The 57,671-nt window shown below is 35.2% G+C and carries 59 protein-coding genes, 1 pseudogene and 1 other annotated feature (2 of these 61 cut by a window edge); of the genes and pseudogenes, 7 read left to right on the top strand and 53 right to left on the bottom strand.

Features of this window, described 5'->3' with window-relative positions; translation table 11 throughout:
- Nucleotides 1-194 carry the 3' portion of a DUF2624 domain-containing protein gene (locus J2S19_RS13630; protein ID WP_307342928.1) on the top strand. It extends 61 nt beyond the left edge of the window, so 194 of the gene's 255 nt are visible here — the last part of the coding sequence; the start codon falls outside the window, past its left edge; its stop codon occupies nt 192-194.
- A gap of 207 nt (nt 195-401) precedes the next feature.
- On the opposite strand, the gene J2S19_RS13625 is transcribed toward J2S19_RS13630, so the two are convergent.
- Together J2S19_RS13625 and J2S19_RS13620 are read right to left on the bottom strand one after the other, a co-directional pair.
- The gene (locus tag J2S19_RS13625) at nt 402-1,295 is read right to left on the bottom strand and encodes a deoxyribonuclease IV (protein WP_307342876.1); all 894 of its coding nucleotides are present in this window, start codon (nt 1,293-1,295) and stop codon (nt 402-404) included.
- Nucleotides 1,296-1,305: 10 nt separating this feature from the next.
- Nucleotides 1,306-2,622, bottom strand: coding sequence for a DEAD/DEAH box helicase (locus J2S19_RS13620; protein ID WP_307342873.1), 1,317 nt, complete (start codon nt 2,620-2,622; stop codon nt 1,306-1,308).
- A gap of 251 nt (nt 2,623-2,873) precedes the next feature.
- On the opposite strand from J2S19_RS13620, the gene vrrA reads away from it, so the two are divergent.
- Nucleotides 2,874-3,521: a VrrA/YqfQ family protein gene (gene vrrA / locus J2S19_RS13615; RefSeq protein WP_307342871.1), complete on the top strand. Its 648-nt coding sequence runs from the start codon at nt 2,874-2,876 to the stop codon at nt 3,519-3,521.
- Nucleotides 3,522-3,700: 179 nt separating this feature from the next.
- Entirely contained in the window at nt 3,701-4,645 is a 945-nt protein-coding gene (locus tag J2S19_RS13610) for a 4-hydroxy-3-methylbut-2-enyl diphosphate reductase (protein ID WP_307342868.1), read from the top strand.
- Nucleotides 4,646-4,729: 84 nt separating this feature from the next.
- On the opposite strand, the gene J2S19_RS13605 is transcribed toward J2S19_RS13610, so the two are convergent.
- The 38 genes and pseudogenes from J2S19_RS13605 to gpr form a co-directional block, all read right to left on the bottom strand.
- On the bottom strand, nt 4,730-5,851 hold the full coding sequence (locus J2S19_RS13605) for a Nif3-like dinuclear metal center hexameric protein (protein ID WP_307342866.1): 1,122 nt from the start codon (nt 5,849-5,851) through the stop codon (nt 4,730-4,732).
- The gene (locus tag J2S19_RS13600) at nt 5,848-6,564 is read right to left on the bottom strand and encodes a tRNA (adenine(22)-N(1))-methyltransferase (protein WP_307342863.1); all 717 of its coding nucleotides are present in this window, start codon (nt 6,562-6,564) and stop codon (nt 5,848-5,850) included. The genes J2S19_RS13605 and J2S19_RS13600 overlap by 4 nt, the downstream gene beginning before the upstream one ends.
- Nucleotides 6,565-6,734: 170 nt before the next feature.
- Entirely contained in the window at nt 6,735-7,103 is a 369-nt protein-coding gene (gene cccA / locus J2S19_RS13595) for a cytochrome c550 (protein ID WP_307342860.1), read from the bottom strand.
- Nucleotides 7,104-7,363: 260 nt separating this feature from the next.
- Nucleotides 7,364-7,900 (bottom strand): hypothetical protein, encoded by a 537-nt coding sequence (locus tag J2S19_RS13590; protein WP_307342857.1) that lies wholly within the window; start codon nt 7,898-7,900, stop codon nt 7,364-7,366.
- A 69-nt stretch (nt 7,901-7,969) separates the two neighbouring features.
- The gene (gene rpoD / locus J2S19_RS13585) at nt 7,970-9,082 is read right to left on the bottom strand and encodes an RNA polymerase sigma factor RpoD (protein ID WP_307342854.1); all 1,113 of its coding nucleotides are present in this window, start codon (nt 9,080-9,082) and stop codon (nt 7,970-7,972) included.
- Nucleotides 9,083-9,217: 135 nt separating this feature from the next.
- Nucleotides 9,218-11,026 carry a DNA primase gene (gene dnaG, locus J2S19_RS13580; RefSeq protein WP_307342851.1) on the bottom strand — a complete coding sequence of 603 codons (1,809 nt, stop codon included), beginning with the start codon at nt 11,024-11,026 and terminating at the stop codon, nt 9,218-9,220.
- A gap of 38 nt (nt 11,027-11,064) precedes the next feature.
- Nucleotides 11,065-11,511 (bottom strand): annotated as a pseudogene (locus J2S19_RS13575) (YaiI/YqxD family protein).
- 322 nt (nt 11,512-11,833) lie between these two features.
- Nucleotides 11,834-12,649 carry a pyruvate, water dikinase regulatory protein gene (locus tag J2S19_RS13570; RefSeq protein ID WP_307342848.1) on the bottom strand — a complete coding sequence of 272 codons (816 nt, stop codon included), beginning with the start codon at nt 12,647-12,649 and terminating at the stop codon, nt 11,834-11,836.
- A gap of 227 nt (nt 12,650-12,876) precedes the next feature.
- Nucleotides 12,877-14,940, bottom strand: coding sequence for a glycine--tRNA ligase subunit beta (glyS, locus tag J2S19_RS13565; protein WP_307342846.1), 2,064 nt, complete (start codon nt 14,938-14,940; stop codon nt 12,877-12,879).
- Nucleotides 14,940-15,824, bottom strand: a complete 885-nt coding sequence (gene glyQ, locus J2S19_RS13560; RefSeq protein ID WP_307342843.1) for a glycine--tRNA ligase subunit alpha — start codon at nt 15,822-15,824, stop codon at nt 14,940-14,942. Before glyQ ends, glyS begins: the two co-directional genes overlap by 1 nt.
- A 182-nt stretch (nt 15,825-16,006) precedes the next feature.
- Nucleotides 16,007-16,181 (bottom strand) — a binding site (T-box leader).
- A 196-nt stretch (nt 16,182-16,377) separates the two neighbouring features.
- Nucleotides 16,378-17,130 carry a DNA repair protein RecO gene (gene recO / locus J2S19_RS13555; RefSeq protein WP_307342840.1) on the bottom strand — a complete coding sequence of 251 codons (753 nt, stop codon included), beginning with the start codon at nt 17,128-17,130 and terminating at the stop codon, nt 16,378-16,380.
- A gap of 31 nt (nt 17,131-17,161) precedes the next feature.
- A complete protein-coding gene (locus tag J2S19_RS13550; RefSeq protein WP_307342838.1) occupies nt 17,162-17,305 on the bottom strand; it encodes a YqzL family protein in 144 nt (47 codons plus the stop codon).
- A gap of 124 nt (nt 17,306-17,429) precedes the next feature.
- A complete protein-coding gene (era, locus tag J2S19_RS13545) occupies nt 17,430-18,341 on the bottom strand; it encodes a GTPase Era (RefSeq protein ID WP_307342836.1) in 912 nt (303 codons plus the stop codon).
- Nucleotides 18,334-18,732: a cytidine deaminase gene (locus J2S19_RS13540; RefSeq protein ID WP_307342832.1), complete on the bottom strand. Its 399-nt coding sequence runs from the start codon at nt 18,730-18,732 to the stop codon at nt 18,334-18,336. The genes era and J2S19_RS13540 overlap by 8 nt, the downstream gene beginning before the upstream one ends.
- A gap of 128 nt (nt 18,733-18,860) precedes the next feature.
- Nucleotides 18,861-19,235: a diacylglycerol kinase family protein gene (locus tag J2S19_RS13535; protein ID WP_307342829.1), complete on the bottom strand. Its 375-nt coding sequence runs from the start codon at nt 19,233-19,235 to the stop codon at nt 18,861-18,863.
- Nucleotides 19,207-19,689, bottom strand: coding sequence for an rRNA maturation RNase YbeY (ybeY, locus tag J2S19_RS13530; RefSeq protein WP_307342826.1), 483 nt, complete (start codon nt 19,687-19,689; stop codon nt 19,207-19,209). The genes J2S19_RS13535 and ybeY overlap by 29 nt, the downstream gene beginning before the upstream one ends.
- A 1-nt stretch (nt 19,690) precedes the next feature.
- Nucleotides 19,691-21,865: an HD family phosphohydrolase gene (locus J2S19_RS13525; RefSeq protein WP_307342824.1), complete on the bottom strand. Its 2,175-nt coding sequence runs from the start codon at nt 21,863-21,865 to the stop codon at nt 19,691-19,693.
- Nucleotides 21,866-22,238: 373 nt separating this feature from the next.
- The gene (locus tag J2S19_RS13520; RefSeq protein WP_307342822.1) at nt 22,239-23,201 is read right to left on the bottom strand and encodes a PhoH family protein; all 963 of its coding nucleotides are present in this window, start codon (nt 23,199-23,201) and stop codon (nt 22,239-22,241) included.
- Between the two features lie 3 nt (nt 23,202-23,204).
- On the bottom strand, nt 23,205-24,392 hold the full coding sequence (yqfD, locus tag J2S19_RS13515) for a sporulation protein YqfD (RefSeq protein WP_307342818.1): 1,188 nt from the start codon (nt 24,390-24,392) through the stop codon (nt 23,205-23,207).
- Nucleotides 24,393-24,567: 175 nt separating this feature from the next.
- Nucleotides 24,568-24,852, bottom strand: a complete 285-nt coding sequence (gene yqfC / locus J2S19_RS13510; RefSeq protein WP_307342815.1) for a sporulation protein YqfC — start codon at nt 24,850-24,852, stop codon at nt 24,568-24,570.
- 71 nt (nt 24,853-24,923) lie between these two features.
- The gene (locus J2S19_RS13505; RefSeq protein WP_307342812.1) at nt 24,924-25,376 is read right to left on the bottom strand and encodes a YqfB family membrane protein; all 453 of its coding nucleotides are present in this window, start codon (nt 25,374-25,376) and stop codon (nt 24,924-24,926) included.
- 63 nt (nt 25,377-25,439) lie between these two features.
- Nucleotides 25,440-26,432 (bottom strand): flotillin-like protein FloA, encoded by a 993-nt coding sequence (gene floA / locus J2S19_RS13500; protein ID WP_307342809.1) that lies wholly within the window; start codon nt 26,430-26,432, stop codon nt 25,440-25,442.
- Between the two features lie 149 nt (nt 26,433-26,581).
- Nucleotides 26,582-27,901 carry an NfeD family protein gene (locus J2S19_RS13495; RefSeq protein WP_370875147.1) on the bottom strand — a complete coding sequence of 440 codons (1,320 nt, stop codon included), beginning with the start codon at nt 27,899-27,901 and terminating at the stop codon, nt 26,582-26,584.
- Nucleotides 27,902-28,173: 272 nt separating this feature from the next.
- Nucleotides 28,174-28,620, bottom strand: coding sequence for a GatB/YqeY domain-containing protein (locus J2S19_RS13490; protein ID WP_307342806.1), 447 nt, complete (start codon nt 28,618-28,620; stop codon nt 28,174-28,176).
- A 20-nt stretch (nt 28,621-28,640) separates the two neighbouring features.
- Complete coding sequence (rpsU, locus tag J2S19_RS13485; protein WP_015595024.1) at nt 28,641-28,814, bottom strand: 30S ribosomal protein S21; 174 nt, start codon at nt 28,812-28,814, stop codon at nt 28,641-28,643.
- 251 nt (nt 28,815-29,065) lie between these two features.
- The gene (gene deoC / locus J2S19_RS13480; protein WP_307342803.1) at nt 29,066-29,734 is read right to left on the bottom strand and encodes a deoxyribose-phosphate aldolase; all 669 of its coding nucleotides are present in this window, start codon (nt 29,732-29,734) and stop codon (nt 29,066-29,068) included.
- Nucleotides 29,735-29,974: 240 nt separating this feature from the next.
- The gene (gene mtaB, locus J2S19_RS13475; RefSeq protein ID WP_307342800.1) at nt 29,975-31,330 is read right to left on the bottom strand and encodes a tRNA (N(6)-L-threonylcarbamoyladenosine(37)-C(2))-methylthiotransferase MtaB; all 1,356 of its coding nucleotides are present in this window, start codon (nt 31,328-31,330) and stop codon (nt 29,975-29,977) included.
- Nucleotides 31,331-31,335: 5 nt separating this feature from the next.
- Nucleotides 31,336-32,091: a 16S rRNA (uracil(1498)-N(3))-methyltransferase gene (locus tag J2S19_RS13470; protein WP_307342797.1), complete on the bottom strand. Its 756-nt coding sequence runs from the start codon at nt 32,089-32,091 to the stop codon at nt 31,336-31,338.
- A gap of 24 nt (nt 32,092-32,115) precedes the next feature.
- Nucleotides 32,116-33,054 carry a 50S ribosomal protein L11 methyltransferase gene (gene prmA, locus J2S19_RS13465; protein ID WP_307342794.1) on the bottom strand — a complete coding sequence of 313 codons (939 nt, stop codon included), beginning with the start codon at nt 33,052-33,054 and terminating at the stop codon, nt 32,116-32,118.
- Between the two features lie 46 nt (nt 33,055-33,100).
- Nucleotides 33,101-34,222 (bottom strand): molecular chaperone DnaJ, encoded by a 1,122-nt coding sequence (gene dnaJ / locus J2S19_RS13460; RefSeq protein ID WP_307342791.1) that lies wholly within the window; start codon nt 34,220-34,222, stop codon nt 33,101-33,103.
- A 368-nt stretch (nt 34,223-34,590) separates the two neighbouring features.
- Nucleotides 34,591-36,426: a molecular chaperone DnaK gene (gene dnaK, locus J2S19_RS13455; RefSeq protein WP_307342788.1), complete on the bottom strand. Its 1,836-nt coding sequence runs from the start codon at nt 36,424-36,426 to the stop codon at nt 34,591-34,593.
- A 30-nt stretch (nt 36,427-36,456) separates the two neighbouring features.
- On the bottom strand, nt 36,457-37,038 hold the full coding sequence (grpE, locus tag J2S19_RS13450; RefSeq protein ID WP_307342786.1) for a nucleotide exchange factor GrpE: 582 nt from the start codon (nt 37,036-37,038) through the stop codon (nt 36,457-36,459).
- 108 nt (nt 37,039-37,146) lie between these two features.
- Nucleotides 37,147-38,178: a heat-inducible transcriptional repressor HrcA gene (gene hrcA / locus J2S19_RS13445; RefSeq protein WP_307342784.1), complete on the bottom strand. Its 1,032-nt coding sequence runs from the start codon at nt 38,176-38,178 to the stop codon at nt 37,147-37,149.
- A gap of 395 nt (nt 38,179-38,573) precedes the next feature.
- Nucleotides 38,574-39,710, bottom strand: a complete 1,137-nt coding sequence (gene hemW, locus J2S19_RS13440) for a radical SAM family heme chaperone HemW (protein WP_307342782.1) — start codon at nt 39,708-39,710, stop codon at nt 38,574-38,576.
- Nucleotides 39,711-39,786: 76 nt separating this feature from the next.
- Nucleotides 39,787-41,610, bottom strand: coding sequence for a translation elongation factor 4 (gene lepA, locus J2S19_RS13435; protein WP_307342779.1), 1,824 nt, complete (start codon nt 41,608-41,610; stop codon nt 39,787-39,789).
- 215 nt (nt 41,611-41,825) lie between these two features.
- The gene (locus tag J2S19_RS13430) at nt 41,826-42,176 is read right to left on the bottom strand and encodes a YqxA family protein (RefSeq protein WP_307342776.1); all 351 of its coding nucleotides are present in this window, start codon (nt 42,174-42,176) and stop codon (nt 41,826-41,828) included.
- Nucleotides 42,177-42,197: 21 nt separating this feature from the next.
- A complete protein-coding gene (gene spoIIP / locus J2S19_RS13425) occupies nt 42,198-43,394 on the bottom strand; it encodes a stage II sporulation protein P (protein ID WP_307342772.1) in 1,197 nt (398 codons plus the stop codon).
- Nucleotides 43,395-43,506: 112 nt separating this feature from the next.
- Entirely contained in the window at nt 43,507-44,628 is a 1,122-nt protein-coding gene (gene gpr, locus J2S19_RS13420) for a GPR endopeptidase (RefSeq protein ID WP_307342769.1), read from the bottom strand.
- 260 nt (nt 44,629-44,888) lie between these two features.
- Here gpr and rpsT point away from each other — a divergent pair, with 260 nt between their 5' ends.
- A complete protein-coding gene (rpsT, locus tag J2S19_RS13415; RefSeq protein WP_307342766.1) occupies nt 44,889-45,146 on the top strand; it encodes a 30S ribosomal protein S20 in 258 nt (85 codons plus the stop codon).
- A 122-nt stretch (nt 45,147-45,268) separates the two neighbouring features.
- Here the strand turns inward: rpsT and holA are convergent, their stop codons facing one another.
- Entirely contained in the window at nt 45,269-46,288 is a 1,020-nt protein-coding gene (gene holA, locus J2S19_RS13410) for a DNA polymerase III subunit delta (protein WP_307342763.1), read from the bottom strand.
- Nucleotides 46,289-46,620: 332 nt separating this feature from the next.
- Here holA and J2S19_RS13405 point away from each other — a divergent pair, with 332 nt between their 5' ends.
- Nucleotides 46,621-46,755, top strand: a complete 135-nt coding sequence (locus J2S19_RS13405) for a YqzM family protein (RefSeq protein WP_307342760.1) — start codon at nt 46,621-46,623, stop codon at nt 46,753-46,755.
- A gap of 64 nt (nt 46,756-46,819) precedes the next feature.
- Here the strand turns inward: J2S19_RS13405 and J2S19_RS13400 are convergent, their stop codons facing one another.
- From J2S19_RS13400 to J2S19_RS13390, 3 genes are all read right to left on the bottom strand, one after another.
- Nucleotides 46,820-49,126, bottom strand: a complete 2,307-nt coding sequence (locus J2S19_RS13400; RefSeq protein ID WP_307342757.1) for a DNA internalization-related competence protein ComEC/Rec2 — start codon at nt 49,124-49,126, stop codon at nt 46,820-46,822.
- Between the two features lie 182 nt (nt 49,127-49,308).
- Nucleotides 49,309-49,869, bottom strand: a complete 561-nt coding sequence (locus tag J2S19_RS13395) for a ComE operon protein 2 (RefSeq protein ID WP_307342754.1) — start codon at nt 49,867-49,869, stop codon at nt 49,309-49,311.
- 157 nt (nt 49,870-50,026) lie between these two features.
- Nucleotides 50,027-50,665, bottom strand: a complete 639-nt coding sequence (locus J2S19_RS13390) for a helix-hairpin-helix domain-containing protein (protein ID WP_307342750.1) — start codon at nt 50,663-50,665, stop codon at nt 50,027-50,029.
- A gap of 91 nt (nt 50,666-50,756) precedes the next feature.
- Between J2S19_RS13390 and comER the strand changes: the two genes are divergently transcribed.
- Nucleotides 50,757-51,590, top strand: a complete 834-nt coding sequence (comER, locus tag J2S19_RS13385) for a late competence protein ComER (protein ID WP_307342747.1) — start codon at nt 50,757-50,759, stop codon at nt 51,588-51,590.
- Between the two features lie 103 nt (nt 51,591-51,693).
- Here comER and J2S19_RS13380 read toward each other — a convergent pair whose 3' ends face one another.
- From J2S19_RS13380 to J2S19_RS13345, 8 genes are read right to left on the bottom strand one after another with little or no spacing between them, the layout of a single operon-like run.
- Nucleotides 51,694-52,440, bottom strand: a complete 747-nt coding sequence (locus J2S19_RS13380) for a class I SAM-dependent DNA methyltransferase (protein ID WP_307342744.1) — start codon at nt 52,438-52,440, stop codon at nt 51,694-51,696.
- Nucleotides 52,437-52,793, bottom strand: coding sequence for a ribosome silencing factor (gene rsfS / locus J2S19_RS13375; protein WP_307342742.1), 357 nt, complete (start codon nt 52,791-52,793; stop codon nt 52,437-52,439). Before rsfS ends, J2S19_RS13380 begins: the two co-directional genes overlap by 4 nt.
- 7 nt (nt 52,794-52,800) lie before the next feature.
- The gene (gene yqeK / locus J2S19_RS13370) at nt 52,801-53,364 is read right to left on the bottom strand and encodes a bis(5'-nucleosyl)-tetraphosphatase (symmetrical) YqeK (RefSeq protein WP_307342739.1); all 564 of its coding nucleotides are present in this window, start codon (nt 53,362-53,364) and stop codon (nt 52,801-52,803) included.
- A complete protein-coding gene (locus tag J2S19_RS13365) occupies nt 53,354-53,926 on the bottom strand; it encodes a nicotinate-nucleotide adenylyltransferase (RefSeq protein ID WP_307342736.1) in 573 nt (190 codons plus the stop codon). The genes yqeK and J2S19_RS13365 overlap by 11 nt, the downstream gene beginning before the upstream one ends.
- A gap of 18 nt (nt 53,927-53,944) precedes the next feature.
- Nucleotides 53,945-54,235 carry a ribosome assembly RNA-binding protein YhbY gene (yhbY, locus tag J2S19_RS13360; RefSeq protein ID WP_307342734.1) on the bottom strand — a complete coding sequence of 97 codons (291 nt, stop codon included), beginning with the start codon at nt 54,233-54,235 and terminating at the stop codon, nt 53,945-53,947.
- A 3-nt stretch (nt 54,236-54,238) separates the two neighbouring features.
- The gene (aroE, locus tag J2S19_RS13355) at nt 54,239-55,072 is read right to left on the bottom strand and encodes a shikimate dehydrogenase (RefSeq protein ID WP_307342731.1); all 834 of its coding nucleotides are present in this window, start codon (nt 55,070-55,072) and stop codon (nt 54,239-54,241) included.
- Nucleotides 55,073-55,090: 18 nt separating this feature from the next.
- The gene (yqeH, locus tag J2S19_RS13350) at nt 55,091-56,197 is read right to left on the bottom strand and encodes a ribosome biogenesis GTPase YqeH (protein WP_503128646.1); all 1,107 of its coding nucleotides are present in this window, start codon (nt 56,195-56,197) and stop codon (nt 55,091-55,093) included.
- A gap of 5 nt (nt 56,198-56,202) precedes the next feature.
- Complete coding sequence (locus J2S19_RS13345) at nt 56,203-56,718, bottom strand: YqeG family HAD IIIA-type phosphatase (protein ID WP_307342725.1); 516 nt, start codon at nt 56,716-56,718, stop codon at nt 56,203-56,205.
- Nucleotides 56,719-57,069: 351 nt separating this feature from the next.
- Here J2S19_RS13345 and J2S19_RS13340 point away from each other — a divergent pair, with 351 nt between their 5' ends.
- Entirely contained in the window at nt 57,070-57,210 is a 141-nt protein-coding gene (locus tag J2S19_RS13340) for a sporulation histidine kinase inhibitor Sda (protein ID WP_307342722.1), read from the top strand.
- A 353-nt stretch (nt 57,211-57,563) separates the two neighbouring features.
- On the opposite strand, the gene J2S19_RS13335 is transcribed toward J2S19_RS13340, so the two are convergent.
- Nucleotides 57,564-57,671: the 3' portion of a hypothetical protein gene (locus J2S19_RS13335; protein WP_307342719.1), read on the bottom strand. Its footprint extends 48 nt past the window's final position; 108 of the gene's 156 nt are visible here — the last part of the coding sequence; the start codon falls outside the window, past its right edge; its stop codon occupies nt 57,564-57,566.

Genomic DNA, 57,671 nt, shown 5'->3' with positions numbered 1-57,671 from the left:
TTCAATATGCAAACCAATTTAATGTTACAATTACTCGTGAACAAGCAAAAAAAGTGGTGACATTATTAAATGGACAAAATATTAATATTTTTAATCCAAACGAAAGAAAACATTTATTGTCTCAAATAGCACAAGTAACTACCCCTAACGTTGCAAAACAGGTGAATGAAATCTTTAATAAGTTCACAAGGTAAATACTACTTAAATATAAAGGTTTAACAGGTTAGCAAAGCCATTACATCTCATACTCTACTTACGATGTGTCGTTTAATGTTCTGTACGACACCTGTTCTTTAACTAGATGTTCTGTAACTAATAACTACAATTCTAAAGAAGCAAATACAATATAAAATGGCTGTCTCTTACTGACAGCCATTTTGAATAATTTAAACTAATTAATATTAAGATTGTAATATATTTTCTAATAGTTGTTCATCAAATGATTGATTTCTAAACATTTCAATTTCATGACGGTATGGTGGCTTTTTATATTTTTTATCTTCTCCAACAAAAGGAGTTTCTAATATTTTTGGTACATCTACTAAATCAGGATGATGAACTATATGATTCAATGCTGTAAAGCCAATGTGACCAAACCCAATGTTTTCATGGCGGTCTTTGCTGGCTCCCATTGGATTTTTACTATCATTTATATGAAGTACTTTTAAACGGTCTATACCAATAATATGATCAAACTCCTGTAATACACCATCGAAATCTTCAACAATGTTATATCCTGCATCATGTGTATGACACGTATCGAAACAGATTGATAAATGCTGATTATGTGTCACACCATCTATAATTTTAGCTAATTCATCAAAGGAACGACCACACTCTGACCCTTTTCCTGCCATCGTTTCGAGAGCGATTTGCACTTCTTGCTCTTGAGTCAATACTTCATTTAAGCCCTGTATTATTTGCTTTATCCCAGCATCAGTACCCGCGCCGACATGTGCACCTGGGTGTAAAACAATTTGCTTAGCACCAATCGCTTGAGTTCGTTCTATTTCAGAACGAAGAAAATTAACCCCTAATTCATAAGTTGCTGGATTTGTTGTATTACCTATATTAATAATATACGGTGCGTGTACAATAATTTCCTCTATACCATTCTCTTTCATATGAGCTTGTCCAGCTTCAATATTGAGTTCCTCAATTTTTTTGCGTCTCGTATTTTGTGGAGCCCCTGTATAAATCATGAACGTATTTGCTCCGTATGAGACTGCTTCCTCACTTGATGCTAATAACATCTTTTTTCCACTCATAGAAACATGAGAACCAATCTTCAACATATGTATCCCCCTATTTTTTTCGGTTATCTATTTTTCGTTTACGCTTTTTAATCTGTTCCATTTCTCGAGTCATTTTCTTTTTATAACCAGGTTTTACTTTCTTAGGTTTTTGAACAATACTTTTTGCTAGTGCATCGACTTCATCAGGTGTCTTTTTCCGCTTCTGTCGTTTTTTACGATCATCTAAATCTTTCCATTCACCATCAATATAATCACGATGAACAAAATCAACACCTAATTTTTCCAATTTATTTAAAGCATCTTCATCGGATTGTTCATAGATAGTTACAGCTACACCAGAGCTTCCTGCCCGGGCTGTTCTTCCTACTCGGTGGATATAAAAATCTAAATCTGTAGTAGGTAATTCATAGTTAATAACATGACTAACACCTTTTATATCAATTCCTCGTGCCGCTAGATCCGTTGCCACTACATACTGGAATTCGAGGTCATTTATTTGTTTCATCATTTTCTTTCGGTCTCTTGGGGATAAATCTCCATGTATTCTGCCAACCTTGAGTCCATTTTCTAAAAGAGCATCTGCAACCTCATCGGCATTTTTCTTAGTATTTGTAAAAACAATTGCTATAAAAGGATTAAAACCTTTAAGAATGTCAAAGACGAGTTTTTTCTTGTTACGGTGTTTTGTTGGGACAAGTACATGTTCAATTTTCGCTGCTGTTACTTGTTTAGGTGCTACATGAGTAAATTTTGGATTCTCCAAATATTTCTTTAAAAAGGGTTTTAATTTCTCAGGGATCGTTGCAGAAAATACTAGTATTTGTAACTCCTCAGGCATTTGACTAGCGACCATATCAACTTCTTTTATGAATCCCATATCAAGCATTAAATCTGCTTCATCAACAACTAGTGATCGAGTCTTATTCACAATTAGTGCATTCTCTTTAATGAGGTCATTTATTCTGCCTGGAGTTCCGACTACGATATGTGGTTGCGACTTCAACTTTTCAATTGTTCGTTGTTTGTCAGTACCACCTATTAAACATTTTGTAACGATATCTTCTTTAGAAAAAGCTGTTATTTTCACAACTTCATGATAGATTTGTGTTGCCAATTCACGTGTAGGAGCCGTAATAACAAACTGTACTTCCCTTTGGGTAGGGTCCACTTTATTAAGTAATGGCAATAAGTATGCATGTGTTTTACCCGTACCAGTCTGAGACTGGCCAATTACACTCTCACCTTTTAGGATGGAAGGCATTAACCTTTCCTGAATCTCAGTAGGTTCAAAAAATTTAAGCTCTTTCGTAATTGCCTCTATTATATAAGGTTTTAATGCAAACCTTTCGAATTTTGTGTGTTCCATTTCGTTCATCTCCTTTAAGGATAAAGCTATAAGTGTCATATGTATAACTTTATTCGTCCATCATAACATTATATACGATAACAAGAAAATCACAACTACCTTCTTTGCCTCTAACCTCAGAAAGCTTACTATTCTCATTATGACCATTAATAACTTAATATACTACTTTTGTCCTCTCAGGTGTTTGAAACCATTTTCTACTTGTTTGCATATATAAAATATAGAGTAATGTAAAAGGAAGGAGGAATCATATGTTTCAAAATAGACCAATGCCTCCGATCAATCCAAGAGGCTTTCAAGTACCTCCAGGAAGAATGCCAATGATGCGTCAACCTATGTCACCGAGTATTGGAAATTTTAGCCCGCAAATGCCTACAAGGGCCGGCGGTTTAAAGGGACTCATCTCCCGCATCCTACCAGGCAGCCAAGCTGCACATACCATTCCACAAGGCATGATGCAAGGTATGACGAACACGACTGCTAACACTGCTTCTGGCGCTTTACAAGGTCTAACCAATCCTGCAAATATCTCTAATATGTTAGGTAATGTACAAAAAGTATTAGGCATGGCACAGCAAGTAACCCCAATGGTTCAACAATACGGGCCTCTAGTGAAAAATTTACCAGCTATGTGGAAAATTTATCGAGAGTTAAATAGTACCGACACAACAGAGACTGAGGAAGAGGAAGACAAAAAGCAAATAGAAAGTGAATCGAACATAGTACAAGTAAAACAAACTAGCACTGAAAAACAAACTAATAAAAAGAATGCAAAAAAACCTCTCAAATCTAAAAAAGAAAATAACAATCATAATCACCCTAAAGAAAACTCACAACCGCCAAAACCTAAAAAATCTAAAAAATCTAGTAAAGGTTCCACACCCAAATTGTATATCTAATATTCATCTTTGTATTCTGACCTAAATTTCGATATAATATTAAGAGATTGTTAGAATTAGAAGCCGTTTTCCGGCTTTTTTTACTTATTAGCTTTTTTTAGTTGATTGATAAATTTTTAAACTTGTCTATTAGTAACCTTGCTAAAATAAGCTAGTGATCTCTTAAGGAGGCATTATAAATGGATGTAATAAAAATTGCACCCCGTGGATATTGTTATGGTGTTGTGGACGCAATGGTTATAGCAAAAAATGCGGCACTAGATAAAACCTTACCTAGACCAATCTATATTTTAGGTATGATTGTTCATAATAAACATGTTACAGATGCATTTGAGGAAGATGGTATCATTACGCTAGATGGTAAAAACCGATTAGATATATTACAGAAGGTTAATGAAGGTACGATTATCTTTACAGCTCACGGTGTTTCTCCAGAAGTCAGAAAAATCGCGAAGGAAAAAGGGCTAGTTACTCTTGATGCGACTTGTCCAGATGTAACAAAGACACATGATTTAATTCGTGAAAAAGAAGCTGAAGGCTATCATGTAATCTATATTGGTAAAAAAGGACATCCGGAACCTGAAGGAGCAGTAGGAGTTGCCCCTCACATTGTTCATCTTGTCGAATCTGTTGAGGATGTAAGCGAACTAAGTATTGAAAATAGTAAAATCATTGTCACAAACCAGACAACGATGAGTCAATGGGATGTTGCCGATATTATGGATAAAGTTAAGGAAAAGTACCCTCACGCAGAAACACATAAAGAAATTTGCTTAGCTACTCAAGTTCGTCAGGAGGCTGTCGCCGAGCAAGCAGGTCAAGCAGATTTAACCATCGTCGTAGGTGACCCTAAAAGTAATAATTCAAACCGTCTAGCCCAAGTATCGCAGGAAATTGCCGGTACAAAAGCATACCGGATTTCTGATTTAAGTGAATTGAAAATTGAATGGTTAAAAAATGTAAAGACTGTAGCAGTAACAGCCGGTGCATCTACTCCTACACCAATTACAAAAAAAGTCATCCAATTTTTAGAACAATATGACCCAAATGATAAAGCAACTTGGGAAAAAGATTATCATATTCCACTTACTAAGATTCTACCTAAAGTAAAAATAAAGAAATAATTAAAAAGAATGCCTTTTTTCACTAATTGTAAAAAAGGCATTCTTTTTTCATATATATTTCTCTTCTCTGCATCAAATATGACTTTATATGAATTTAAAAGGGTTTGTATCAATTTCAGAACCAAACACCTTTACGTTAAATTTTTTATCCTTACATAATGTACTTATTTTGTCGGATACACCGTTAATCATAACCTTCTCAACATGATGACCTGGGTCAATAACATTTAATCCAGCCATTAGCGCGTCATGGGCAACATGAAAATATAAGTCACCTGTTACATAAACATCTGCACCTTTATATTTTGCAGCTTGTATATACTTATTGCCATCTCCGCCAAGTACAGCTACTTTCTTAACTAAGTCATCTGGATTACCAACCATTCTAACAAACTCTACTTTTAACGTATTTTTAACATGGCTAGCAAATTGTTGTAATGTCATTTCTTTTTCAAGATATCCGATTCTACCTAGGCCTAGAGAGTTCCCCTTTTGCTCAAGTGGATAAATATCGTAAGCTACCTCTTCATATGGGTGTGCTTTTTTCATGGCCTTTAGCACTGCGTTTTGTATAGATTGAGGCATTATCGTTTCAAGGCGCACTTCTTGCACCGTTTCGAGCTTACCTTGTTCACCAATATAAGGCGCCGTATTTTCCAATGGTAAGAAGCTGCCTTCACCATTTGTCTGGAATGCACAGTGGCTGTATTGTCCAATATGTCCAGCACCAGCCTTACCGAGTGCAGCTTTGACTTCATCAGCATGTGTAGTTGGGACAAATACTACTAGTTTTTTTAAGGTATCTTCATATGTAGGAATTAATACATCTGTATTCTTTAAATGTAGGGAGTCTGCTAATAAATCATTCACTCCACCAGGCGCTACGTCAAGGTTTGTATGTGCTACATATACTGCAAGGTCATGCTTGATGCATTTCTCAATCATTTTACCGTAAGCTGTATCTGTAGTTAGGTTTTTAATAGGTCGAAAAATTGGAGGATGATGAGCAATGATTAAATCTACTTCCTTTGTTATCGCTTCATCGATAACCTCTTCAATAACATCTAATGTAATCATTATTTTCTTTATCGGCTTATTGAGGCTACCTATTTGCAGACCAATTTTATCGCCTTCTAGCGCATATGATTTTGGAGAGTATTGTTCAAACAATTGAATAATTTCAAAACCATTTGGCGTCTTACTCATGCCTGGATAACCTCCTCTATTAAGTTTAATTGTCCTGATACTTCTCTATACTTTTCACTATTTTCAAACGTGTAACCTGCAGTTTGTAATTGAGCCAAAATGGTTTGCAAATGAGTCCGTTCGTTCGTCCATTTTTTCTGAAAAACTTTATTATTTTCTTCCAAAAGGAATGGTCCAAACAATAATCCGGATTGAAGAGAATGTTTGTGATATGGTCGATGAGCATTACCCTTTTCAGCTACTAATATTTCATATATTTTGTTGTCCTCTTCAATTATTTGTTCATTAATTAATTCCCATTCATTGTTAATTAGCCATTCCCTAATATTTATAGCATGGATATTTGGTTGAAGCACAAGCCTCTTAACATAATCGAGTTTTAACTTTCCATCTTCTAGTATCTTTGTTATTAAACTGCCTCCCATCCCTGCAATCGTAATACAGTCAACTTTTTCATCCTCTTTAATTACTGACAAACCATCGCCTTTTCGTACCGAAATTACTTCATCTAAATTAGATTTTGACACTTGACGTTGAGCTGAAAGGAATGGACCTTCTGTAATTTCCCCTGCAATCGCACCCTTGGCTATACCGTTAATTATAGAATAACATGGCAAATAAGCATGATCAGATCCTATGTCTGCAAAAATTGCATCTTTTGGAATATAGCTAGCAACAACTTCAAGTCTTTTTGATAATTTTAATTCGTTCATTTCATCACCACTATCTAAGGATTCACCTACATTATTACCTAATTGCCTATTTAACAACATATTCTTTTAGTAAAAAAAGTCCTTTACAAAAGCAAAGGACTTTTTTACCTAATATGTATCTTTCGCGAAAGATTTACATAAATCAGCAATATTTTATAGTTTTAAATTGACTATTTAAGCTCAGATACCCACTGTGCCATTTTATCAAGTTGTTCAGCATCTTGAATAAGGCCACCAGGCATACCGCCTCTTCCTTCTTGAATCGTTTTCTTAATACCGTCTACCCCTAACTTTTCACCTGCACCTATAAGACTTGGTGCATTTCCAACACCTTCGTAATTATCACCATGACAGCCAATACAGCCAGCCTGTTGATACAATTCTTCAGGTGTAGCGTTTGCAAGGTCTGCAGACTTTTCACCTTCGTCACCTGCTGCTAACTCTTTATGATCGCCAAGACCTTTAAAAGATAGTAGGAACATAAGGCCGATACCTAAAACAGCAATTAACAAAAATGGAATAAGTGGATTTCGTTTCATTTATGTAACCTCCCCTATGTAAATATAAATAATTCTTACCTGATTGGTGATCGAATTATTGTTAACTGGCAGCCGTTTGTCCTAAATATAATATCATATAAATCATAATACACTGCCTTCATCATAAAATAAACATCATAATGCCAATTTTTCAAACAATCTCTATTTTACTTGATATTCCCGATTAGTGAAAGACCTATCTTTAAACTACTTTAAGTTTTTCACATTTTAGACATATTCATAAAGTAAAAATTGACCATTTATATAATAATGAATACTGTAAGGACAATTAATCCAACTGAACCACTAATAATAAGATAAACGTACCGATATATACTACCAAAGATAATCCATAACAAGCAATTCCCGATTATTGCTAAACCTAACCATACTTGTGTTCCTTCGGTTATTCTTTCAATTAAATGAATTGAAAAAATGAGTAACTGTAAAAAGGTTAAACTTAACGAGAATTGAAAATTTTCTTTTTTAGTAAAAAGGTAAGCGGTAACAACTATTGAAAATATTAATAAAAAACCTACTAAGGTCATTTGCAAAACAAATGACAATTCAGTAAAATAAATAACAAGTAGTGAAACAATTGCTAGAAACGATATAATAAAATATGAAATGTATTTCCTTGAACGATTATTCTCAGTTGGTATTAACTGATTCTCTTCATGATTTCCTTCTGTGTAGAGAGCTAACAAAAAATCACAATATGTTTCAGGTAATAGCTTATTATGTTTCCAATATGAAATTTCATTAATTATTACTTTCTTTTTTACATTATTATTCATAACGGCCATCCTTTTATCCGTAAGTAACTCTTTATCAAATAAAAGACGGACAATTTTGTCCGCCTCAACTTATTCTAAGAAGTCTTTAAGACGTTTACTACGACTAGGATGACGTAATTTACGTAATGCTTTAGCTTCAATTTGTCGAATACGTTCACGCGTAACGCCGAAAACTTTACCAACTTCTTCAAGCGTTCTTGTGCGTCCATCGTCGAGACCAAATCGAAGTCGTAATACATTTTCTTCTCGGTCTGTTAACGTATCTAATACATCTTCTAGTTGTTCTTTTAACAGCTCATATGCAGCATGTTCAGAAGGCGAAGTCGCATCTTGGTCTTCAATAAAATCGCCAAGGTGAGAATCATCCTCTTCACCAATAGGTGTTTCTAACGAAACAGGCTCTTGAGCAATTTTTAATATTTCTCGCACTTTGTCCGGAGTTAGTTCCATATCCTCCCCAATCTCTTCAGGAGTTGGTTCCCTTCCTAAGTCTTGGAGGAGTTGTCTTTGGACTCTTATTAGCTTGTTAATTGTTTCGACCATATGGACCGGAATACGAATTGTACGTGCTTGATCGGCTATTGCACGTGTAATAGCTTGGCGTATCCACCATGTAGCATAAGTACTGAATTTGAAACCTTTGCGGTAATCAAATTTTTCAACAGCTTTCATCAATCCCATATTACCTTCTTGAATTAAATCTAGAAATAACATACCACGACCAACATAGCGCTTTGCAATACTAACAACTAGTCGTAAATTGGCTTCAGCTAACCTACGTTTAGCCTCTTCGTCACCGTCCTCGATACGGTTTGCTAATTCAATTTCTTCATCAGCTGATAATAAATCAACACGACCAATTTCCTTTAGATACATCCGAACGGGGTCATTAATTTTGACACCGGGAGGAACACTCAAATCGTTTAAATCAAACTCTTCTTCTTTCGCAAGATCTTTAACGTTTGGGTCTTCAGTTCCAGCAGTCTCACCAATTAATTCTACACCTTGTTCGCCTAAAAATTCATAATACTCATCCATTTGGTCTGATTCTATTTCGAAGTTTGCCATACGTTCTGCTATTTCTTCATATGTTAAAACTCCGCGTTTCTTCCCAATTTCAGTTAACTGTTCCTTGACTTGTTCAAAGGTTACTTCAGTTTCATGGGTTTGTTTATCAGCCATAGGATCCCCTCCTTCCAACTTATCCGCATTTCATGATAAGCATTGGATTACTTTATTCGCGTTATTTTAAATGGTATTTGCATTCATATAGACATACTAAACATCTTAACACTTTTTTCATCTTCAGCTTACATACTATGCCTTGAGCGCTTGCTTTAAATGGATGATTTCCATCGCTATTTTCGCAGCATCTTTATATTGCTTATTTCTTTCTGCTTCAATCTTCTCTGCTTCTTTTTCTTTTATCATTAACATTTTTTGTTGATTCAACACCTGTTTTATATAATCCGATAATTCTTGTTCACTTACCTCTGTATTAAGTTGTAACATCGCAATATCGGATACTATGTGTTGTAATTCTGAGTTAGGTAATCTTGATAGAAATGCACTCACATTCTCTTCATTACCTTCTTCATAATAAGCGTATAAATAAGTAACAATTGCTTTATGTTCTTCAATGTTGAATTGTAATCCAAGTCTTGTAAGGACTTTTTCTGAAAAGTCTTTACTTTTAAGCATATGACCAATTAACATCCGTTCAGCTGTATGAAAAGCAGGTAGCAATCTTTTAGATTTAATCGGTGTTCTTTTTTGCATTAGTTCATTTCTTTTTACGGGTACTTGAGGCTTGTTCTGAAATTGTTTTACTTTCTGATGAAGTTGCTGTTTCAGGACATCCATCGTTAAGTCAAATTCATCAGATAGCTGTTTTAAATATAATTCTTGTTCAATCATATTATTAAGCCTACTGATTTCCTGTAAGGCATTTTCAATATATTGTAATCGTTCACCCTCATTTTGAAGATTCTTCCCTCTTCGGAAATACTTCAATTTATATGCCATTAAAGGAACGCTATCCCCTATTACATCATTTTTGAATTTTTCAGAACCATATTTCTTGATGTAGTCATCAGGGTCTAGTCCATCAGGAATGTTAGCAACCTTCACATTGCAACCTACACTTGTCAAAAGCTTTGATGCCCGGATTGTAGCCTCAATTCCTGCATGGTCGGAATCATAGCAGAGCACTATTTCAGAAACATTGCGCTTAATAATCTTCGCTTGCTCTTCCGTAAGCGAAGTACCCATAGTTGCTATTGACTGTTTCACACCTGCACTGTCAGCTGAAATAACATCAGCAAAACCTTCTAATAAAACGACTTGTTGAGTTTTTCGAATATGTAATCTAGCACGATGAAAATTGTACAGAAGCTTACCTTTATTAAAAATTTTAGTTTCTGGACTATTTAAATATTTTGGTTTCTCATTCCCTAAATTTCTTCCCGAAAAAGCAATTGTCGACCCATTATGGTCCATAATCGGAAACATAATACGATTTCTAAATCGGTCAAAATACTCATCTGATTCGTCTCTTTTTATGACTAACCCTGCAGCTTCCATCATTTTTAAATCAAAGTTTCGTTTTGAAAGAAATTTTGAAATAAAGTCCCAGGAATCCAAGGCATAACCAATTTCAAACTGGTCAATGACTTCTTTAGTGAATCCACGATTTAATAGATAATCTAAAGCTGGTTGGCCCTCTTTTGTATTTACGAGCAAATGATGATAAAATTTCTTTAATAGTTCGTGAGCTTCAATCATCTTCTCGCTATCTTTAGATACTGCATTACTAGTTACAGCAGATATTGAAGGCAATTCAATGTTTGCCCGTTCTGCGAGGTGTTGGGCAGCTTCTATAAATGAATACCCTTCATGCTGTATGAGGAACGAGAATACATTACCACCTGCACCACAACCAAAGCAATGAAATATCTGCTTATCTGACGAAACTGAAAATGATGGAGATTTTTCCCCATGGAATGGACATAAACCAAAATAGTTACGACCTTGTTTCTTCAATTGAACATATTCACTTATCACATCAACAATGTCAGAATTTCGTTGTATTTTTTCGATTAATTCCTCAGGAATTCGATTAACCATTTTAACAACCCCGTGTTAAAGATATTCGAGATTCATTTTTAATCTCCTGCATCTTTCGACAAAATTTTTTTCATTGTTGTGATAAAATTTAATATATCATCTTCACTTAGCTTTTTGGGACCTTTTGAAAAATGGCCGCTTCGCCTTTCCTTTGCAGATAAATATCTAAACTGAAGGGCATTAGCGATATTAAGTTCTGTATATTGCTTACCACGCGGTGTAATAAAAACGACACCTTTCTTTAATAATAAACCAGCTAATCCAATATCCTGAGAAATGACTAAATCATTTTCTTTTGCATGGTTTACAATATATAAATCAGCTGCTTCTTTACCGGTATCGACAAAAATCCATTTACCTCCGTAAGTTTAATCAGAAGCATGGTTATATGATGCTACAAATATAACTTCAATATCAAACTCATTAGCTATATTCATCACTTCCTGCTTAACCGGGCAAGCATCAGCATCAACAAAAACTTTCATTGTTTTTTCGCCATATTTCTCTATTCTACATCACTCCGACAAATTCCTTCTTATAGTTCGTAGAAACAAAAAATCATTCTGAGCTCATATCTTTTGTCGAATTTTTTTCGCGTTTTACACTTGACAGTATACAATTAATAGTTTATTCCTCAAAGTCAAGTTCTAAACCTAAAAATTTTATTTTTATCACAATTTTTTATTATAATATAAAATTCTACAAATATCTATATATTTTTTATCTATTTTTAACATTTTCGTCAAATCTAAAACTTAAATTGTATTTGTACAAGGTTGGTTCGGACAAATACAACCTTTTTCGTTATCATCTATTCTGATTGTTCATAAAGTTTGCAATGATATTTGCTGTTTCTTCAACAGCTTTATTTGAGACATCGACAACTTTACAACCAAGCCTATCAACAATTTTGTCAAAGTATTCAAGCTCTTCTTTAATTCTATTTATATTTGCATAAAAAGCTTCATCATTTAAGCCTAGTGATTTAAGTCGCTCTCTTCTAATATTATTTAGCTTATCAGGACTAATTCGTAATCCTATACATTTTTGTGCAGCCACCTTATATAATTCTTCAGGAGGCTCTACTTCTGGAACTATAGGAACGTTAGCGACTTTAAATCGCTTATGTGCTAAATATTGTGATAGGGGTGTTTTAGATGTTCGCGATACTCCTATTAATACAATATCCGCTTTTAATATCCCTCTAGGATCCCTGCCGTCATCATACTTAACAGCAAATTCAATTGCCTCGACCTTTTTAAAGTATTCCTCATCTAATTTACGAACACGGCCTGGTTCATACTTAGCCGTTTTGCCATATGTTTTTTCCATAATATCTACTAATGGTCCGATAATATCGTAATAAACAATATTTTGTTTTATAGCCTCTTCAATCAAAAATTGTCTTAATTCAGGAACAACAAGAGTAAAACAAACAATCGCCTGATCTTCCTTAGCCAGTGATAAAACTTCTAAGATAGTTCCTTTGTCTTCTACATAGGGAATTCGTTTAAGTTTAGTATTTGATGATATACCATTAAATTGACTCGCCGCCGCTTTAACTACTAATTCTGCAGTTTCTCCGACTGAATCTGATACTATATAAATCATGCGATAATTCATCCTAAAACCCCTCTCTTTTCAATAAAAAAGGCACTACTTACATTGGTCCGTTGCTATTAGATATCTTCATTGCATACTCTTGTTCAATATTATTAATGTTTAAGAATTCAACACTCCACTTTTTGTACAAATGGATATTACTAATAAAGATATGTTCGTTTTTCACCCACTTCATTAATGGAAAAGAGCTGCCATAAGCAGCCCTGAATAAACATAGGGATATATCTTTATTTTACTAAGATGCTATTCACCTTAGCATATGTTTGAATTAACTGTGATAATTTAACCATTAATGCTAGTCTGTTGGTTTTTATCTTCACATCTTCTGCCATGACCATCGTATTGTCGAAATACTCATTAATTACATCTTTTAAGCTGGATAATATTTTGTATGCTTCATCCTCATTTCCATTGAAAAGGGATGTTTCCACACCAGTTTGTGAACTTTGAAAAGCATTATAAAGAGCATGCTCATACTCATTTTCAAACAACTGAATATCTATTTCCTGCTCCTCACCTTTACTAGCAATATTCATAACCCGAGCTAGTGCTTCAATTACACCTTTAAAGTCATCTTCAGTTGATGCCTGCTCAAGGACTTTAGCACGCTTGATTAATGATGATACTTCAACATATGAAGACTCTAAAACTGCATCAGCAAGGTCAAATCTTATTTTTTCTTCTGTTAATACATGTTTCAGGCGTAATTTAAAGAAGGAAAGTAGAGATTGTTTGACCTGTTCATCTTTTGTTTCATATAAACTAAGACTTAATTCAAATAAACTTGGCAAGCTAAGCTTCCAATTTTTCAACAATAACACTTGGACAATTCCACTTGCTTGTCTTCTTAACGCATAAGGGTCCTGAGAGCCTGACGGAATTTTACCAATTGAAAAGAACCCTACAATTGTATCTAGTTTATCCGCAAGCGAAACAATTGCTCCAACATTTGAATTTGGAATTTGGTCGTCTGCATGGCGTGGCATATAATGTTCATTTATAGCTAATGCTACTGCTTCATTTTCACCACTTAAGCGTGCATATTTCTCACCGATTTTACCTTGCAATTCAGGAAATTCATAAACCATATGAGTAACAAGGTCAAACTTACAAATTGATGCTGAGCGTTCAACATCTAGTTTTTCATTTTCACTTAGCCCCACCTTCTCAGCTAATAAGTTAGACAACTTTACTATACGTTTCACCTTTTCACCAAGCGATCCTAGCTCCTCATGAAAAACAATTTTGTCTAATTTAGCTACGGCATCGTTAATTTTTAACTTTTGATCTTCCTTATAAAAGAAGTTTGCATCTGAAAGTCTAGCACGAAGTACTTTCTCATTTCCTCTAGCAACATTTTCAAGATGCTGCTGATTACCATTTCGAACTGTCACGAAGTGTGGTTGAAGCTTTCCTTCGTTGTCTCTAACCGGAAAATAACGTTGATGTTCCTTCATTGACGTCACTAACACTTCATCTGGTAAAGCTAAATAATCTTCCTCAAAGTTTCCATGAACTACTGTTGGAAATTCCACTAAATTGTTAACCTCTTCTAACAAATCTTCATCAATCGGTATTATCCAGTTATTTTTTTTCTCTAGTTCAGCTAGTTGACTTGTTATTGCTTCTTTTCTTTTAATCGGGTCTACGAGCACATACTGCTCTAACAATGTAGCCTCATATAGAGATGGCGCAGAAATATCTACTTGCTTACCTAAGAAACGGTGACCCAAGCTTACAGAACCCGTCGAAACCCCTGCAATTTCAAAAGGTATGGTATCTTTTCCGAATAAAGCAACGACCCATTTAATTGGTCGAATATAGCGCATATCATGATTTCCCCAACGCATGTTTTTAGGAAAAGTTAAACCAGTTAATAGTTCACGTATCTCTGGTAATAAGCTAAATGTTTCTTTTCCAACGATTGATTTTTGTACATGAACATACTCAACGCCATTGATTTCTTTAAAATAAATATCATCTACAGAAACATTTTGACCTCTAGTAAAACCAAGTGCTGCTTTTGACCAATTCCCTGCATCATCAAGGGCAATTTTTTTTGTTGGACCCTTTGCTTCCTCAATTATATCCGGTTGTTTTTCAGCTACCGCTTGCACTAAAACAGCTAGTCTTCGCGGAGTTGAAAAAGATTTAATTTGCCCGTGTGATATTTTTTTATCATTGAGCCAATCTGTTAGCTTCCTTGTAAGTTGGTTCATTGCATCTGTGACATAATGTGCAGGTACTTCCTCAAGGCCAAGCTCTATTAATAAATCTTGTGTTGTATTCATTATTTAACTCCTCCTTCCTTATTTAACATCGGAAAGCCTAGTTTTTCTCTTTCATCATAGAAGGTCTTCGCAACTTTCCTAGCCAGATGACGAACACGTCCAATATAACCTGTCCGTTCTGTAACAGATATTGCCCCTTTAGCATCAAGTAGATTAAATGTGTGTGAACATTTCAATACATAATCATACGCTGGATGTACAAGACCCTCATCCATTTGTCGGTTTGCCTCTTTTTCATATGTATTAAACAATTGAAATAACATGTCCGTGTCTGATGTTTCGAATGTGTATTTAGAATGCTCATATTCCGGCATTAAAAATATGTCCCTAACTGTAAATCCTTCAGTCCACTCTAAGTCAAATACATTTTCTTTATCTTGAATATATGATGCTAAACGTTCGATTCCATATGTAATTTCCGCAGAAACCGGCTTGCACTCCAAACCGCCAACTTGTTGGAAGTAGGTGAATTGAGTAATTTCCATACCATCTAACCAAACTTCCCATCCTAAACCTGCACAACCTAATGACGGGTTCTCCCAATTATCTTCAACAAAACGAATATCATGTTCTAAAGGATTAATCCCTAAGGCACGCAATGAATCTAAATATAACTCTTGAATATTATCAGGTGATGGTTTCATTATCACTTGAAATTGATGATGCTGATAAAGTCGATTAGGATTTTCACCATATCTGCCATCTGCTGGTCTTCTTGATGGTTCAACATACGCAACATTCCATGGCTCTGGGCCAATACTTCTTAAAAATGTATATGGGCTCATTGTTCCAGCACCTTTTTCTGTATCATATGCCTGCATTAATATACAACCTTGATTAGACCAATGTTTTTGTAAAGTTAATATCATGTCTTGAATATTCACTTATTACACCTCCAAAATTATTAAGAGCATTCGATTATATTACTCCTTATTCATTACTGCTACCGATTTTTGACACTTTGTTCCTTAATCCAATAACTCAGTTTCAGTTCGACTTATGAAAGGCAAAGGATTCCAAAGAGAATTAAATACAAAAAACTCTCGTCCTATGCCAATTATGTTGACATAGGGACGAGAGTTACCCGCGGTTCCACCCTATTTGCTCATCTAATTTGATGAGCCACTTTATAAAGTCAGCTCAGGATTGCCTTTCGTTACGCTCCAATCCTTAGCTTACACCGTCCTAAGGTCGCTTTTATTGGATAACTCGTAAGTACTTCTATCCCTCAACGCAATATGTTAATTCTTTAAATTCTATAAGCATCTTAATCGAAATTTTTATAAATGTCAATCCTTATGGTATGCTTTTACCCGAGGTAGTACTACTAATGACATTCTCCCATGTCTATGGTTTGGTTAGATAGGTACAGTGTCTTACTCCAGTAGACCTTTACGATAATGAAACAAAAGCATGACTGAGATTTTTTCAATAGAATTACAATTTATCTTTTAGAGACTCTACTTGGTCAAGAAATCGTTTTGATTTCAGGTGCAAACCGGCATACTCTTCATAATATCCTTGTATCACTGCTTTTAATTCCTTCTTAGTTTCTAATTTCACAGATATATTACCGAGACGATTTAAATCAAAATAATAAAATAATCTAATAAGCTTAACTGTGGTTTGACTTATCGGCAAACGATATGGATCCTTTTCAAAACAGTTTTGACAAATAAACCCACCTTCTCTTATAGAAAAATGGAATGTACCATCTTTCTTTCCACATAATGTACAACAATCAAGTTGAGGGCTTAATCCAAGAATTGGTAACATTTTCATTTCGAAAATATTAATTAAAATGTCCGGATCAACGTCTTCATCTAAATAATCTAACGTTAACTTTAGTAATTCAAACATAAAAGGATTTTGCTCATTATTTTCTGTACTTTTATCAAGTAGCTCTGATATGTATGAAGCATAAGCTGTTAGAAAAATATCTTCACGAATCACTCGATGGGATAAAATCGTCTCCCCCTGCTGCAGACTACCTAAACCTGTTGAACGTTGAAACATAAAGGTTCCATAAGTGAAAAGTTGGGTTATTGACGTAAGACGACTATTTGGCTTTTTTGCGCCTCGTGCCATAACACCAACTTTACCAAGTTCTCTCGTATATATAGTGATTATTTTGTTTGATTCACCGTAATCCATCGAACGAATCACGATACCTTCACATTTTTGAAGCAAATTCCCTCACCTTCCAAAGGTTTAGGCAAGATCAGGAAATTGGAAAATCCATTTCAGCTAGTTCATCCTCTTCAGAATCGGGTCCGTCATCTGTATCCTTTTCTAACTCTTTAAAAAGAAGATACGTATCAATGCTACCTGTCTGTGAAAAAACTTTCCAGGTAAAATCCAACATTAAAACCCCACCTTTCAGTTATTAAGACTAGCAATCATTAAATCCAATTTCATTACACATATCTTGACCTGAATCCATACAAATCATGTCAAACAAATTTTGCTAACAATGTATCTGAATAAAATTAATATTCGTCCTCTCTAAAACCATAATCTCTTAACTGCGATGCTTTATTTCTCCAATCCTTCTGCACTTTAACCCATAATTCTAAGAAGACTTTTGATCCAAGCAATGCTTCAATATCAATACGTGCCCGCTTACCAACTTCCTTTAACATTGAGCCTTGTTTTCCGATAACAATTCCCTTTTGAGAAACACGTTCAACAATAATTGTAGCAGCAACATATATCGCTTTATTATTATCTCTTCTTTCAAGACTATCCATTACAACTGCAACTGAATGAGGAATTTCCTCTCTTGTAAGGTGTAATACTTTCTCTCTAATTAGCTCAGTTATGATAAATCTTTCGGGATGGTCAGTTACTTGGTCCTCAGGATAATATTGTGGTCCTTCCGGTAACATTTGTTCTATTTGATTTAATAACGTTTCTACATTATTTCCTTCAAGTGCCGAAATTGGAATGATTTCCTTAAACGGATATAATTCCTTATATTTTTCGATTAAAGGTAATAGCTGGTCCGGATGTATTTGATCAATTTTATTAATAATTAAGAAGACAGGTGTGTTTGTTTGTTTTAACTTTTCAATAATAAATTCGTCACCTTTACCATAACCTTCAACCGCATTAATCATAAAGAGAATTAAGTCCACTTCTTTTAATGTGTTTTGAGCGACCTTCATCATAAAGTCACCAAGTTTGTGCTTAGGCTTATGAATTCCAGGTGTATCTATAAAAATTGTTTGGGAATCGTTTGTAGTATAAACACCTTGTATTTTATTACGTGTTGTTTGAGGCTTATCGCTCATAATTGCTATTTTCTGACCAATGACACGATTAATAAATGTCGATTTTCCAACATTAGGTCTTCCAATAATTGATACGAATCCTGATTTATAGTTTTGTTTATTAGTCATTTAAGTCCTCCGGTGAAAAAGCTCCTGGTAGTAAGTCTTTTACTGTAGTTTCTTGTATTTTACCGTTTAAATTCGTTAAAATAACCTTCATTTCTTGCGGGCATAGTTCTGATAATACTTGTCGACATGCTCCACATGGTGAAACAGGTCCCTTTGTATCAGCTATAATAGCAATAGCCTCAAATTGTGTTTCACCTTCTGAGATAGCTTTAAATACTGCTGTACGTTCAGCACAATTAGTCATACCATATGAAGCATTTTCTATATTACAACCTTTATATACTTTACCATCTTTTGTTAGTAGAGCAGCACCTACCTTGAAGTGTGAATAAGGTGTATAGGCTAATTCACGTGCTGCCTTTGCTTCAGTTATAAGATGTTCATTATTCACGAGTTGCTTTCTTCCTTCCATAATAAACTAACTGTTATTTTTATTGTACCTAATTCATTCAAAGATTTCACGTAAACACAAACTTTGTTATCTAATTGTAAGAGTTAAGTATACAAATGTACCAATACCTATAAATTGTTATAGACGAGCGTAATACCTATTATAACTGAGAGAATTGCATATACCAAAACAGCACCTGCTGCTGCATCTTTTGCTGCCTTAGCAAGTGGTTTCCTTTCTTGGGTAACTAGATCTACAACATGTTCCAATGCAGTATTCATAAGTTCCAATGCAAGCATTCCGCCAATTAGAAACAACACGATAACCCATTCAATAATCGAAAATCTGACAACAAATCCTAAAATAACCATAATCGCAGCTATCATAACATGTATTTGAAAATTACGCTCTGATTTAAAGGTTTGATATATGCCTGACCACGCAAACATAAAACTCTTATAAAAACGCTTCCATTCAGATATCTGCTGGTCTTTTAAGCCCATAACTATCTAAAATATCCTTTTGTTTTGTAAACATCTGTTTTTCATCTTCATCATTCATATGGTCATAACCTAACAAATGCAGAAAGCCATGTACAGCGAGAAAGCCTAGTTCCCGCATAAAAGAATGTCCATATTCACTAGCTTGTTCACGTGCACGAGGAATAGAAATAATAATATCTCCTAGAACTCGAGGTTGATTTATTCCTACAATCTCGATCTCTCCTTCACCTATTTCCTCGAGTGCAAATGATATGACATCTGTTGGTTGGTCTTTATCGCGATATTCCCTATTTACTTCTTGTATACGCTCATTTGTAACGAATGTGACAGATAATTCTGTATCTTGGTCGATATCTTCTATTTCAGCAGCATGCTGTAACAGTTCCTCTATCGTCCTCATTTGCGCTGCTTCTAATTCATTAGTTTCATCTATAGAATCGATGACTAGTCTCATCTTATTTCACCTTCTGCTTTTTATTTATTTCCGGGTATTCGATTCTTGAATGAAATATCCCCTTTAATGACTCACAAAATGACTTGGCTATAATATCAAGTTCTTTTAATGTTAAGTCACATTCATCGAGTTGATGATCTTGTAGTCGGTCAGCAATAATTGATCGTACTAACTTTTCAATTTTTTCTGGTGTTGGATTTGACATAGAGCGAACCGCTGCTTCAACACTGTCAGCAATTGAGATAATTGCTATTTCCTTTGTTTGTGGTGTTGGACCAGGATAGCGAAACTCCTCTTCATATATATTATCATTTGATTGTTTAGCTTGGTGATAGAAATACTTTAATAATGACGTACCATGATGCTGTTCCGCGATATCGATAAATTCCTTTGGCATTTTATGCTTTTTTAACATGTCTACTCCATCAGTTACATGAGCAATGATAATATTTTTACTTAGTTGGGCAGACAGTTTATTATGTGGGTTTTCAATATTCATTTGGTTTTCTATAAAGTATTGTGGCCTTTTAGTTTTACCAATGTCATGATAATATGCTCCTACTCTCGCCAACAACCCATTTGCCCCAATTGCCTCACAAGCTGATTCACTTAAGTTTGCTACCATGACACTATGATGGTATGTCCCAGGTGTCTCGGTTAATATTTTCCTAAGTAATGGATGATTCGGATTAGAAAGTTCAATTAGTCTCATTGTTGATAAAATACCAAAGCCTGTCTCAAAAAATGGCATAAAACCGATTGTTAAAACAGATGCCACTAATCCAGATGCTGTTGCCATAATTAAATAAGACCCAATTTCCACATTAGAGTAACTGCCATTACGAATAAGTAAAATGGCCGAAAGTACAAATACGTTCATCAAAGCGACGAATAGACCTGCATGTAGAATCTTCGAACGTAAATTATGATTACCTAGAAATAGAACACCAGCTAGGCATCCAAATAAATAATATACGCCAATTGAAAAATTAAAGCTTCCTGTTATCCCTTCATTAAAGATAATACTGCCACAAATAGCAAAAATCATACTTGTTAGGATTGCTAATCTCTCATTCAAAAGTAATTTTACAAGCATTGCCCCCATTGCAACCGGAACGATATAGCCAATGTGGTTATAATCGATTTTTTGGAACAGGCTAACAATTTTCATTAATAAAATTGAGATTGCAAAGATAAGACAATACAATAGTAACGAGTTATTTTTAGAAGAAATGAGGTTATCTTTCTTTTCAAAATAGTAAACAACACCTGTTACGATTAAGAAAACAAACAATCCTAGCCCTATAAACGGTTTATACGAATGTTGGTCATCTAGTAAACCAACTAAACCCAGTTTTCTATAAACTTCATTACTAATTAACTCGCCTTCTTCAACAATCATCTGTCCTTGCTTTATTTGGACTTCTTTCACTTCATCCATTGCCTGTTGCCGCTTTTGATTTGTCGCTTCTAGGTCCAGTGAGTAGTTTGGAGTGATTGAAAAGCGTGCTAATGTGACTGCAGCTGCCAGAACATCTGAGTTTAGGGATGTATTTCTTATTTCATCCTCAACTTGCTTTTTCGCCTCACTTAATTGGACGACTGATATTTCCTGACTCATTGTATTATTAACAGCTGTAACTACCGTATCTTTGGCTAACATCATCTCTTCGTCTGTTGCTTGCATAAGTGGCAAAAACGTTTCACTTGAGATTTTCTCATTTATCGAATCTGTTAGTTGCTCTCGAAGCATTTCCACCTTTTCCTCGGGCGTTGTCATGTCACTTTCCTCGGAATTGTTTAAATCATCTTTATTTCTAACGTCAATTATCGTATCGAAGATGGATGATATAAGTGCTACACGGCTTTCAGAAACTTCTTTTCTTAGTACGAATTGATCTTCTACTGAATTGGATGCCTCCTTCTCCCTTCGTGCCGTTTCTTCATTATCAACAACAGTGGTTGGGGCATATATCGTTTCTGGTGATGTAGAAAATAATTCAATGTCAAGAGTTTCTGGTTTAACATTACTATACAGCGCTACAAAAAGGATAACACCTAAAATACCATATAAGATGATATGAAGGAACTTGTAGTTTTTCACCTTTTCTAATAACGGACTTTGCTTCTTTTGTATTTGTTTTTTATTTTTTATCTTTTGATTTTCACTTTTCATCGAAAAGCACCACCTTTTCAAAGACACCTGGTACAAATTTTATGATAACTGTTATCGCAAAGGTAATCATCCCGGCACGCTTTCATTAGCATAAATTTACGACCTTGATTTTTTACGGTCCACTATTTCATTATTTCTTTTTATTCCTAAATCTTCAACTATATTTAGAAAAAACTTTTATAAAAAATTCCCTGCTGCAACTTTTATTTAAAGAAATTTAGTTAGTCGTGAATCGTAAGACGCGCAAATGTTTTCCTAATATCTATCTACCCCAAGTATGTATTCGTTCGATGGCTCAACAAAGAAACTTTTAGGATTACGAACTAAATTAGAAAAAAATGACCCGAATTCGGGCATTCGGGTCACCGCATATTCATTCTTTGAAGTTTTCGTAAGCTGTAATAATTTTTGCAACGAGCGGATGCCTCACAACATCGGATTGTTCTAATACAATAAAAGCGATACCTTCCACTTTGGCTAGTGTGTCTTTAGCAACAACTAAACCTGATTTTACACCTTTCGGTAAATCTACTTGTGTATTATCACCAGTTATGACCATCTTAGAACCGAAGCCTAATCTCGTTAAAAACATTTTCATTTGGGCAGGTGTTGTATTTTGCGCTTCATCTAAGATTACGAAAGCATCATCTAATGTTCTCCCGCGCATGTACGCTAATGGGGCGATTTCAATTGTCCCACGTTCAATTAACCTTTGTGTATGCTCCATTCCTAATACGTCGTGTAAAGCATCATAAAGTGGACGTAAGTATGGGTCAACTTTCTCCTTTAAATCACCAGGTAAAAACCCTAAACTTTCACCGGCCTCAACAGCTGGCCTTGTTAGTATTATTCGTTTTACACTGCCATTCTTTAATGCATTGACGGCCATGACAACGGCTAAATACGTTTTACCTGTACCTGCGGGGCCTATCCCAAATACTAAGTCCTTGCTTTGAATCGCAGCTATATAATGCCTCTGTCCTAATGTTTTAACTCGAATCGATTTACCCTTAGCAGTTTTTGCTATTTCTTGAACGTACAGTTGTTCAAATTGTTCAAGCTTTTGTTCATTTGCCATGCTGATAGCATAGATAACATCTCTTTCACTAATGGTTATCCCTCTGCGAATAACAAGGAGCAATGATTTAAGAATATCCTCCACTAGCTTAACATCTTCAGCTTTCCCGGAGACAAATACACCCTCACCTCGAGAAACGATTGATACATTTAATTCTTGCTCCATGCGCTTTAAGTTAACATCATGGTTACCAAATAAAGCAATTGCTTCATTTGGATTTTCTAATTGTTGGTTTAATGTCACTAATTCTTCTGGCATTCTTTAATCTCCCTGAACAATTGGTGTAGTTTTTACTATATTTTCTAACACTTGGTAAAGAACTGTTAATTTAACTTTACCATTCTCATTCGTCTCGTGCAAAACTTTTTCACCGATTACTTTTTCTTCTTCATCTAGTTTATGTTCAATTTGTTTTCTTCCTCGGTCAAGAGCAGCTTCTTTAGCTTGTTTTAGTGTATAATCTCTAGTTACTTCTTCCTTTTGAAAATATGTCTCTTTTTCATATGCTAACGGTAGGGTGAAATTAAGGAACTTTAAGTTACGCGTATCCTTTTCAACTTCAAATTCAGTAAACTCTGGTTTTTTCAACCCCCAAATTGGAAGCTTTATTGAGCCTACTTTGAGAGAATGGTTAACTTTATCTTCCCCAGTTAACACTTTAAAAGTCGTCTTTAACGGAATTGTTATTGTTGATTTATACCAAGTTTCACCGAAAATTTCTGCCTTTGCTGCCACTTGCTTCTGGTCATCCTCTTTTCCAATCAAGCCCGATACTAATATTTGTCCCTTTTTTACATGTTCATGTAAAGTTGTCATTGGTTGTCCTTGTTCAACGAACATTTTTGCAATCGTTGCCTCTTTCTCAGCAATAATATGTCTTGGACTAACTAATTCAGCTTCTTCTGGTTCATTTTTTTCGACTACTTTTAAATGGTAGGTTGTACCAGTAAGCTCTACACCTACCCAAGTGATTTGTTGGATGTTATCTGTTAAGGATTTTTGTATTTTATCAGGATTATCTATAAAGAATTGAAATTTCCCCGTTTTCACCCCGATTCGAGACAGTTCTTTTTTAATTAAATGCTCTGTTTCAGGTGAAGCTCCTTCTACTTTCACACCCCAAACCATGTTTGATAAGGCAAAGATTACAATTAAAAATGCTAATAATCCGACAGCAAAGCCGCTATTACGAGCTGTTCTCTTTATTATAAAGGGGAAACCAAGTCTTCTTTCAAATTTACATCTACACTCGTTTTTCCTCACTACTGTTCTTAAAGCATGTATGTCGCGATTTTTTATGTAAAAAGTCAGATTATCTTGTTTACCACGCGAAACTTTCCACACTTCTATTCCCTCGCGGACACAATCATTTATAAACCGCTCTGTTCCTCTTCCATCTATACTAACCTTCACGTTACCTAAAATGAAACTCGTCCACTGATTTCTCATTCTTATCCCCCTTTGACAGTACAGTTGCTATAATTTATCTTTTCAGAAGGCAGTTTCCCCTATGACGTTAACGAGAATGATGATTCAATCTCATTGAGGTCCACTGCCCTTAAAAATCCGTTAGAATAAATACTTCTAGTGCCTGACCTTTTGTTGATTAAAATTTCTATACATTTTATTCATTTAAATATAAGACTTGAGTGATTTTTCCTTCGAGTAATATTTCCTCTGGTAAAATTGTTTTTATTACAAAAGAATCACCTTTTATTAATAATTGCCCTTGTTTTAATAAAAGCCTTAGCTCTGTATCCGTGAACATCAAAAGTCCTCGATGATTTTCTATGTAAATATGGAGCTGTCCTACCATTGTGATTCTAGGAAGATCCATCATGACATCGGGCGGAAGGTCAATTGTATTTGTAATCCATCTTGTTAGCTGTTGTCGCCATTTTTTTGCCATAAAAAAAAGACCCCCTTTCATCTCATATGTATGAGAAAAAAGGGAGTCTTATAACAAATTATGAATAGAAATTATAATCGTCCTTTAGTTCTTGTATAATGGGGTGCTTTAGCTCTCGGCGGGCCTAATATTTCACTCCAAATGACACCTTCTGCAGCCTTTTTCTTGTTAATCGATAAGAAATCTCGGCTAACATGTCGGTCTACTTTCGGAACTGTTTCTTGCCTTTTTTGTACATTACGTTGTTCCCTTCCTTCATTTGACCTTCTACTTCGTTCAGTCACATCAGTGGAAAGAGTTTTCAACTTTTCATACGCCTCTTGTACGGTTTGAAGTTCTTGTTTTCTCCTTTTAGGTTCAGCGGATGATTCCTTTGGCTTTGGCTGCTCGATTTGTTGTCGGGGCTTATTAGTCTTATTTTGATTTTGGTCTTCTTCCCCTTTGCCAACAAATAGCCTTGAAAATAACCAAATAATTGCTCCCCATATTAAAGGATTCGATAAAAGTTCAAATAGCGATTCCATATTTCCTCCCTCCTTTATGAAAGAAAAGGGAATAATCACCTTAACCTATAGGATCATATTAGCTTAATATTCGTCTGTATCATTATTATCTTGATTTGATTTTCCAATTGAATCTCTCATATCTGTATCTGCCGATATATTTTTAATGTTCATATAGTCCATTACACCGATATTACCTGAACGAAGTGCTTCTGCCATCGCTAATGGTACAGTTGCTTCTGCCTCGACAACTTTTGCTTTCATCTCTTGTACACGGGCAAGCATTTCTTGTTCTTGTGCAACAGCCATCGCTCTTCTTTCTTCTGCTTTCGCTTGAGCAATTTTCTTATCTGCTTCTGCTTGCTCTGTTTGTAATTCTGCTCCAATATTTTTACCGATATCAACGTCTGCAATATCGATCGATAAGATTTCAAAGGCAGTACCTGAATCTAACCCTTTGCCTAGTACAGTCTGTGATATCATATCTGGATTCTCTAGCACCTTTTTATGGTCGTCTGAAGAACCGATTGTTGAAACGATCCCTTCACCAACACGAGCTATAATCGTTTCTTCACCAGCACCACCGACTAATCGCTCAATATTCGCTCTTACTGTAATACGAGCTTTTGCTTTCACTTCAATACCATCCATTGCTACACCCGCAATAAATGGTGTTTCAATTACTTTTGGATTGACACTCATTTGAACTGCTTCTAATACGTCACGTCCAGCAAGGTCAATCGCTGCACAACGCTCAAATGTTAACTCAATATTTGCTCTTTCCGCTGCGATAAGCGCATTGACAACTCGGTCAACATTTCCTCCAGCTAAGTAGTGGCTCTCTAGCTGATTTGTGGTCACTCCTAAACCTGCTTTATGGGCTTTAATTAACGGATTGACTACTCTACTAGGAATAACCCTTCTTAACCTCATACCAATTAATGTGAATATACTTACTTTAACACCTGCTGCTAATGCAGATATCCAGAGTGCAACAGGAACAAATGTAAAAAATACACCTAAAATAATTATCCCCAGGATGACTAATCCAACTAATAAAACTAATTGTGGATCCATTGTTTTCCTCCTATATATGTAAATTTTTTGTGCCTACCTTCATGTGTTTCAAATTATGCAAATACTAGGCCTAAGTCCTTGTTAAGACTATTGCAGCGCGTTTAAGTTAATACCAACTCACGCTGCATTTAGCATTATTAACCAACACTTTATATCTCTCGAACAACAATTCGTGACCCTTCAACCTTCACAACCTTAATTGTTTTATCTTTTAAGATAAAACTACCTTCTGACACCACATCAAGACGTTCATCCGAGATTACTGCTGTTCCAGCGGGTCTTAGTGCCGTTAAGGTAATACCTTCTTTCCCAATTAAATCCGTTCTCGAGTGATTTGAAACATAGCCGCTTTTAGTATTAGTTGAGTCACGCAATATTAATTTATTAAATATTTTCATTCGCTTTCCAAACACCTTTACTATTAAGATAGATGCTAAAATTGCCATTGCAAATGCGATAATTAATGAAATCGTCATTGAGATAAAGTTTCCAGCAGCAATATATAAGCTCCCAATTATACTCGCAAAGCCTATAATTCCTATTATACCACCTGGGAGGAAAAATTCTGCTACTATTAGCACAATTCCCAAAATAAACAAGATAATTGCTTCCATACCTGCCAATCCAGCAACGTAATGCCCATAAAAGAAAAGGAGCAACGATGTTAATCCCATTGTACCTGGGATGCCAAATCCAGGGGAGTACAATTCAACAACTAACCCGATACTTCCAATAGATAGTAAAATTGGCACAACAACAGGATTTGTAATAAAACGAGCGAACTTTTCAGCAATACTCTCTTCCGCTTTTAAAATTGATGCATTTGAAAGGTCAAGTTGTTTTAACAAATCCTTTAAATCTGATGCTGTTCCCTCGGAGTAACCGACTTCTATTGCCTGATTCGCATTTAATGTTAATAATTTTCCCTTTTCAGCGGCATATTCTGGTATATCAACTTCTTTATCAGCCATCGCAAGAGCGTATTTAGGATCACGGCCGTTATATTCGGCTGACTCTCTTAGCTCTGAAAGCCACAGTGATTGAGATTTATCATCTGCTGCATTTCCATCACCAGTAATAATCGCTGCAGAACCCATTTGACTGCCTGGAGCCATATATATTTGATTTGCATTTAATGCGATATAGGCACCAGCAGAAATAGCTCTACGGTTAATGTAAGCAGTGACTGGAATTTCGCTAGCCCTTAATGTGTCTGCGATCTCCAATGCACCGTCAACTGCACCGCCTAAAGTATCTATTTCTAAAATGATATGGTTAACATCTTTTTCATTTGCTTCAGATATTGTTCGTTTAATGTATTGGGATAGTCCTTTTTCGACAGTCTCTTCTAAGCGTATTACGAATACCTTCTCGTCAGCATCTGCCTTGATGGTATTTGAACTAAAGCCATTAAAACATGCAAGAACGACACCAAATAAAATCATAAAAAGATAGATATGTTTTTTCATCCATAACACCCCCTTCATCTTCCCTATAGTATTACGTATGTAATTCAGTAAAGTTTCATTTATTTATCTAAGGGTAAATAAAAAATATCATAGCACATTAAAATACGGATTTACTAGGAATTGTGGAGTATCAAGGTTTATTTACACGAAGAAATAGACAATTTTTTGAAAGTGAAGAAATAAGAAACTAGAAATAGTAACCATATTGTGTACACTTTTAAATAAAATTAATAATAAAAAACACCTTGCGAATCGCAAGGTGTTTTATTATGTTATGTTAGCTGTTTAAGCACAAGCTTATTGACAAGACTACCGTCTGCTTTTCCCTTCACTTTGGGCATAAGTGCTCCCATAACTTTCCCCATATCTGCTTTTGAAGTGGCATTAACTTCTTCAATTGTTTTTCTTACAATTTCAGAAACCTCTTCTTCAGAAAGTTGTTCAGGCATATATTCGACTAATATATCGATTTCTGCTTGTGTTTTTTCAACTAAGTCCAAACGATCAGCATTTTTAAATTCCTGGAGGGAGTCTTTACGTTGTTTCAATTCGCGAGAAAGAACTGTCAAGTCTTCTTCATCAGACAACTCAGTTTTGCCAAGTTTAATTGCTTCATTTTGCAATGCAGCCTTGACCATACGAATGACAATTAATTTGTCTTTTTCTTTGTTTTTCATCGCTTGCTTCATATCTTGATTTAATTGCTCAAGAAGACTCATAGTAACAAGTACACCCTCTTTTAGAATTTGCGCTTTCTAGCTGCTTCAGACTTTTTCTTACGCTTTACGCTAGGTTTTTCATAGAATTCGCGCTTTCTTGCTTCTTGTATTGTACCACTTTTAGATACAGTACGTTTGAAACGACGAAGAGCATCCTCAAGCGACTCGTTTTTACGAACGACCGTTTTTGACATTCTCTTTCCCTCCCTCCGAATACAACCACGACATCTTTAAATAAAACATGTCTATATAGAAAACATGTACTTTGCAATTATAATATAATCAATTATTCTGGTCAACTCATATGACGAAAAGTTTCTAAATATAAAATATTGGCAGTTGTTATCCTATATATTCTTACCAACAATATTCATACATATTGTATCTGATTATTAACCTAAATTGTATAGATATTATCCGATTAGTCATCACTGTTAGAAATGATTTAGTAATCAGAAGTAGCTTTTTCTCCTTTAATGATTGAAACACCTGCACTTGCCCCAATCCTTGTTGCACCAGCATTAATCATTGCTTCTGCACCTGCAGTGTCTCGAACTCCGCCTGATGCTTTGACGCCTATTTCTTTGCCAACGGTTTCGCGCATGAGTGCTATATCCTCAATCGTTGCTCCCCCAGTAGAAAAACCAGTTGATGTCTTAACGAAATTTGCACCTGCTTCTACTGCTATTTTACATGCTCGTACTTTCTCTTCTTGTGTTAACAAGCTTGTCTCTATAATCACTTTGGTAAGTGCCTTTTCTTTTGCCGCGTCGACAACTGCTCTAATATCTTGTTTAACCAACTCATCATTACGGTCTTTTAACGCACCGATATTAATAACCATGTCAACCTCTGTTGCTCCGTTTTCAATGGCATTTCTCGTTTCAAAAGCCTTAGTTTCCGGTGTATTTGCGCCTAACGGAAATCCGATAACCGTACAAACCTTTACATCAGTCCCCGCTAACAATTCTGCTGCAGTATTTACCCAAGTGGGATTAACACAAACAGAAGCAAATTGATATTCTTTAGCCTCTGTACATAATGTTTCAATTTCTTCCTTCGTTGTATCTGCTTTTAATGCTGTATGATCAATCATTCCTGCAATATTTACCATATGTATATACCCCTTTCATTTTTGAAGTTTTTTGAAGTCAGGCTTCTTTTGTTATATGTTACCATTGCTCTAGATGAATTCCAAGGTAGTGAACTATTTGCATTGTTTAGTATACCAATAATTTTAGAAGATATTGACGTAGCCTTAACAGATCTTTACCTTTATTATAAAGTATCTCAATTACATTTTCTCCTATGTGAAAAGACTGGCAAAGAGCTTTACCAGTCTAATTTTACATTTTTATGATGTTAATCGAATGTTATCCTCTAGCTGTTCGTCTAAAACTCTTACGAATTGGCCTTCATTATAAGGATATCCTGATTTTGTGATTTTCACTTTTACGATTTGTCCAATCATTTCCTCGTTAGCAGGAAAAACAACCTTCAAGTAATTGTCCGTATAGCCGACATATAAGTTTTCATTTGCTTCCTCTTTATACCGTTCTTCCGGAATTACTTCCAATACTTCATTTTCAAAAGATGAAGCATATTCTTTTGCCAATTGATCAGATAGTTGGATTAATCGATGGACACGTTCATTTTTCACATCTTCATCTACCTGGTCTTCCATTCTCGCAGCAGGTGTTCCTGTACGTTTAGAATACGGAAAAACATGTAGTTCGGAAAACTTATGCTCTTGAATAAAACGATACGTATCCATAAATTCTTCTTCTGTTTCTCCTGGGAAACCGACAATGACGTCAGAAGTAATTGCTAAGCCCGGTAAAGCTTTTTTAAGCTTTTCAATTCGCTCTGCAAAAAATTCCATCGTGTATTTACGGCGCATTCGTTTTAAGACAGTATCAGAGCCTGATTGTATTGGAATATGAAGATGTCTTACAACTTTTGTAGAATTTCTTAATACTTCTATCACTTCATCGGAAATTTGACTTGCTTCAATGGACGAAATACGGATTCTTTTCAATCCTGTCACTTGCTCCTCTAAGTCACGTAAGAGCATTGCTAAGTTATAATCTTTTAAGTCTTCCCCATATCCGCCTGTATGAATTCCTGTTAATACGATCTCCTTATATCCTGCATCAACAAGTTGCTGTGCTTGTACAACTACTTCTTTTGGGTCACGAGAACGCATTAACCCTCTTGCCCATGGAATAATACAGAATGTACAGAAATTATTACAGCCCTCCTGGATTTTTAAAGAGGCTCTCGTTCTGTCAGTAAATGCAGGTACATCTAGTTCTTCATAGACTCGTGTTTTCATGATGTTTCTTACACCATTTATTGGCTCTCGTTCGCGTTTAAATTGCTCAATATAATCAAGCATTTTCACACGATCCTGCGTACCTACGACAATATCAACACCTGGAATTGCCATAATTTCAGCAGGTGATGTTTGTGCATAACAACCTGTTACACAAATAACACCGTCCGGATTTTTACGTATCGCTCTACGAATTACTTGGCGACTCTTTTTATCTCCTGTATTTGTCACTGTACATGTATTGATAACATATACATCTGCAACACGTTCGTATTCTGTTCTCTCATAGCCAGCATCCTTAAATAACTGCCATATTGCTTCCGTTTCATAATGATTTACTTTACAACCTAACGTATGAAATGCAACTGTAGGCATGATGTTCACCTCGATAATTCGAAATAGTAAGAAACAGCTGATAATAAATATAATGGTGCTGTTTCAGTTCGTAAAATTCTAGGGCCAAAACTACATAATAAAAACCCATGTTCTTCAAGTAAAGCTACTTCTTGTTCTGATAAACCGCCTTCCGGTCCAAAAACTGCTAGTAAAGAAGAACCTTCTTTCAGTTTGTCAAATGCTATTGATAAGTTTTTCTTTTCCCCTAGTTTAGCCGATTCTTCATATGCAACGATTTTTACGTCGTAGTGTTTACAATTCTCTAATAATTGTTTAAAACCCAATGGCTCAGAAATTGTTGGAATATTATTTCTGTACGATTGTTCAGAAGCTTCCTTTGCAATTTTTTGCCATCGTTCAAGTTTTTTGCTTACTTTTTTTGTATCTAACTTTACGACCGAACGAGCAGCATTAAAAGGGATAAATGAAGAAGCACCTAATTCGGTGCCCTTTTGAATAATCCATTCAAGCTTATCCCCTTTAGGCAACCCGCTCGCAATGGATATAGATACTGGTAACTCGCGACTTGTTAAATCCCATTTTAAAACAGAACAACGTACGAATCCATTAGCAATTTCTTCTATTTCACAAAAAGCTTCATAGCCGTCATTCGTACAACAAATAATCGTACTTCCGGGCTGCATTCTCATTACACGGGAAATATGATGAACATCATCGCCAGTAATTTGAATATGTGTGTTAATATTAGCTTTTAGTTCATTTATAAAATATCGTTGCATTGTTCATCTACCCTCATGGAATTTCTATTTTTTCTTTGCGATAAAAGCTACCCAATCTTCCATAACTAATGTTTCTTCAATTGTAAATCCTGTACGTTCTAATGCTTCCTTAACTTCCAGTTTTTTATTTTGGATGATACCTGATGTTATAAATGTTCCATTAGGTTTTAATATTTCATATGCCTTGTCAATAAAACGAACAATTATTTCTGCTAATATGTTTGAAACAATTAAATCTACAGGTCCTTCAATACCATCTAAAAGGTTATTTTGAGAAACATTAACAATGTTATGCACTTTATTTATCTTACAATTTAGCTTTGCACTTTCTACAGCAACATGATCTAAATCAAGAGCGGTTACTTCTTTTGCTCCTAATAATCCAGCTGCTATGCTTAATACACCTGAACCTGTACCTACATCAACTACTGTATCACCCTTTACAACTGTATCTTCTAATGCTTGAATACATAATACAGTTGTTGGATGCGTCCCTGTTCCAAATGCCATTCCTGGGTCCAATTCAATAATTAATTCGTCAGAACTTACAGGTTCATAAATCTCCCATGTAGGAACAATTGTGAACTTTTCTGAGATTTTAACAGGATGATAATACTTCTTCCATGCTGTTGCCCATTCTTCTTCATTGACTTCACTGATAGTAACATGGTTTCTGCCTAAATCAATGTCATAAATTAAAAGATTGTTTATCGAAGCTTTAATGGCATCTACAGTCTCGCCTAGGAAGCTATTAACAGGTAAGTACGCTTTTACAATGACGCCTTCTTCTGGATAATCTGATGGATTTAGTTGGTAGATTTCGCCAAGAGACGTACTTCGCTCTTTTTCATAATCAGCTATATCCTCAATTACTACACCGCTAGCTCCTGCCTCATGTAAGATATTCGAAATGGGTTCAACAGCTTCCTGTGTTGTATGAATGCTAAATTCTGACCACTTCATGTCTACCAACTCTCCATTCTTCATCATTGATTATTCAACTAACCTATTATTCACCTTTAAAAGCGCGCTTAACTTTATCAAAGAAACTTTCTTCATGCTCATCAGGCTTTGCTCCGCTTATTTCCGCAAATTCCCGCAACAATTCTTTCTGTTTTTCGGTTAAATTCGTAGGTGTTAATACTCGTAACACTACATATTGGTCACCTTGGCCGTACCCTCTAACATTTGGAACTCCCTTTCCTGTTAGACGGAATTTCTTACCTGTTTGTGTTCCGGCTGGCACCTTTAATTTCACTTTACCGTGCAATGTAGGAACCTCAACTTCATCTCCAAGTGCTGCTTGAGCAAAGGTTAGTGGCATTTCACAATAAATGTCATCGCCTTCTCTTTCGAAGAACTCATGCTCTCTCACATGGAATACTACATATAAATCTCCCGGAGGTCCACCGTTAACACCAGGTTCACCTTGACCTGATACTCTTAGCTGTTGACCATCATCAACACCTGCAGGAATTTTCACTTGTATTTTCTTACGCTTTTTCACAGTTCCATTACCGCGACATGTGCCACATTTATGCTTAATCATTTTACCGGTTCCTTCGCAATGATGGCAAACTCGTCGGTTTACAATGCGGCCAAATGGCGTATTTTGTTCAACATTTAGTTGTCCAGAACCACCACAATGTGAACATGTTTCTGGTTTCGTCCCTTTTTGTGCACCTGTGCCATGACATGTTTCACACGTTTCCTCTTTAGGTATTTCAATTGTTGTTTCTTTACCAAAAACCGCTTCTTCAAAATTTAGTGTCATTGTATATTGTAAGTCAGCACCTTGTCTTGGTGCATTAGGATCACGTCGTCTTGTGCCACCGCCAAAAATTGAGCTGAAAATATCTTCAAAGCCAAAGCCATCGCCACCGAATCCAGCACCACCGCCAAAACCTTGATTTGGGTCTGTATGACCAAATTGGTCATAGTGTGCTTTCTTTTGGTCATCACTTAAAGTTTCGTAGGCTTCTTTAATTTCTTTAAATTTATCCGAAGCATCTGCCTCTTTATTAATATCCGGATGATATTGCTTGGATAATTTACGATAGGCTTTTTTAATCTCATCTTTTGACGCGTTCTTACTTAAACCAAGTACTTCATAGTAATCACGCTTGCTCATTTATTCTCACTCCCGATTTTCTCACATAAGGTAAATTGTATCATTCTAAAGGAAAGAAAAGCAACTAATAGTTATTAGCTATGTACGCTTCCTTAATGGATGTTTAGTTGACGCTTTGTTGGGCTTACACACGTCTCACTTCTTCCATGCATCCTGCTGGAGTCTCGCCCTTGTCCAATCGACCCTTGATACAGACTAGTCTACTAGATAAGTGCATTAACTTCGGCATTGGTAATACGTTCTGGATTTCTAGCGTTTAAAATGCGGAAAGATCTAATGTTACAGAGCCTTTTTATAGTAATTATCCGAAAAAAAGCCAAAGCCAAGACCAGCCTGACTTTGACTTTTCATCTATAAATGACTATGACTTATTTTTTATCGTCGTCTTTGACTTCTTCAAACTCAGCATCTACAACATCGTCATTCGCTTGACCGCCTGCTGCATCTCCACCCTGCTGTGCTTGAGCTTGCTTTGCTGCTTCTTCATACAATTTTACTGAAAGCTCTTGTACAATTGTTTGTAAAGCATCTTTTTTCGCTTTAATCTCTTCCAGGTCATTTTTCTCAATTGCAGCTTTTAAAGCATCTTTCGCTTCATTTGCTTTTGTTACTTCTGATTCGTCAACTTTACCTTCTAAATCTTTTAATGTTTTCTCTGTCGTAAACACTAATTGATCTGCTTCATTGCGGAGTTCAACTTCTTCTTTACGCTTATTATCAGCGTCTGCATTTTCTTCTGCTTCTTTTACCATACGGTCGATTTCTTCATCTGATAAGCCAGTAGATGACTTAATCGTAATTGTTTGTTCTTTATTTGTTCCTAGGTCTTTAGCTCTTACATTCACGATACCGTTTTTATCAATATCAAAAGATACTTCAATTTGTGGTACACCACGTGGAGCTGGTGGTATGTCAGTTAATTGGAAGCGACCTAGTGTTTTATTGTCCGCTGCCATTTGACGTTCACCTTGTAGGACATGAATATCTACAGCAGTTTGATTATCTGCAGCTGTTGAGAATACTTGTGATTTACTTGTTGGGATTGTCGTATTCCGATCGATTAACTTCGTGAATACTCCACCCATTGTTTCAATACCTAATGATAATGGAGTTACGTCAAGTAATACTACGTCCTTAACATCACCTGTAATGACTCCACCTTGAATTGATGCTCCTAATGCCACAACTTCATCTGGGTTAACACCTTTATGTGGGTCTTTGCCAAGAGCTTTTTTAATTGCCTCTTGAACAGCTGGGATACGAGTTGATCCACCGACTAAGATTACTTTATCGATTTCACTAGCTGAAAGATCAGCATCACTTAAAGCCTGACGAACAGGTCCCATCGTTCTTTCAACTAAGTCAGATGATAGTTCATCAAATTTTGCACGTGTTAAACTCACTTCTAAGTGAAGCGGACCAGCTTCTCCAGCAGTGATGAATGGTAGTGAAATTTGTGTAGATGTGACACCTGAAAGATCCTTTTTAGCTTTTTCTGCAGCATCTTTTAGACGCTGTAATGCCATTTTATCTTTTGAAAGGTCGATACCATTGTCTTTTTTAAATTCTGCAACTAAATAGTCTATGATAACTTGGTCAAAGTCGTCTCCACCAAGACGGTTATCTCCAGCAGTTGAGCGAACTTCAAACACACCGTCACCTAACTCTAAAATAGAAACGTCAAACGTTCCGCCACCAAGGTCATAAACAAGAATTGTTTGGTCTTCGTCTGTTTTATCTAGTCCATAAGCTAATGCTGCTGCAGTTGGCTCATTGATAATACGTTCAACTTCTAACCCAGCAATTCTACCAGCATCTTTTGTTGCTTGGCGTTCCGCATCGTTAAAGTATGCTGGAACTGTAATTACCGCTTTCGTTACAGGCTCACCTAAATATTCTTCAGCGTATGATTTCAAGTGTTGTAGAATAATTGCTGAAAGTTCTTGAGGTGTATAGTTTTTACCTTCAATCTCTTCCTTATGGTCTGTTCCCATATGACGTTTGATTGAGATAATTGTATTTGGATTTGTAATAGCTTGGCGCTTAGCAACCTCACCTACTTGACGTTCACCGTTTTTAAAAGCGACTACAGAAGGTGTAGTACGATTCCCTTCTGGATTTGGGATCACTTTTGGTTCTCCGCCTTCTAATACTGCGACACATGAGTTTGTTGTACCTAAATCGATACCAATAATTTTACTCATATCATGAACCTCCTAATATGTAATAATAGTTTATTGATTAACTTTTACCATTGATGGTCTAATCACTCTATCTTTTAATTTATAGCCTTTTTGTAATTCTTCAACTACTATGTTTGAATCGTAGTTTTCATCTTCTACTTGCATGACAGCCTGGTGGAAATTAGGATCAAATTGCTCACCGACAGATTTGATTGCTTCCACACCTTCGTTTTGTAAAGCTTGAACTAGTTGGTTATAAACCATTTGAACACCTTGCAGTAACGACTTCGTTTGCTCGTTATCTGCGTCTATTTGTAATGCTCTTTCAAAGTTATCAAGAGCAGGAATTATTTCAGATACTAAGCTTTGTGCACGGTATTTCTGAGCAGCTTCTTGTTCGAGACGCGTACGTCTTCTAAAATTGTCGAAGTCGGCTTGTGCACGTAATGCTTTATTTTCTGCTTCTTCAAGTTTGGTTTCTAATTCAGCTATCTTCTCATCTGACTTATCCTCATTAGCTTTAGGTTCGTCAGATTCAATTACTTCAACTTGGTCATCAGAAACTTTTACTTCTTCATCTTGAGTAATATCAACTACTTCTTCTTGTTCAGCAATGTTTTTTTCGTTTGACACTGTTATTCACCTCCTTAAAGGCAAGATTATATCTCATCATTCATTGTTTTCCCATTTGAAGAGGATAGGTGACAACAGACCCGTCGACCCTATCCAATATTACCATCGTTATGAGTCGTGATACAAATCAGTTAATGTTTTTGATAAATCGTGAGTCATGCGAGATAATAAACTAATAACCCGAGAATACTCCATTCTTGTAGGTCCTAGCACGGCAATAGTTCCTAATTGATTATCACCAAGAGAATAGGTTGCAGTAATTAAGCTACAATTTTCCATAGCTATATTTTCATTTTCTTTACCTATTTTAATGGAGATTCCGGTATTGTTAGAGCGAAGTAAACTATATAGTTCCTTTTCTTGGTCAATCATCGTAAGTAAATTTTTAATTCTACCAACATCAGAGAATTCAGGTTGACTTAACATATTTGTTTTTCCACCAAAATACATCTTCTCGTTTGGATTTACCTTTAATGTTCCCGCCATTATTTTCAACATCATATCGTAGTTTTGAATATGATTTTTTAATACTGTAACAACTTCTTTAATAATCTTATCTTGAAGATCGACTAATGGCACTCCGCTTAATCTTTCATTTAGGATATTGACCATTTTTTCAATGTCTGTCGGATCAAGAGCATTTGGAAAACTAATTGTTCGATTTTCGACATGACCTGTATTCGTTACAATGATTGCAACGGCTGTTTCACTATTTATCGGCACAATTTGAATTCTCTTCAAACGATTTTCCTTCACTTTAGGCCCAAGAACAATTGATGTATAGTTCGTTAATTCCGACAATATTTGAGCTGATTTTTGAACAACCTTCTCTAATTCAAAAATTCTCTCAGCATAAATTGATTTTATTTGACTAACTTCAGTTTTCGTTAATCTTTGTGGTGATAAAAGGTGGTCCACATAGTAACGATAGCCCTTCTCAGATGGGACACGTCCTGATGAGCTATGTGTCTTCTCAATAAAACCTAAGTCTTCTAAATCAGCCATATCATTTCTAATTGTGGCTGAACTAAACGTAATCTCATCTTTTTTTGCTAATGTCCTTGAACCAACAGGCTGTGCTGAGTGAATAAAATCATCAATAATTACTTGTAGAATCAACAATTGGCGATCTGTAAGCAACTATCATCACCTCTGTTAGCACTCATCTATTGCGAGTGCTAATTATATATAAAAAGTTATCAAAACAAGTTTCAAATGTCAATTGTTTCGTCACACTTTATCTCAAGAAACTCCTTCTTTTACATTGTTGTAAAGGAATTGTTTTTTATCAACATTATTGTTTAACTTAGTTGTAGTTGGAATTCGATTTCTTCTCGACTTACTCTCGGGTTACTAGAGTGAGGTGGACCAAAACCTAGATATTAGCGTGCGTCTCATCATCTCTATCATCCACCCCACATTTTCAAGCACCCTTTATATAGTTAGAAAAAACAAACAGCTTATAAGAAAATAACTAATGACCTTAAAACTAGAAATAAATAAGCTGAACCATCGCTCCTATATATCGTAAATATTTACATTAAAAATTCTTGAAAAACTTCATTTCCTAGTAGTTTTCCTTTATGAGTCAGTTTTACTTCTTGTTCATTATTTTCAATCAATCCTAGTTTCTCCAATTTTTCAAGTTGTTCTTCATAAATATAACCAAGATTTTTTTTAAATTTGTTAAAGAACGCTTTTTTGTTTACACCACTTGTTCTTCTTAGGCCAAGGAACATTTCTTCTTCCATTTGCTCCTTTTTACTTACTTCATGCTGTTGGAAACGCGCTTGTCCAGTTAGTCGAACTTCTTCCATATATTTATTAATTGGGCCTATATTAGATGTCCGCACCCCGCTTAAATAACCATGCGCTCCTGCTCCAAAGCCATAATACTCTTCATTATTCCAGTATGTGAGATTATGTTCACTCTCAAAACCTGGTATAGCGTAATTGCTAATTTCATATTGCTTATACCCTTTAGCTTCCATTGCTTCCATGGCTAGTTCATACATCTTAGCTTCTTGCTCCTGTGGTGGCAATGATAATTTCCCTTTTTGCATTAAATTATAAAATACAGTCTTCGGTTCGACAATTAAGGAATAGGCAGAAAAATGTTGCATGTCTAACGAAAGGGCAATTTTTAACGTTTCCTCAAAGTCTTCAATCGTTTGGCCAGGTAATCCATAAATTAAGTCCAGACTCATATTGTCGAAGCCTATTTTCTCTGCATCTTGTATAGTCCTAAATACATCTTCAGCACGATGGACTCTGCCGATTTTTTGTAAGAGAGTATCATTAAAGCTTTGTACACCGATACTTAGTCGATTTACACCTGCATTTTTTAACACTGCAAGCTTATCAGCTGTTAACTCACCTGGGTTAGCTTCTATAGCAAATTCTTTAAGGTTGCTAGTAGGTGTTAAGTGTTCAAGCATTCCTTCTAAAAGGCGGTCAAGTTGTATGGCAGATAATGCAGTAGGAGTCCCACCACCAATAAATATCGTTTTTAGTAAGTCATGTTTAGACTTATCAAATGTGGAGTTTATTTCCTTTATTAAAAGCTCAATGTACTCATCAACAGGCTGATTATGAAAGAATACTTTGTTAAAATCACAATAATGACAAATATGGTGACAAAACGGAATGTGTACATATGCTGATTTAGTCAATATTTTCACCTTCTATAATTAAGGAAGCCGCAGGTTTATTCTGCGGCATCAATTTTTGTTGCTATTCATTAATAGTTTAATTATCATCCATTCTTAATACAGCCATGAATGCTTCTTGTGGAACTTCAACAGACCCAACTTGCTTCATTCGTTTTTTTCCTTCTTTTTGTTTTTCTAATAATTTTCTTTTCCTCGAAATATCCCCACCGTAACATTTCGCAAGTACATTTTTACGCATAGCCTTAATTGTAGAACGTGCGACAATCTTTTGGCCGACAGCAGCTTGAATAGGAACTTCGAATTGTTGTCTTGGAATTAATTCTTTTAGTTTCTCAACGATAATCTTTCCTCGGTCATATGCAGAATCACGATGGACGATAAATGATAATGCGTCAATTTTTTCAGCATTTAACAAGATATCCATCTTCACTAATGTTGATGTTTTGTATCCAATCAGTTCATAATCAAAGGAAGCATAGCCTTTAGTATTTGATTTAAGTTGATCGAAGAAATCATATACGATTTCAGAAAGAGGAATTTCATAATTAATATTCACTCGTGTTTCATCTAAATATTGCATATCAATGAAAATACCACGTTTCTTTTGACAAAGCTCCATAACTGCTCCAACAAAATCATTAGGAACCATTATTGCTGCCTTAACATAAGGCTCTTCAATATGGTCTATTTTTTGTGGGTCTGGCATGTTAGAAGGGTTATCTACTTTTAATGATTCACCATCTGTTAAATGAACATCATATATAACACTCGGAGCAGTTGTAATTAAATCAATTTTAAATTCCCGCTCGATTCGCTCTTGGATAATTTCCATATGAAGTAATCCTAAAAACCCACAGCGGAATCCAAAGCCAAGAGCTTGGGATGTTTCAGGCTCAAATTGTAAGGAAGAGTCATTTAACTCTAACTTTTCAAGGGCTTCCCGTAAATCATTATATTTAGCTGTATCAATTGGATACAAACCACAGAAAACCATTGGATTTAATCTACGATAGCCTGGTAGTGCTTCTGTAGCGCCATTTTTCGCGTCTGTAATCGTATCACCTACACGGGTATCACCGACATTTTTTATTGCTGCCGTTAAAAACCCAACGTCGCCGACATTTAATTCTTTCAGTTGAACTGGTTTTGGATTAAACACTCCGACTTCTGTTACTTCAAATTCTTTTCCTGTAGCCATCATTTTAATTTTTTGGCCTACTTTGACAGTTCCTTCAACGACTCGAATATAGGCAACAACACCACGATAAGCATCATAAAGCGAATCAAATATTAGAGCCTTTAATGGTCCTTCTGGATCTCCTTCTGGTGCAGGTACTTTTTCAACAATTTGTTCTAATATATCTTCAATCCCAATACCTGCCTTAGCAGACGCCAATACTGCTTCAGACGCATCAAGACCGATTACCTCTTCCACTTCATTACGCACTCGATCTGGATCTGCACTTGGTAAATCAATTTTATTAATGACAGGTAAAATTTCTAAGTCATTATCTAATGCTAAATATACATTCGCAAGTGTCTGGGCTTCAATTCCCTGTGCTGCATCAACAACTAGGATTGCCCCTTCACAAGCAGCTAAACTTCGGGAAACCTCGTACGTGAAATCGACGTGCCCAGGTGTATCGATTAAATGGAACGTATAATCTTCGCCATCTTTAGCTCGATATTTTAATTGAACAGCATTTAACTTGATTGTAATGCCACGTTCTCTTTCTAAATCCATAGAGTCTAGTAATTGGTGCTTCATCTCACGTTGTGTCAGTGCAGAGGTCTTTTCTAATATCCGGTCCGCCAACGTTGATTTTCCATGGTCAATATGGGCAATAATTGAAAAATTCCGTATCCGCGATTGTCGTTTTAATTTTTCTTCTCGATTCATATATGCTTTCACTCCTACATAGCTTACAAATACACTATTCTTCATTATATCAATTGCTATTTCAACATTCAATGAATAATAGTATTCCTATAATATATTAGTCCAATCCAATATCGTTGTAATTCTTACTAATTGATATTTAAAATTTGAACAAAAAATAGTAGAGGGAATTAAGATTCTTAAACACTTCTAAGAAACTTAACCCTTCTACTATTTTAATCAACTATAGTATTTATTGCATTTGAAATTGTGTCAAGAATAACTGTAACAACACCACTAATTAAGGATGCAAACTGCTTGCCAATTTGAGTGAAAATATTAAATGCTTCGATTTGTTCTAATTGTGCTTGCTTCGCTTGGAGGTCCTGACTCGTTACTTCATTTCCAAGTATCGACGCTTGAAGGTCTCCACCGTGTTCACCATCAACTTGAAATGCACTTTTCAAATCAGGGTCATGATACCCTTTCATTTTAATGATTCCCTGATTAGCTTGCTGCATCCCAATGAGGACACCAAATAATAGAACTGAACAAAGAACTAAGCATTTAAACATAAATTTTATCATGATTCTTCCCTCACTCTTTGACTACTGTTCAGTAGCTCCATTACTGTTCACTCTTTCAGCTTGCCAATAATATTCACTGAATACATCTGCTACTGCAGCAACTGTATTTTTTAGTTCATCTAAATTATTATCAACTCCACCAAATTCAAGAAGCATCGCATTCGTTGATAAATCTTGGTTATATACGCCGTTATATCCTTTACCACCTTGTTTAAATATACCGCGACTTAAACCTGGATATTTCTTTTGAAGGAGGTTGTGTAATTCATTCGCAATCTTCTCATTTTTTTCAGCAGTAGGATTATCCCTACCAATAATAAAAGCAATCTTCGCATAAGACTTGTTAGTAATCGATATCGTAGTAACAGCTTTTCGTTGCGAATCACGGTGTATATCGATTATATAATTCAATTCTCGATTATTGGCCAATGCCTCTTGTACGACTGGGCGTGAAGCTGTATAAGATTTTGCATAGTTCCAACCTTTTTGTTTTAGATTAGACTGTATATCTGTAGAATCGATTTGAGCACCTATTCCCCGTTCTTCAAATGCTTTCCCTAACAATTCACTCACGATAGTGACATTAGCTTTGGAATGATTGGCTCGATTCGGGTCAGTCTCTCCTTCTAATAGTGGTAAATATGATTCTGTGTTATGTGTGTTGTAAATATAAACAACTTTTTTATCCCCAGTTGTTAAGGAAGGTGGCGTTTTCGGTTCGTCATCTACTGAATTAACAACTTCATTTTTATCTATAGATGCTTCTCTTTCTTGTTCTAACACCTCAGTGGGAGGTGGAGATTCATAAGGCATGTTAGTATAGTTCGTTCCATCACCTGCTACGACAATTTCACTATCATATAAAGAAAATCCCGGGAGCTCTCTCCCTAATAAACTACGGGGATCGTCAGGATTAATACTTGTTGCAACCTTAAACATAATTGTGGAAAGTTTAATTGGTTCTGGTTTTTCAGGTAGAGCCGATACAAAAAAACGATTTTCCGCTCCTAATAACTGTAAAAAAGACTCACCATCAATATTTTTAGTTAAATCACTTATTGAAGAAGATGTAAGCCGGTATTCTGGTTTTAAAGATGTTAAGAAGCCAGAAAGTAAAAATGTCATAAATAGGACCATGAAGCTAATAACAATTCCTTTTTTAAAACTTGTCCCACTCAATGTAAAAATCATACTACGACTAGTACGAGAACGCTTCATTTCTATTAATCCTCCTTATGCTTGTCTACTAAATTGTATGTAGTAGCATAAGGAAGTAGAACTTGAAGAATAAGACAATCTATCTTTTTCTATTCTTTACTAGATTTAAACTTTAATGCGTATAAAGACCTGCGTTATCTTGGTCTACTTGCTGATGGAGTGCTGTATTAAGTCCACTTGCGATGACATTTGCCATATCATCAATAAATAAATCAACTTCCTTAGGTGTAACCATTAAATTATGTCCTAGTGGTGACAATACTTCATAGATTAACTTACGTTTTTCTTCATCTTCCAGACCACCAACAATTCCTAAAAATTGCTTTCGATGTTCTTCACTTGGAAGATCTTCATCTGTAAGTACCCGCTTTTCTCCAAAATTCATACCAGCTGGCACTAACGAACGTGAAGGCTTATCCCCGTCTTTCATCTCTCGACCAAAATGCTTCAAAATAAAGTCAATCGTATCACTCGTAATCGATACTGCATCAACAACGGTTGGAATACCAATCGCGATTACAGGTATACCATAGGTTTCTTTGCTTAAAGCCTTCCGTTTGTTCCCTACACCAGATCCTGGATGTATACCAGTATCTGATATTTGGATTGTTGAATTGACTCGCTCGATTGAACGCGATGCTAATGCATCAATAGCTATGACGAAATCAGGTTTTGATTGCTCAATTACGCCTGAGATGATATCACTTGTTTCAATTCCTGTTAATCCCATAACACCTGGTGCGATTGCACTTACCGGACGAAACCCTTCTTCAACATTTTCTGGTTGTAATTTAAATAAATGACGTGTTATTAAGAGGTTCTCTACAGCTAGAGGTCCAAGTGCATCTGGTGTTACATTCCAGTTGCCTAGTCCTACTACTAAACAACTTGCATCTTTACTAATGTTTAGGTCCGTCAAAAACCGACTGAAATGTTTTGCGAATTGATTAATCACCTTTTCCTGAAGTTCACTATCTTTTTGTCTAATCCCTTGTACTTCAAGAGTTAAGTATTTTCCAGGCTTTTTACCTACAACCTCAGCACCTTCGTCATTAATTTCCATTGAGGATAACTTTATTCCTTCCTCTTCCCATTCTTTAATGATGATTCCAGAAATATTGCTAGAATTCTCGACATCCACAGACTTAGCAGTTTTTTCGAGCGCCATAGCTCGAGCTTCAACTGCTAAGTCTGTTCGAACTGAATAGCTACTTAAATCCAATGACTTATCCAATACAATCCCTCCATAATAGTCCTGTTATGTATCGTTGCCATTTCACAACCGAAACATTCTATGATTTGTAATGTTTGTGATTTTTTACCGATAATTTGTATGATAGTGTTAGAAATTTGTTTATGTAATTTGAAGTTTCAATGTAATTTCCTTTACATTAGTATTGCAATATTGGTGTGTGTTTGATAGAATATCTTTTGTTCATGTAAAGGAAAATTCGAGAAAATTAGACCTCGTGTTATTTCTTAGGAGGTGAAAGTATGCCAAATATTAAATCTGCAATTAAACGCGTAAAAACTAGCAATGAGCGTAATGCACATAACTCAGCTATTAAATCTGCAATGCGTTCTGCTATTAAAAAAGTAGATGCATTAGTTTTACTTAATGATGCTGACAATGCTAAAACGGCACTTGTTGAAGCGAATAAACGAATTGATAAAGCTGCACAAAGTGGTTTAGTACACAAAAATACTGCTGCTCGTTACAAATCTCGTTTAGCTAAAAAAGTTAACGGATAATACTGCATAAAATAGCTGATAACAATGCCCAGTTTAGGCAATGTTGCTATCTAAACAAAAAAACGATCCTCCTATTGGGGATCGTTTTTTCTTATGTTTTATATTTATTAACGAAAGTTTCACTACTGTTTAAATAATTTTAATAAAAAAAGCTCTATGATTAACTGCTTGTCCTTTTTACCAGTTTTCATTTCATAGTCTGCTTCTGCTAAGTCTATTAAAATTTGTGCAAGTTCTTCTGAATGAAATAGTTTCGCCTGCTGCAGCGCTAGTTTTACTCGAAATGGATGAACCTTTAATGTATTAGCCACTTGTTGCTGACCATAGCCGGTATTCGCTAATTCCTTCACTTGCAAAATGAGTCTAAATTGATTTACTAGAAGGGAGAGAATTTTAATTGGCTCCTCGTTGTTTTTTAGTAAGTCATAAAAAATCTGTAATGCTTCTTTGCTTCTACGGTGGATGACATGATCAATTAACTCAAAAATATTCTGCTCCAATGACCTTGCTACAAGTAGCCTAACTGTCTCAGGTGTAATTTGACCACCTTGTCCTACGTATGTACTCAATTTACGTAGCTCTTGATGCATATTCATCAAATCTCCCGCAGTTAATAATATCAATTCCTCAATCGCTTCTTTAGAAAAATATACAGCTTCTTCTTCAGCAATTGACGTAATCCACTCGATCGTTTCTTGCTCTTTTAACGCATTCATTTCGATTAAAGAAGCCTGCTTTTTAATAAGCTTCGTAATCTTCTTTCTCTCATCTAACTTTTCATAAGGAGCGAGAAATAAAAGAATTGTGTATGGCGCTGGAGAATTTAAGTAAGTTTCCAATTTCCCGATATTATGTTCAACCTTCTCTTTTTTCTTTTCACTTGTTAAAAAAATAGGGTTTTTTATAATAACTAATCTTTTTTCTCCCATAAATGGTAGAGTTTCTGCGTCTTCAACGGCAGTTTCAATACTTGTTTCCTCCATATCATATACAGAAAGATTAAAATCCTTTTCCTCTTCTAATAAAACTGCATCTACAATTAATTGTACAGTTTCTTGCATAAGGAATGCTTCCTTACCAAGTAACAAATATAAATTATCTAACTTTTTCTTCTTAATATCATTCCATATTTTAAAAATCATATCATTGCTCCTAATTCTACTGTCACTTGCTTCTATCGTAAATTGAATCGGATTGTTTGGCAAGTTAAAAGGGAGTTAATTCATCTTGAATTACTCCCTTTAATCTATGTGAACGCTTTGAATTAGAACCTAGGATAACTAATTCACAAGCGATACCACTATCTAACTACTTACTTTTCAAGTCACCATTGATTTTTAAACTAACATTTTTCGTAAACATTGTTGCTTTTAACTTAGTTTTCGCTTAAGTTATTTAATAAAAGAGAAGAATTGAGAATGTAGATTTTTTTATTGGAATCGCTTATACTAAAACTGATATAGGAGGGGTAACAGTGAATGAATTTGAAAAAAGTGTCCAGAGTAAGCGTAATGACGCAGTCGATTCTGGTGTAGGGTTTATTGCATCATTTGGATTTTTTGCTTTAATTTTCATTATCGCAACTGCTGTTAAATTAATTGGTTCTTAATGAAAATGTTACTCTTACATAGAGACTGCGAATATGCAGTCTCTTTTTCTGCTTGCTTATTACTTTATTTATATGGAGGATGGGTATAAAAGGTTCCATTTAACCCGGTATATTCAAATAATATTCCACCTTGTAGGTCCGTCCGAAACAACTTAATGTTTCTTTCCTTTAACCTTTCTAACACTTCTTTATGTGGATGCTGATATCGATTGTTAAAACCTGCAGAGACAACTGCAATTTTAGGTTTAATATGGTCTAAAAGTTCTGGTATTGTTGATCCTTTACTTCCATGATGACCAAGTTTTAATACATCAACATCTAATCTCGGGTAGTGACTAATGATTGACTTCTCTGCTTCTTCCTCTGCATCTCCGGTAAACAACCACTTCACTCCTCCTATTACACAATATAAAACTAAGGAATCTTCATTTTTATTATTGGTAAGTTGGTTTGGCGAAAGGATATAAAAAGTAATATGATGTAAAGATAAAATATCACCTCGACTCAAAACACGGATTTTTATGTTTTTGTCCATTGCCTTATTAATAATTTCCCCCTCTAAATCTCCCCTAATAAACCCTTTGGGTACGAATAGTTTCTCAATTTCTACCCCTTCCATTAATTCAAGTGTTTCACCGACATGGTCAAAATCACCATGTGTCAAAAAGAGGCCGTTTAATTTGGTTATACCTTGTGATTTTAGATATGGCACAACGACATTCTTTGCAATTGAAAAACTCGATTTCCTCAACTGCCATTCCTCTTTCGGAAAGGATAATTTACCACCTGTATCAATTAAATAATTGCCCTTATTATGGGGGAGTTGGATAAAGATTGCATCACCTTGACCTACATCCATAAACAACACCTTCCCACTCGGATTCAAATATGGCAAAACTAGCTGTACAATCAGTACTATTATAATAAGATTAAAGGAAAAAATAGCTTTTACCTTATCCTTATTCCCCTCGAAAATAAGTAAGAAGGTTAAAGTCGTGAAACATAATAAGAGTAGGATGATGATATGTGGCCTTCCTGTTGTTAATGTGGTATATGGAAGTGAAGAAGCAAATAGCGCAAGATGATGTGAAAATTGTAGGATTTCATCGAAAACATAAATAATGTAATTCCCGAAGTCTTGGGAGAGGAGTGTACAAACAGTTGAAAATATCGCAATTGGTAAAATAATATACGAATATAAAGGTACGAACAACATATTCATTGGGATGCTAATTAGTGATACCTCATAAAAGTGAAAAAGTAATATTGGCATTGCACCTAATTGTGCAATTAAAGAAATCACTATTAATTTACTGATAAAATTACTTAATTTACTTAGGATACGGAAAGACAGCAACAGACTATACGTAACGATATATGAAAGTTGAAAACCAATATGAAATAGATAGTAAGGATTTATTATTAGTAACGCTAAACACGTTATACTAATAACATCTAGTGAGGAAACATTCTTTTTCAGCAGCTTAAACACGATATAAAGAATCGCCATAAAAGAGGCTCTCGTAACTGAGGGAGATACACCTGTTACAATGACATAAATCGGTAAGATCACTAGTAAAAGGCGCCGTGCATTTTCATGAGTTAATCCACTATAAATGAATATAAAGTAAACACCTGACGTAAGTATACCAACATGTAAACCAGATATTGCTAATAAGTGAACAATCCCAAGCTCTTGATAAGCTGTTTCAACATCCTCTTCAAGTAAGCTTCTTTCACCGAATAATAAAGCTTGAACAACCCCAATCGAATCGCTTGGAAAATGTTTTTCAATAAAATCTAAACCCGCCTTACGCCAATTTTTAAGCAATATATTGATATTATTTGAACTACTTTTACAAGCCACTAATTTATCCACTATGTACTGCCAATGAATATGATGTTCATACAAATACTGCCTATAATCAAATGCATTTGGCATCGTTCTTGACTTCGGCTTCACCAATTCACCTTCAAATTGACACGTCATCCCAACCATTAACTTTTTAAGTTTAACCTTTTCTTCATATGATTGAATTATATATGTAATTGTTACCTTTTCTTTAGAAGAAATAACTATTTCAGCCCTCAAAAGGTCCCCATCAACTTTCGGTATCGAAGCGACAACACCGACATCAGAATAGTCCCCTTGTTGTAATAATGTTCGATTATTATCGTCGATAAATAGATAAATAATACCAAACAATACTGTAGTAATAAAACAAAAAAGGCATAAGTTATAAAACTTTTTAATGAACAAAAGTAAGAGGAAGCTTAGCGTAGTCATGACAAGTAGGGGATGAAATTGATATTTACATGTAAGTATCCCAAAACATGCAGCAATTACAAGAAAGATAAGTTTCCCATTCAATTATTAAACACCTCAATGAACACCTACATAATTGTTTGTTAACTTTACTCTTATTTACTTGAGAAGCCGTTCTTGTTTGCTAGTTTAATACTCATACATAATAAGAATAGGGAGGTGAACACCTTTAAGTTAACTGAGGAGACACACCTCTCTACCTGTAAACAGTCTGAAAAAAGAATGTTTTAAGCGAAATACAGCTCAGACTTACGTTTCAATTCTAGTAATTCCTTTTCATCTAAGTCTTTGGTTTCTGATAAACGATCAATTAGTTCACTCACAAATTGTAATTTCTTTATATGATCTTCATAAGGTACTTTTTCTAACTCTACATGCTCCACCTTTACATTCGCTTGCTCGAATAGTTCAATTGCATAAGGGTGATTTTTATAGTCAACCGCATAATATACGGTTTTAATTCCGCTCTGTATAAGCGCTTTACAACATTGAAGACAAGGAAAATGAGTAACATAGATTTCTGCACCTTCAGTTGGTACACCAAATTTTGCACATTGCAATAATGCATTCATTTCAGCATGAATTGTTCTTACACAATGGTTATCAATTACGTAGCACCCTTCATCCGAACAGTGAACTCCACCTGCGATCGAGCCATTGTACCCTCCAGCAATCATCCGTTTCTCTCGGACGATTGTTGCTCCTACCGCTAATCTCGTACAAGTACTTCGTAACGCTAATAGATGGCTCTGTGACATAAAGTATTGATCCCATGATATACGACTCATCATTTGTTTCCCCCAATCGACAAATTTCTCTCTAACTAGTAGTTTATATAGAAAATAGATGAGCCGTCAAATTATATTATCAAATTGTCACCTTTATTGCATATTGCCTTGCTTACATTTCCCTCAATGCAACGGCCGCTAATTGTATTACTTCTGTTTATTTAACAGTAATTAATTCTTTTAATTTATCAAATGATTTTTCTCCTATTCCAGATACCTTCATAATATCTTCTATATTAGAAAATGGTCCCTCCTCCTCACGATAGGCCAGTATCGCTGCTGCTTTTGACGGTCCGATACCAGGCAATGTTTGTAACTCCTCAACTGTAGCTGAATTTATATTCACTAATTTACTAGTTGACTCAGTCTCTTCATTTATTGGCTCTATAAATGGATTTTCATTTACTTCACCTTTTTTTGGAATGTATATCACCATTCCATCCTCTAATGGTGCTGCTAAATTGACTGACCCCTCATCTGCTTCTTCATTAAATCCACCAGCTAAGTCAATTAACTGGTGAACCCTTGAACCTACCTGTAATTCATAAACACCAGGATTACGTACCGCCCCCTTTAAATCAAGAACAATTATTTGTTGTTGTGGATCTTCACTTCTCACTTCTGAATCCCCAAGTTCCTCTGTTTCCTCTATAAATAATTGCTCATTGTTGTCCTCAACTAGCGTATTTGCCTCATTTGTATTGAAATGTAATATGAGAAATAGAAGCAAAAGTATAGTGGCTCCTAATCCACCGCCTAAAAAAATGATTTTTTTATTTTGTTGAAAATTTAACATTTTTCATCACTCCATTCATATATCTATTCATAAAAGGATTTCAAGAACATATCATGTATAAGAGCTATGCATTCTAAGGAGGGGATGAACTTTGAATGTAGGTTTCATTGGAACAGGGAACATGGGAAGAATATTAATTGAATCGTTTATCGAGTCGGGAGCAATTAGACCCTCATTCATTCATATGACAAATCGAACAATTGAAAAAGCAAATGCAATTAAAGAAAATTATCCAGATGTTCATGTAGTAGAGGATGCTGGAGAGGTAGTAAGAAGGTCTGATTTCGTATTTATTTGTGTAAAACCTTTAGATATACATCCATTATTACAAGACATTGAAAATCTACTCATACCAAATAAATGTTTAGTTTCGATAACGAGTCCGATTCAAGTAGAACAATTAGAATCTATTGTCAAATGTCAAGTTGCAAGAGTCATACCGAGCATAACAAACAGGGCATTTTCAGGTGTTTCATTGGTTTCTTATGGTAATTCTTGCTATGTTGAAACACAGACCCAACTAGAGCAATTATTCTCAAAAATCTCCAATCCAGTTCAGATTAATAATGACATAACAAGGGTTTCCTCTGACATTGTAAGCTGCGGCCCTGCATTTTTTAGCTTTCTCTTACAAAAGTTTGTTGAAGGTGCTGTAGAAGAAACAAACATCACAAAAGAGCAAGCAACATTATTGGCTAGCGAAATGGTGATTGGAATGGGGAAATTATTAGAAACAGAGCTATATTCACTCCCTACTCTTCAGGAAAAAGTAATTGTAAAAGGCGGAGTAACTGGTAAAGGAATAAAGGTACTTGAAGATGAGGTCGGAGAAATGTTTAATAAAGTGTTCCAAGTAACCCATGAGAAATACTATGAAGATATAGAAGAAGTATCTGTACAATTTGAGAGTATTCCCCATAAATAATTCTACAACTATTGTTTTTTTCCTTTCAATAGTTTAAAAATTTTTCGGAAAATATAAAAAACCGGGAGTGGATGTTTACTCACTTCCGGTTTTCTCATTGTTCTTATTTTTTTCTAGCTACAAAAAATACCCTCTCTGTTGTAGATGTAGGCGTTTGATTAAAATCGAAGTCACCGCAGATCCTCAAAATTTCAAAAGAAGCAGCCTCAAGCCATGCGGAATACTGCTCGACTGAATATGTGCGTTGATAATGTAATTCATCATATCGTACATAATAATCATCTTGATTAACAAAAAAGGTCATGTCATGTTCAATACTATTTTGATGCTCACCACAATAAGATTTCCAAATATAGCTGATATCTTCATCTTGTTCTGCAAAAAATTCGTTCGGAAAAATATCAGTAATTTTATATACAGAGTGTACATCAAAAATAAATAGACCACCAGCTGCTAATTGGGTATACACTCGAGAAAATGTAGATTGGATATCTGCTTCATTTTCTAAATAATTTAAGGAATCACAGCAAATCGTTACTAAATCAAAAGCATTATCGAAGCCTGTTAATTCTCTCATGTCCTGCAATAAAAAAGTTGATTGAACATGATTATCAGCTAGCTTTGATTGCGCAACGGTTAACATATCCTCACTAATATCTACACCAGTCACATCAAATTGTTTTTCAGCTAACCTTAAAGTAATAGCACCCGTTCCACAACCTACATCAAGGATTTTCCTTACATCTGGATGATACGCTATAATGGCCTTTTCAATTAATGTAATCCAATCATCATATGGCGCATCTTCCATTAGATGGTCATAAATATAAGCAAATCCCTGATAAATCATTGACTTAACTCACTCGTTAAATCCTCAGATGGTGCGTCACCCCAAAGTCTTTCCAAGTTATAATAGCCACGCTCGTCTTTATGGAATACATGGGCAACAACGTCACCAAAATCAATTAATACCCATCTAGCTTCATCAAAACCTTCAAGTCGTTTAACAGGAATTTCCCTCTCTATTGCTTGTTCCTTCATTTCTCTTGCAATTGCTTGGACTTGTTTGTCCGAATTACCGTGGCAAATCACAAAATAATCGGCTATTAATGAAATCCCCTTCATATTTAAGGCAATAATATCCTCGGCACGTTTACTATCTGCTGCTCTTGCTACTAATGTTAAAATATCTCGTTCATTCATTAAAATGTTATTCCTCCTTTAATATTATCCAATTATATGTTTCAATCGTTTCTGGAAAGATAGCTTGATTTTTCTTCAGTAAAAACATAATTGTATTTTGCATTGATTTTAATAATGCTTGCTCTAAATCATTCTCTGCTAGTTGACGCACTTCCTCTACGCCTGGGAAATGACGATTAGGTTCGATATAGTCTGCGACGTATATGATTTTTTCTAAAAGCGTCATATTTGGACGTCCCGAAGTATGATACTTAATTGCATTTAAAACATCCTTATCTCGTATCCCAACCTCTTTTTCCACAAGGTATGCACCTACTGGCGCGTGCCACAATTCACTATTATGTTTTAATAAAATGGATGGTAACTTTTGTTCGATTATTATTTTTTTCATTTCTTCTTTCGGACGAAACTTAGCATAATCATGAAAAATCGCAGCAGTTTCAGCTTTTTTTTGATTAGCTCCAAACAATTCAGCAAGACGAATCGCTGTTTCCATTACACCTATTGTATGTGTATATCTATGTTCAGTAAGCTGTTTTTTTACGATCTCTAAGGCAGCTTCACGATCCATACAGATGATTCTCCTCTATATATTTTTTCACAACATCCGGCATTAAATAATCTGTCGGTTTATTTGTTCTAATTCTTTTCCTTAATAATGTTGATGAAACATCAATTTGCGGAATATCGATCTTTTTTATAGGATATGGACTTATTGTTTGATGACCAAACCGCTTAACTCCGACGAACGTTGCGAGCTCCAAGATTTCGTCAACTTTATACCATTTGGGTAAGAATTCAATCATATCCGCACCAATAATAAAATAGAAGGTGTACGATGGATATTTCTCGCGTAATAAACAAAGTGTATCGTACGTATAGGAAGGCCCATCCCGATGTAACTCGATCGTTTCAATTTTAAAATGGTCGTGTTTATCGATTGCTAATTTTAACATATTATACCGATGTTCACTTGTAGAAAATTGTTTCTCTTGTTTATGGGGAGGAATTTGATTTGGCATAAACCATATTTCATTTAATTGTAATTCGTTTAAAACTTCACTTGCAATTAAAAGATGGCCAAAATGAGGTGGATCAAAAGTTCCACCTAATATTCCTATTTTCTTTGACATATTGACCTCCCTAAAAAGTTAAGGTAGCTGAATTTGCTTGTTTTCTTTAGATTCTTTATATAATACAATTGTATGTCCAATAATTTGAACAAGTTCAGCTCCAGTACCTTTTATAAGTTCTTCTGCAACTGTCTCTTTAGTGTCTTCACAATTTTGAAGAATAGAAACTTTAAATAGTTCACGTGCCTCTAAGGCCTCTGATATTTGTTTTATCATATTCTCATTCACTCCACCCTTTCCTACTTGAAAGATTGGATTTAAATGGTGTGCTTTTGCACGTAAATATCGTTTCTGTTTACCTGTTAACATTTGTTAACCTCCTAGTTTGTCATGAACTACTTTTGCCATTTCGTTAAGTGGCGGCTTTTGTCCCGTCCATAATTCAAAAGCTATCGCTGCCTGATGTACGAACATACCAACACCGTTATGTATCGTTAGACCTAATTGTTCAGCTTCCTTTAAAAAAGCGGTTTTTATCGGGTTATATACGATGTCACTGATGATTGCAGATCCCTTTGCATTTTTAACAGATATTGGCTGTTCATTAATATTCGGGTATAATCCTACTGCTGTTGTTTGAATGACTACATCATAATGACCTAGTTGTGCTTCTGCGTTCAATAGAGACAATGCCGTGCTGTTATTTTCATAAGGGCAATCCTCAATTAATTTTTCGGCCGTTTGTAAAGTACGATTCGTTATATCAATATTTCGGCACCCATAATGTGCCAATGTATAATATATTCCCCCAGCAGCACCACCTGCACCGATAATGAGGATTTTATTATCTTGTAATGGTTTTAATAGCATTTCTTCTAAAGACCTCTTATAACCATTTCCATCAGTATTATGACCAATTAATTTCCCATCTACATTGACTACAGTATTAACAGCACCTGCAATTTGTGCTGTTACATCTAACTCGTCCAAATAAGGAATAATTGATACTTTATGTGGAATCGTTACATTATAGCCTTTTATCTCTAAGAGCCGCATCGCTTCCACCGCTTCAGCTAACTGACTAGGTTCGATATGAAATGCTTTGTAATAACTATCTATATTTAATGTAGTAAAAGCTAGATTATGAATATCAGGTGACATCGAATGACTGATCGGACAGCCTATCACACCATATAAATTCCCCATATAAACCTCTCCTAAGTTTTATATTAGCGATTTTCTCATTGTAACGTTTACTCCTTTTGGAGCATATGCAACTATTTTCACACCTGGATTATTCACAGTTACCCAGCCAAGCCCAGAGAAAACGATATCTGTTTTTCCTTCATTTATTGTAAAAGTGTGTGGAATTAGCTTTGGGAATGAATCAATTGCATCTTTTCGAGGTGGTGTGAGTAAGTCTCCAACATGCTTTTCGTATAATGCATCTGCGTTTTCAAGTTTTGTACGGTGAATCGTAATTTCATTAGGTATATAACAAACAAACGATTCTCTTCCACCTGATACATAATCAAAACGAGCTATTCCTCCAAAATACAATGTTTGGCTTTCATTCAATTGAAAGACTTTAGGCTTTAATTCCTTTTTAGGACTTAAAAGTTTTAAATCTAGCTTGTCTACAAAGTGTGCCATTTGATGATGATTAATAATTCCAGGAGTATCATATAATGCTGTACCATCTTCAAGTGGAATTTCAATTAAATCTAATGTTGTCCCTGGATAATGTGATGTCGTAATCAATTCTTGAACATTTGCTACTTCTTTAATCATCCGATTTATAAATGTTGATTTCCCGACATTCGTACACCCTACAACATAAACATCTTGCCCATTACGATATTCGTCAATCAATTCTGCAGCTTCTTTAATGCCGTGGCCTCTTTGGGAACTGACTAAGCAAACGTCAATTGGCTTTAATCCTAATTCCTTCGCTTCTCGTTTCATCCAATTGATTAACTTTTGTTGTTTGACCGATTTCGGTAATATGTCACTTTTATTTCCTATTAAAAGGACTGGATTGCTTCCTACAAATCGTTGGATTCCTTGTAACCAACTACCATTAAAATCGAAAATATCGACGATTTTGACGATTAAACCCTTTGACTGACCAATCCCGTGTAAAATCTTTAAGAAATCATCATCCGTCAATGAAACATCTTGAATTTCATTATAATTTTTTAAGCGAAAGCATCTTTGACAGATAACTTCCTCTTTTAATAAAGCACTCTCTGGGGCATACCCTAATTTTTGTGGCTCTTCCGTTTGGATGAACACACCACAACCAATACAAGAAACTTGTTTGTCTGACACGCTTTCTATTCCTCCCATTGAATCATCCCTTTTCTTTTTAAGGTATTCATGATTCTACGTTCAATCCTTCTGTTAATTCGAGTGAAAAAACCATCCGTTTGCGCTACTGGAACTACTAAAATTGTATGAAGTCCAGTACGGTTTCCGCCTAACACATCTGTTAAAAGCTGGTCACCTATCACAACGACTTCACTTTTTTGCAAATTCATCGTTTTCAATGCCTTTTTGAAGGCATTCATTAATGGCTTTCTCGCCTTATGGATAAATGGTATTTGTAAAGGGTCAGAAAAATCTTTTACACGCTTTTCATTATTATTTGATACGATAGTTATTTGAATTCCTGAATCTTTTACTTCTTTAAACCACTCAATGAGTTGAGGAGTAGCTTCTTCCCTGTCCCACTCGACGAGAGTGTTATCCAAATCAGTAATAATCCCTTTTATACCTCTGTCGCTTAATTGTCTTGGAGATATATGGTAAATACTTTTCACATATTCTCCAGGTAAAAATTGTCGTAACATGAGTTTTGCACCTCAATATTCTTTTTTTGCCAACTTACATCATAACTAAATTATCGCATACTTTCAAAAGAAAATTATATATATGTATCACTTACTCAACAAATGATAAAAACTTTTCGACAAATTTTGAGACACTTCAACAGTTGTGGATAATATTATACACATTATCCCCCTTGTAATTACACATATATACAAACTTACAAACAAACTACCCACAACTTATCCACCTGCATCTGTGGATAAGAGAACGGTTGTTCTGCATGTTAAATCATGATAGATTAAAAACAACAAGAAAATAAACATTGAAATGTTTATGTTAGGAGGTGTAGAGCCAATTAGTTGGCCACCAACATGCGAAAACTTTCTGACGAATTACTCATTGAATCTTATTATAAAGCGACAGAATTGAAACTTAATGATGACTTCATCGAACTAATAAAAAATGAAATCAAACGCCGTTCTTTAGGTCATGTGCTAAAAGCATCCTCTTAAAAAGGGACATTAATTAAACTTAAAAACTACATATTGTTAAGTCAACTAACTATGTATTACATCAATAACAGAATACAATTATATGATATAACATCTAAACATAAAAGAGCAGTCTCAAGAAAAAAGGATAAGTTTTTGAGACTGCTTTATTTTTTTACGCTGCTAGCCAGTGAAAATCAAACGTTTACCGGCTTTTCATTAAATTCTACTCTTTATTATTCCCATCTATTTGAATAAATAGCTGTTCTGTTTTACATACCCATACCTTTCCACACTTGTGCACAAGTAAGTCCTTTTGCAAATACTACATTCCAATCGCCATATCATACATACTGAGGAATTATCAATCGTCATTATTTATAATAATTGTAATAGTAATACCCTCCGCCAAACACTAATAACAATATTAACAACACCACTATTACTGCATACCAAAAGCCAGATCCGATACGGCCATATGT

Source organism: Metabacillus malikii, assembly GCF_030813355.1.
GTDB lineage: Bacteria > Bacillota > Bacilli > Bacillales > Bacillaceae > Metabacillus > Metabacillus malikii.
Note: the sequence above shows the minus strand (reverse complement) of the source record. Positions and strands in the feature narration are given on the sequence as shown.

What these genes read in the sequence shown, in the direction of transcription:
- J2S19_RS13625 (WP_307342876.1), bottom strand. Translation starts at nt 1,295, where the DNA reads ATGTTGAAGATTGGTTCTCATGTTTCTATGAGTGGAAAAAAGATGTTA.
- J2S19_RS13620 (WP_307342873.1), bottom strand. Translation starts at nt 2,622, where the DNA reads ATGGAACACACAAAATTCGAAAGGTTTGCATTAAAACCTTATATAATA.
- vrrA (WP_307342871.1), top strand. Translation starts at nt 2,874, where the DNA reads ATGTTTCAAAATAGACCAATGCCTCCGATCAATCCAAGAGGCTTTCAA.
- J2S19_RS13610 (WP_307342868.1), top strand. Translation starts at nt 3,701, where the DNA reads ATGGATGTAATAAAAATTGCACCCCGTGGATATTGTTATGGTGTTGTG.
- J2S19_RS13605 (WP_307342866.1), bottom strand. Translation starts at nt 5,851, where the DNA reads ATGAGTAAGACGCCAAATGGTTTTGAAATTATTCAATTGTTTGAACAA.
- J2S19_RS13600 (WP_307342863.1), bottom strand. Translation starts at nt 6,564, where the DNA reads ATGAACGAATTAAAATTATCAAAAAGACTTGAAGTTGTTGCTAGCTAT.
- cccA (WP_307342860.1), bottom strand. Translation starts at nt 7,103, where the DNA reads ATGAAACGAAATCCACTTATTCCATTTTTGTTAATTGCTGTTTTAGGT.
- J2S19_RS13590 (WP_307342857.1), bottom strand. Translation starts at nt 7,900, where the DNA reads ATGAATAATAATGTAAAAAAGAAAGTAATAATTAATGAAATTTCATAT.
- rpoD (WP_307342854.1), bottom strand. Translation starts at nt 9,082, where the DNA reads ATGGCTGATAAACAAACCCATGAAACTGAAGTAACCTTTGAACAAGTC.
- dnaG (WP_307342851.1), bottom strand. Translation starts at nt 11,026, where the DNA reads ATGGTTAATCGAATTCCTGAGGAATTAATCGAAAAAATACAACGAAAT.
- J2S19_RS13570 (WP_307342848.1), bottom strand. Translation starts at nt 12,649, where the DNA reads ATGAATTATCGCATGATTTATATAGTATCAGATTCAGTCGGAGAAACT.
- glyS (WP_307342846.1), bottom strand. Translation starts at nt 14,940, where the DNA reads ATGAATACAACACAAGATTTATTAATAGAGCTTGGCCTTGAGGAAGTA.
- J2S19_RS13550 (WP_307342838.1), bottom strand. Translation starts at nt 17,305, where the DNA reads ATGTTGGATTTTACCTGGAAAGTTTTTTCACAGACAGGTAGCATTGAT.
- era (WP_307342836.1), bottom strand. Translation starts at nt 18,341, where the DNA reads ATGACTAATAAACAAAACTATAAATCAGGATTCGTATCAATTATTGGA.
- J2S19_RS13535 (WP_307342829.1), bottom strand. Translation starts at nt 19,235, where the DNA reads ATGGGCTTAAAAGACCAGCAGATATCTGAATGGAAGCGTTTTTATAAG.
- ybeY (WP_307342826.1), bottom strand. Translation starts at nt 19,689, where the DNA reads ATGAGACTAGTCATCGATTCTATAGATGAAACTAATGAATTAGAAGCA.
- J2S19_RS13525 (WP_307342824.1), bottom strand. Translation starts at nt 21,865, where the DNA reads ATGAAAAGTGAAAATCAAAAGATAAAAAATAAAAAACAAATACAAAAG.
- J2S19_RS13520 (WP_307342822.1), bottom strand. Translation starts at nt 23,201, where the DNA reads ATGCCAGAAGAATTAGTGACATTAAACCAACAATTAGAAAATCCAAAT.
- yqfD (WP_307342818.1), bottom strand. Translation starts at nt 24,392, where the DNA reads ATGAGAAATCAGTGGACGAGTTTCATTTTAGGTAACGTGAAGGTTAGT.
- yqfC (WP_307342815.1), bottom strand. Translation starts at nt 24,852, where the DNA reads ATGGCAAAAAAATGGCGACAACAGCTAACAAGATGGATTACAAATACA.
- J2S19_RS13505 (WP_307342812.1), bottom strand. Translation starts at nt 25,376, where the DNA reads ATGGAATCGCTATTTGAACTTTTATCGAATCCTTTAATATGGGGAGCA.
- floA (WP_307342809.1), bottom strand. Translation starts at nt 26,432, where the DNA reads ATGGATCCACAATTAGTTTTATTAGTTGGATTAGTCATCCTGGGGATA.
- J2S19_RS13495 (WP_370875147.1), bottom strand. Translation starts at nt 27,901, where the DNA reads ATGAAAAAACATATCTATCTTTTTATGATTTTATTTGGTGTCGTTCTT.
- J2S19_RS13490 (WP_307342806.1), bottom strand. Translation starts at nt 28,620, where the DNA reads ATGAGTCTTCTTGAGCAATTAAATCAAGATATGAAGCAAGCGATGAAA.
- rpsU (WP_015595024.1), bottom strand. Translation starts at nt 28,814, where the DNA reads ATGTCAAAAACGGTCGTTCGTAAAAACGAGTCGCTTGAGGATGCTCTT.
- deoC (WP_307342803.1), bottom strand. Translation starts at nt 29,734, where the DNA reads ATGGTAAATATTGCAGGAATGATTGATCATACAGCATTAAAAGCAGAT.
- mtaB (WP_307342800.1), bottom strand. Translation starts at nt 31,330, where the DNA reads ATGCCTACAGTTGCATTTCATACGTTAGGTTGTAAAGTAAATCATTAT.
- J2S19_RS13470 (WP_307342797.1), bottom strand. Translation starts at nt 32,091, where the DNA reads ATGCAACGATATTTTATAAATGAACTAAAAGCTAATATTAACACACAT.
- prmA (WP_307342794.1), bottom strand. Translation starts at nt 33,054, where the DNA reads ATGAAGTGGTCAGAATTTAGCATTCATACAACACAGGAAGCTGTTGAA.
- dnaJ (WP_307342791.1), bottom strand. Translation starts at nt 34,222, where the DNA reads ATGAGCAAGCGTGATTACTATGAAGTACTTGGTTTAAGTAAGAACGCG.
- dnaK (WP_307342788.1), bottom strand. Translation starts at nt 36,426, where the DNA reads ATGAGTAAAATTATTGGTATCGATTTAGGTACAACAAACTCATGTGTC.
- lepA (WP_307342779.1), bottom strand. Translation starts at nt 41,610, where the DNA reads ATGAATCGAGAAGAAAAATTAAAACGACAATCGCGGATACGGAATTTT.
- J2S19_RS13430 (WP_307342776.1), bottom strand. Translation starts at nt 42,176, where the DNA reads ATGATAAAATTTATGTTTAAATGCTTAGTTCTTTGTTCAGTTCTATTA.
- spoIIP (WP_307342772.1), bottom strand. Translation starts at nt 43,394, where the DNA reads ATGAAGCGTTCTCGTACTAGTCGTAGTATGATTTTTACATTGAGTGGG.
- rpsT (WP_307342766.1), top strand. Translation starts at nt 44,889, where the DNA reads ATGCCAAATATTAAATCTGCAATTAAACGCGTAAAAACTAGCAATGAG.
- holA (WP_307342763.1), bottom strand. Translation starts at nt 46,288, where the DNA reads ATGATTTTTAAAATATGGAATGATATTAAGAAGAAAAAGTTAGATAAT.
- J2S19_RS13395 (WP_307342754.1), bottom strand. Translation starts at nt 49,869, where the DNA reads ATGAGTCGTATATCATGGGATCAATACTTTATGTCACAGAGCCATCTA.
- J2S19_RS13390 (WP_307342750.1), bottom strand. Translation starts at nt 50,665, where the DNA reads ATGTTAAATTTTCAACAAAATAAAAAAATCATTTTTTTAGGCGGTGGA.
- J2S19_RS13380 (WP_307342744.1), bottom strand. Translation starts at nt 52,440, where the DNA reads ATGATTTATCAGGGATTTGCTTATATTTATGACCATCTAATGGAAGAT.
- rsfS (WP_307342742.1), bottom strand. Translation starts at nt 52,793, where the DNA reads ATGAATGAACGAGATATTTTAACATTAGTAGCAAGAGCAGCAGATAGT.
- yqeK (WP_307342739.1), bottom strand. Translation starts at nt 53,364, where the DNA reads ATGGATCGTGAAGCTGCCTTAGAGATCGTAAAAAAACAGCTTACTGAA.
- J2S19_RS13365 (WP_307342736.1), bottom strand. Translation starts at nt 53,926, where the DNA reads ATGTCAAAGAAAATAGGAATATTAGGTGGAACTTTTGATCCACCTCAT.
- yhbY (WP_307342734.1), bottom strand. Translation starts at nt 54,235, where the DNA reads ATGTTAACAGGTAAACAGAAACGATATTTACGTGCAAAAGCACACCAT.
- aroE (WP_307342731.1), bottom strand. Translation starts at nt 55,072, where the DNA reads ATGGGGAATTTATATGGTGTGATAGGCTGTCCGATCAGTCATTCGATG.
- J2S19_RS13345 (WP_307342725.1), bottom strand. Translation starts at nt 56,718, where the DNA reads ATGTTACGACAATTTTTACCTGGAGAATATGTGAAAAGTATTTACCAT.
- J2S19_RS13340 (WP_307342722.1), top strand. Translation starts at nt 57,070, where the DNA reads ATGCGAAAACTTTCTGACGAATTACTCATTGAATCTTATTATAAAGCG.